A 47,991-nucleotide genomic window follows, 5' to 3' on the forward strand; every position below is an offset into this window, starting at 1 on the left:
TCAGGTGTTAGTGTCCTTACGGACGTGGGGGTTCAAGTCCCCCCCCTCGCACCAATATTCTTACCCTTCTCTGTTTTATCCCATCAGCTTCAAATTCAACATGATCAGCATTATTCCACTGACCAGCGCTACGCTTGACGGCAACAGTACGAAATGACGTAACTGACGGTGCCAGATCATTGCCGCCGATAGTAGTAACCCCAGCACAATCATCACGCGCCAGGCTTCCACCGGCAGGCCAATCATGCCTAACGCCATCACCAGTACGCCAGGCAGCAGAATTCCCCAACCACTCCCTAAAGCTCGCTGCAACATGGTTTCGCCTCTCACAACGATAATGATAACCAATATCATATGATAACTTTTATCATTTGTCATGCCAGAGAGTTTAACTTTTATTACTCTTGCATTCAGGAGTAATGACATACATTCATTGGGATGATAAATTAAGCAAATTAAATCTATATATTACATTGTCTGATCATTTGCGCAGATAGCCTTATATTACGTGTTGTTTTATATTTTTCCCCTTTGGCAGCCATCATCTTGAAACTTAACTACTAATAATGATAGTACCAATATGACTGCACAAACCTGGCGGGCTCATTACGAGCAAAAATATCAGTATTCCTTACGACTTTTTTTATTACTTAATTGTGTTTCTGCCGCTCTGTCGCTGCTCAGTCCGCTGTTTACCATTGTCACCGTCACGCTGCCGAGTTCGCTGATCTGTGCCGCCAGCCTGGGGTTCTTGTTATGGAATTGGAAATTTCCAAAACAGAAAATAAATATTCCTGTTATTTCTCTGTTATTTGGCATGCTATGGGCCTGGCACATCGTAATAAAAGCCTCATTGTTACCACCTCCACATTTTAACTTTCTGGTTATTGCCTTATTAAGCATCCTGTTTATTGGAACTATCGCTTTTTCTAACAATATCATTGCCTTTACTCTACATTCGCTACCGACTTTTATGGTGTGTCTGGTACTGGCCGGCGGCGAACAGTGGATGCGGATGTTTTACTGCTTTGTCCTGCCAGTTGCTGGAATTACGTTGCAAAACATTATGCAAAAGCGCAGCGATAATTTTACCCAAGGGCTAATGGATAAACTGTTGCAAGAGCGTAACACCCTGAACGATCTCAGTATGCTTGATCCATTAACCGGCCTGTATAACCGCCGTGGCCTGCAAAACCGGATGGATAACATCCTGGCAGTGGATACCTGCGAACATTTCATCCTGCTTTTGGATATTGACCATTTCAAAGCCTACAACGATAACTATGGCCATATGATGGGCGACCAGGCGCTAATCCAGGTATCCGCGGCGATTCGTAATTCCGTGCGTTCACGCGATATCGTCGCTCGCTTTGGCGGTGAAGAGTTTATGGTGGTGCTGACCAGCAGCTCGGCGGAATCCGCCTTCCAGACAGCAGAGCGTATTCGCCAACGGGTTTACGATTTAAAAATCGCGCATCGTTTTAACGAAAGCGTCGCCACTCATGTCACTATCAGTATCGGGATGACCCCTCTGGTGAGTGGCGACATCGACAGTGCGATAAAACGCGCCGATAGCGCGCTATATGAAGCCAAAAACCAGGGACGTAATATCATTCTCGTCAACTAACGCTTCCAGCCCGCCGCGAAGGATATGCGGCGCTGACAAATCGCTTGCGCTCCCTGCAACGAACAACTAGTATCAGCAATCATTATCATTTAGATTTGTATCTGGAAATCTGATGGCTTACCGTACCTTCTCCTTCAGCGATGACATCATCTGGCGTGCGCCGCTTGCGCCCGTCGAGCATGCATTGGCGAATGCGGTACGGGAAAAGATCGCTGCGGTACGCCCGCATCTACTGGATTTCCTGCGTCTGGATGAAGAAGCTCCCCCGTTTGCTCTAACCCTCGCGGAATGGTCACAACCAACGTCCCTTAGTTCATTACTGTCCACCTATTCCGACCATATTTATCGCCATCAGCCCAGCCAACCGCGCGAACAAAAACCCCTGCTTTCACTGTGGGCGCAGTGGTATATCGGCCTGCTGGTGCCGCCGCTAATGCTTGCGTTGCTTACGGAAGAACTGGCAATTAGCCTTGAACCGGAGCATTTTCGCGTTGAATTCCATGAAAGCGGGCGCGCGGCTTGCTTCTGGATTGACGTGCATGCCGACCATGAGGCGTTGATGCTTCCCGCGCAAGCGCGTATGGATATGTTGGTCAATAAAGCCCTGAAACCGGTGGTGGAAGCGCTGGAAGCTACCGGCGACATTAACGGTAAGCTTATCTGGAGCAATACCGGCTATCTGATTAACTGGTATCTCGGTGAAATGAAAAATCTGCTTGGCGACGAGCAGGTGAACGCGCTACGTCAACACTGTTTTTTTGCAAAACAGCAGGCCAGTGGCGAGGATAACCCGCTGTGGCGAACGGTAGTCCTGCGCGAAGGGCTGCTGGTACGCCGAACTTGCTGTCAGCGTTATCGCCTGCCGGACGTTCAACAATGCGGCGACTGCACGTTAAAGTAATTACCTGACGGGCGGCAATATGCCGCCCGTTGTCATTTTATGCGGTCTGCTCGTTCTCCTGCGCCGCGCGCTGCGCCTCTTCAGCTTCCTGCGCCAGCAGTTGCTTTTCGTACACTTTAAAGAACGGGAAGTAGATGATAGCCGATACGCAAGCGAGGACAACGACCAGAATCGCCGCGCGGAAATCCCATCCCAACGCCCATGCGCCGCCAATCGGCGCCGGCGCCGTCCACGGCACAACGGAGATAACACGACCGATCAGATCCAACTTCATGGCCGCCCAGGCAATCACCGCGTTAACCATCGGCGCCAGCAGGAACGGAATAAAGAATACCGGGTTCATCACGATAGGCGTGCCAAAGATAACCGGTTCGTTAATGTTAAACAGGCTTGGCACCACGCTTAAACGGCCGATAGAGCGCAAGTGCGCGGAACGGCTGCGCAGATAGCAGAACACCAGCCCCATGGTTGCGCCGGAACCACCGACAACGATGAAGAACGTCCAGAACGCTTCCATAAAAATATGCGGCAGCGGCGCGCCCTGCGCCAGGGCCTGCTGGTTCATTCCCAGATTAGTGAGCCAGAACATCTGCAGCATGCCGGAGACAATCGCCGCCCCGTGAATCCCTGCGAACCACAGCAGGTGGCCAATCAACACTGCCAGCAGAATGGCCGGTAATGAATCCGCGGCGGATACCAGCGGTTTAAAGATAGCCATGATGGCCTGCGGGATCAGCATGTCGAAATGATGCTGGATAAACAGACTCAGCGGATAGAGCGTCAGCACCACCACCAGGACCGGGATCAGCAAATCGAAGGAGTTTTTGATCATCGGCGGCACCTGATCCGGCAGACGGATCCCGATATTGTGCGCCTTCAGGAATCGCATCATCTCCACGCAATAAATCGCCACCAGGATCGCGGTAAAGATCCCGGTACCGCCAAGACTATCAACCGGCAAACTGCCATTGGTTTTTGGCGCAGCGATCAGCAGGAACGCCATGATCGACAGCATGGCGCACATGAAAGGATCGAGCTGGTGCGCCTTTTCATAATGCTTGCCCAGGTTGTAGGAAATCGCCGCGCAGATATAAATGGACATGATGCCCATGGTCATATCAAAAGGCGTCAGGATCCGTCCTTCGAACTCTTTAGCCAAATCCAACCAGGCGCGGGCGAAGCCCCAGGTGGTATCCGGTGAAAAAGGCGGATAAGCGAAGACTAAGAGAAAGGAACCTACGATCATAAACGGCATGGCCGAGATAAATCCGTCACGAATAGCCATGACGTGGCGCTGCGAAGAAATGCGCCCGGCAACGGGACTTATATAGTTCTCTACAAAGCGAAATATCAGATTAAACGCAGCATGGTTAGCAGACATAGCAGCCCTCCTGACAGGCTATCGAAACAGGCCCAACAACGGTAATCTTGCCGCTATGCTGAAATTAACTGCGTATGGACAGTAGCTACCCGGGGTTTAAGGTCGCCATATTGTCAGCAGAAACATCTCACGCGCGGCTGTTAGTTATCTTTGCTACAGGGAGTTACCTTGTCAGTATTCATCGACGAAGGTCATACTGCAACCGGTTACAGTAACCGGTTGCGGCGATTGTGAAGAAGATCCAGAAATCAGAATAATTCCTGATTATCTATCGACAATATTTACAGATTTCCGACCTTGTGACAGATTTAAGCGGAAAACTATCAGGAGAACCCCATGAGTCTGCAGTCCGTGAGGCAGTTTTTTGCTGAACATGCCCCCGATATTGAAATCATCGAATTGAATCAAAGTACGGCGACCGTTGCGCTTGCCGCCGCCGCGCATCGGGTCGAGCCGGGGCAAATCGCTAAGACTTTATCTTTAAAAGTAAAAGACCGGGTTATATTAATCGTCGCCAAAGGCGATGCCCGGCTGGATAATAAAAAACTGAAAGACGCTTTCGGGGCAAAAGCGAGAATGCTCAGCAGCGATGAAGTCGTTACGCTCACCGGACACCCCGTCGGCGGCGTCTGCCCGTTTGGCCTGGAAAATCCGCTGCCGGTTTACTGCGATATCTCGCTCAAACAATATCCCGAAGTTTTGCCAGCAGCGGGGGCTATTCATAGCGCGGTACGAATTTCACCTGAGCGTATGGCGCAACTGACAGAAGCCGACTGGGTCGACGTCTGCCTGTAGATTGCCAGTTATTGCGCCAGGCGCATTCCCCGGCCATCGTCATTATTAGCCGGCAGACACAGCAAAATGTCCGCCGCGCTCAGTAGGCCAATATCAGAGTTAACGCCCAGCTTGGTCATTGCGTTAAATTTATGCGCGCGGATAGTTTTGATATTTCGATCAAGCTGGGTAGCGATTTCGGGTAAAGAATAGCCGTAAGTCATATAACGCAGAATGGTATGTTCCGTTGGGCTAAGAATTTGCCCACAAGAGTTATAGCTGCGATTGAGAATGCTTTCTTTATCCAACGGCGCCTGTTCGATTAGCTGCAGTAAACGCTCCTGCAGGCGAGTAAGACAAGATGATTTATTGAGGATAGTTTGTGGGCTTGAGGGCGTCAGATGACTGATCAGACGCATTTCCGCCGTATTATCCGCCAGTACGATTCGCTGTATTTCAGGGCGAGTTTGCGCAATTTCGTGTAAAAAGAGCAGGCTTTCCAGGCGAATACGCCTGCTACCGGAAAGAGAAAAAATAACGGCGATAAAGTTTTTGGAAGCGAATTCGCGCTTTAAGGCCTGAGTATCTTTATAAAAATGGATGCTATATTTTTTACCCGCTTCATTACTTAAAATGTAACGAAGCGCCATTTCAGTCATTGCGCATTTTTCTACGATAGCGACACATCGTGTTGTGAGATTTTTTTCCATTCCGTGTTATCTCCATAGGCTGAATACAGATTCAGTTCCTTCATTCCTTGAGCGCTATTGATCCAGGCATACATTTCTGCATTACTGCGTAACGAAAGTCGGCGCATGGCGCTATTTTTCTGCGCGCTTATCGTTTTATTGCTTTTTTTCAACAAAGCGGCAATCTGATTAATTCCCCACCCTTTTGCCAGTAGCCGCAACACTTTGCGCTCAGAAAAGGTCAGGATGACCGCTTCGCTTGCTTCATCACCTAAGTTATCCATCTCAGGTGAAAAAAGCGTCTGGCTAATTCTCTCAGCGGAAAGTTTGCCGGCGCGGATGACTTCAATGAAACGTCTTACCGGCTCGCTATCAGAAATCAGCGAACTCTCCGGCCGCATGAGAAACTCGACTGCCAAAGGGAAGCAGGAGTGGCCAACCATAAAAATCCAGTGAATATCCCGGTATTGATTCATTAACGAATAATAATGCTCACAAATATCTCGCGGGCGTTCAATGTGTCCGGAGAGGTCAACGACGACCAGTACGGCGCGGCGAAGCTGCAGTAACGTGAGTTCATCCTGCGAGCCACAGAAACTCAGATCGTAATCAGGGAGATGCTCCCTCAAAATAGCCTTCAGGCCAGATTGCATAACTGGTATTCTACTGATGATGACGCCAAATTTACCTTGTCCTGGCAACATAAAACCTCCGCTTCCTGTCAAAGATTCACATCCAAAATAAATGATGGATGAATGGCTACTATAATATTATTTCACCTACTGAATCTTTATCGTCCCTGGTGGGCATAATGCACGCCCTGAAGTTAATTCCATAACCGTGAGGGATATATAACTATTACTCTCACCAACGATTTACCCTAACACAAAATGATGCCATCAATAAATTAGAAAAAATTAAAGCCCTCATTAGAAAAATTACCTTAAGAATTAAATAAATAACTTATTTAATTTCTTTCCTAAATGCTTTTGGCGAGACGCCATTATATCGCCGAAAGAATCTCGAAAAATAAGCAGCGTCAGTAAACCCTAAATAATCAGAAAGTTGTGTGATGGTCATGCTGGTATATTGCAGGTTACGCCGCGCTTCTAACATTAAGCGTCGATGTAAGACGCCTAATGCGCTGCAGCCATGAAATTCACGACACAAATAATTTAAATGCGTTGTGGAAAGCCCCACTAGCTTTGCATATTCAGCCAGCGGCAAATGTTCCCGGTAATGACTTTCAATCAGGCGGGAAAAATGGCGCATAACGCTACGTTTACGTTCGGCTTTGTCTTCTGCTATCGGTGTCGGCTGGCACTGACGATTCAACCATACCAATAACGCCCCCAGCAGCGAATGCAGCATCATTTCTCGCGCATCATGCTCCTCGCAGTACTCTTCACGCAAAGCGGTAAACAGCGAGTGAATATGGCCGCGTGAGCGTTTTACCGCCACGCACTGCGGCTGTGATAGCACATCAAGCGTTCGACCAAACTGGCTTTCAAAGCGGCTCAGCAGCGGCAGTGAAAGCGACAGGACAAATCCCTGAGTACCGGGGGAAAAACGGAAGCCATGAATGCATAGTGCCGGCACAACCTGAATACAGGCTTCGGTCATGACCCTCGTCGCGCCCTCAACTTCGATTTCAGCGCGCCCCTTGTGCAGATATAATAGCTGCACCATTTCGGCATGTTGATGCACGCGGATATGCCACTCATAAAGGCTGCTGCGCTGCAAAATGGATTCACAATGCAGCAGATCCGGCGTCGGCCAACCGCGCTCTTCGCCATATAATTTAAAAACAGGGATCGTACTTGCGGTCGACATGGCATCTCCGGTTTTCGTTAGCCGTTACGTTACCTGCTCCATCGGCAAACCCACATAATTTTCGGCAATCGTCGTCAGCCCTGCCCGAGATCCCAGATAGTAGCGGCGGTCGGCGGACTGCATTTTTTTATCGAAATCACTTTGTTCAGGGAAGTCATGCAGCAGGCGAGTCATAAACCAGCTGAATCTTTCACCTTTCCATACGCGGTCGAGAGCGAAGCGCGAATAGCTCGCAAGCAGGTCCGCACGGCCATGGCGATAATACTCGCGCAGGATCCGCCATAAATAATTGACATCCGACGCCGCCAGATTAAGCCCCTTCGCGCCGGTTGGCGGCACGATATGCGCAGCATCGCCGACCAGAAATAGCCGGCCATACTGCATCGGCTCGACGACATAGCTGCGCAGCGGCGCAATGCTTTTCTCAAGTGAGTGACCAGTCACTAACTTACTTGCCAGATCCTCCGGCAGACGCCGCTTTAACTCCTTCCAGAAGCGTTCATCTGACCATGCCGAGACGTTATCGCTTAACGGCACCTGCAGATAATAGCGGCTGCGAGTGAGTGAGCGCTGACTACATAATACAAATCCCCGTTCGTGATGGGCGTAAATCAGCTCCGGATTTACCGGCGGCGTGTCCGCCAGCAAGCCTAACCAGCCAAACGGCCACACGCTTTCATACTCTTTGAGAATGTCACGTGGAATGCTTTGCCGCGAAACGCCGTGGAAACCATCGCAACCGGCAATAAAATCGCACTCCAGGCGACACTTTTCGCCGCCGCTCACGTAAGAGACCACCGGTCGGTCGCTCTTAACATCCTCGATTGCCACCTCGCTAACGCCATAAATAATCGGCGCGCCGCTGTCGCGTCTTGCCGCCATCAGGTCACGGGTGACTTCGGTCTGGCCGTAGACCATCACGCTTTTACCGCCGGTCAACTCGCTGAGCGGTACCGGTACCCGCTGGCCTTCAAATAAAAACTCCACGCCATGATGAACCAGCCCTTCCGCATCCATTCGCTTTGCTACCCCCGCTTCGCGCAGTAGCTCGACGGTACCGTTTTCGAGGATCCCCGCCCGTATACGTCCCAGCACATATTCCGCGCTCTGCCGCTCAAGGATGACGGTATGAATACCAGCGTTATGCAGCAGTTGGCCTAACAGTAGCCCCGAAGGGCCCGCGCCAATAATGGCAACCTGTGTTCTCATGGGGTACTCGCTCTCAAAGGTTAATTATTTGTTTATTTTTTGTTTACTAAAAGTTCATGGATGCATTTTTGATAACTCAAGCGGGAAAAAGAAGGGATGAATGGCGGTAAAAATTGCACTTTCCAACGAAGTGACGAAAGTGTGGTGCGGTTCAAATTTCAGCCAACGCTGTTGATGGAGCAATTTTTGCACATAGTTTGATCCCGCACGCCGCACAACGGGGTGAAGTTCAGGTACAAGTATCAATAGAGACGCGGACAGCAGGTACTTATGCAGGCAGATAAATCAGAGCAGCGCGCCGTCACCCGGTTGTGCATCCAGTGTGCCCTTTACTTACTCCAGCACGGTGCGGAAAGCGCGCTGGTTGAGGAGCTTTCTACCCGCCTCGGGCGGGCGTTAGGTATGGATAGCGTTGAAAGCGCTATCTCCTCCAACGCGATTGTGCTCACCACGATTAAAGATGGTGAATGCCTGACTTCCACTCGCAAAAACAGCGATCGCGGAATTAACATGCATGTGGTGACGGAGGTACAGCATATTGTGATCATGGCCGAACATAAGCTGTTGGATTACAAAGACGTTGAGAAGCGCTTCTCGCAGATCAAACCCTTACGCTACCCGCGCTGGCTGCTGGTATTAATGGTCGGCCTCTCCTGCGCCTGCTTTTGTAAATTGAACAACGGCGGTTGGGATGGCGCGGTGGTTACCTTCTTCGCCAGTACCGTCGCCATGTATATTCGCCAGCTGCTAACCCACCGTTCCATGCATCCGCAGATTAATTTCTGCATTACCGCCTTTGTCGCCACCACCATTTCCGGGCTAATGCTGCGTCTGCCGGCATTTAGCGAGACGCCGACTATCGCCATGGCCGCCAGCGTGCTGTTGCTGGTTCCCGGCTTTCCGTTAATTAACGCCGTGGCCGATATGTTCAAGGGCCATATCAATACCGGGCTGGCTCGCTGGGCGATCGCCAGCCTGCTGACGCTGGCGACCTGTATCGGGGTGGTAATGGCAATGACCATGTGGGGGCTACGCGGATGGGCATAATCTCTTATCTTTTCGACCTGGCGCAGGATATGGCGCTGGCGGCCATCCCTGCTGTCGGCTTTGCGATGGTGTTCAACGTCCCACAGCGCGCGCTGCGCTGGTGCGCGTTACTGGGCGCTGTCGGCCACGGCTCGCGGATGGTGATGATGAGCGCAGGCTTCAATATAGAATGGGCCACCTTTCTCGCCGCGTTACTGGTCGGCAGTATCGGTATTCAGTGGTCGCGCTGGTATCTGGCGCATCCGAAGATATTTACCGTCGCCGCGGTGATCCCAATGTTTCCGGGTATTTCGGCCTATACGGCGATGATCTCGGCCGTCAAAATCAGCCATTTTGGTTACTCCGAAGAGATGATGATTATGCTGTTGAGCAACTTTTTAAAAGCCTCCTCAATCGTCGGGGCGCTCTCTATCGGGCTGTCTATTCCCGGTCTGTGGCTCTATCGCAAACGCCCGCGCGTGTAACCGGCAGCGCTGCTTCCTGGCCTCGCACTATGCTACTATGTCAGCAATTCCCCCACTCTTTGCTGTTCAGAGTTGAGATAGCGTTATGTCTTCACGAATTTTAACCACCGACTTTTGCGGTCTTGACGATTTCGTCAAGAACCACGCGGCCAGGCTGCAAAAATCAGCCAGCGGCGCCGTCGCCGTATTTGCCAATAACGCCCCGGCGTTTTACGCGCTGACGCCGGAGCGCCTGGCGCAGCTGCTGGAGCTGGAAGCTAAACTGGCGCGCCCCACCAGCGATATCGCGCTGGATGCGCAGTTCTTTGACGAGCCGAGCGCCGCGCCCGTCGCCGTGCCGATGGGAAAATTCGCCATGTATGCCGGCTGGCAGCCGGATGCCGATTTTCAGCGTCTGGCGGCGCTGTGGGGTATCGCCCTGACGCAGCCGGTCACCCCGGAAGAACTGGCCGCCTTCGTCGCCTACTGGCAGGCAGAAGGCAAAGTTTTCCACCACGTGCAGTGGCAGCAGAAGCTGGCGCGTAGCGTGCAAATCGGCCGCGCCAGCAACGGCGGGCAGCCGAAGCGCGATGTGAACGCTATTAGCGAACCCGATAACCAGATCCCGCGAGGTTTCCGAGGATGAGCATGAAAAACGTTGGCGATCTCATGAAGCGCCTGCAAAAAATGATGCCAGCCCACGTGCAACCGGCGTTTAAAACCGGCGAAGAGCTGTTGGCCTGGCAAAAAGAGCAAGGTAAGCTGCGTTCAGAGGCGCTGGAGCGGGAAAATCGGGCGATGAAAATGCAGCGCACCTTTAATCGCTCCGGGATCCGTCCATTACATCAGAACTGTTCATTCGATAATTACCGGGTCGAAAACGACGGGCAGATGATCGCCCTGTCCCGCGCCCGCCAGTACGTTGAAGAGTTTGACGGCAATATTGCGAGCTTCATCTTCTCCGGCAAGCCGGGCACCGGTAAAAATCATCTTGCCGCCGCTATCTGCAACGAGCTGCTGCTGCGCGGTAAATCGGTATTAATCATCACCGTCGCCGATATTATGTCGGCGATGAAAGATACCTTTGGTAATCGGGAAACCAGCGAAGAGCAACTGCTCAGCGACCTGAGCCGGGTCGATCTGCTGGTTATCGACGAAATCGGTATGCAAACCGAATCACGCTACGAGAAAGTGATTATCAACCAGATTGTCGATCGTCGCTCCTCCTCGAAACGCCCAACCGGCATGCTGACTAACAGTACCATGGATGAAATGAACAAACTGCTCGGCGAACGCGTTATGGATCGCATGCGCCTTGGCAATAGCCTGTGGGTGAACTTCACCTGGGATAGCTACCGCGATCGCGTTACCGGTAAAGAGTATTGAGAGATTTCCGAGCGCAAGCGGCGTTATACTGAAGAGATTCTTAAGTAACGACGAAGAGTACGTTTATGAAATCTTTGCAGACAGCTTTTTGCGCCGCTATCGCAGCCGGCGCGTTGATGGCGGCCCCTACCTACGCCGCCTCCTGGCAGGACTCGCTCAATAGCGCCGCCAGCCAGCTCAGCAGCAGTTCCCAGCAAAGCGGCGGCGGTATGTCGATGTCGTCCTTAACCAGCCTGCTCAATGGCGGCAACCAGGCGCTCACCTCCAGCAGCATGAACAATGCCGCCGGCGTTCTCTCTTATTGCGCGCAAAAAAAACTGACCTCGGTCACCAACGCCGACAACGTTAAAAACCAGGTACTGGATAAGCTTGGCCTGAGCACGCCGGAGAAACAGAAACAGGATACCGGTTATCTGGAAGGGCTACAGGGATTGCTGAGCAGTAATAACGGCCAGCAGTTGAATCTCAACACCCTCGGCAGCAGCCCGCTGGCTGAAAAAGTGAAGACCAAAGCCTGTGACCTGGTACTGAAACAGGGCGTTAACTTCCTGTCTTAAATTTCCCCGCCGATGCCGCGTTTGGCGCTTTAGCATTGCCAGCGCGGCCGCAATCGCTATTTTTACTTTTCTGCTCCTGTTTTCCCCGTGACGACAGGATGAGACATCGTACAAAAAAGACGCTTTCTAAACCAATTCTGAATCACAGCACACTTTCATGACACTACAATTGCAGCAGAAAGGCGCTGCCATTACAGTGTAGCGTGAAAATCGATCTATCCGGCCAGCCCGCCGCTGGCGCATACGAGGGTTAGCTGTGTCAGAGTTGTTATCCATCGCCTTGTTTCTCGCCTCGGTGGTGATCTATGCCTGGAAAGCCGGTCGCAACACCTGGTGGTTCTCTGCCACCCTGGCGGTGTTGGGGCTGTTTGTTGTGCTTAATATCACCCTGTACGCCAGCGACTACTTCACCGGCGACGGTATTAACGATGCGGTACTCTATACCCTGACCAACAGCCTGACCGGCGCGGGCGTCAGTAAATATATTCTGCCGGGTATCGGTCTGGTGCTGGCGCTGGTCGCCGTATTTGGCGCTCTCGGCTGGATATTACGCCGTCGCCGCCATCATCCGCATCACTTTGGCTACAGCCTGATTGCGCTGGTACTGGCGCTGGCCTCCGTCGACGCCAGCCCGGCGTTCCGTCAAATCACCGAACTCGTGAAATCGCAGTCCCGCGACGGCGATCCGGACTTCACGGCTTACTACAAAGAGCCGTCGAAAAGCATCAACAATCCGCAGCTGAATCTGGTCTATATCTACGGCGAGAGCCTGGAACGCACCTATTTCAATAACGAGACTTTCCCCGAACTAACGCCGGAACTGGGTAAAATCAAAAGCGAAGGGCTGGATTTCAGCAACACCGCGCAGCTTCCCGGCACCGATTACACCATCGCCGGCATGGTCGCTTCCCAGTGCGGTATTCCGCTGTTCGCGCCGTTCGAAGGCAACGCTTCCGCGGCGGTATCCAGCTTCTTTCCGCAAAATATCTGTCTCGGCGATATCCTGAAAAACTCCGGTTACGAAAACTACTTTGTACAGGGCGCCAACCTGCGTTTTGCCGGTAAAGATGTTTTCCTCAAATCTCACGGCTTCGATCACCTGTACGGCGCGGAAGAGCTAAAAACAACGGTGGCTGACCCGTCCTACCGCAACGACTGGGGCTTCTACGACGACACCGTGCTCGACGAAACGTGGAAAAAGTTCGAAGCGCTCTCCCAATCCGGCAAACGCTTTTCGCTGTTCGCTCTCACCGTCGATACCCACCACCCTGACGGCTTTATCTCACGCACCTGCGAGCGTAAACGCTATGACATGGATGGCAAAAAGAACCTCTCCTTCAGCGCCGTGGCCTGTAGCCAGGAGCACATCGCCGCGCTGATTGAAAAGATTAAGGCCTCGCCGTACTTCAAAAATACGGTCATCGTGGTTTCGTCCGATCATCTGGCGATGAAGAACACCGCCTGGGATTATCTGAACAAACAGGATCGCAGCAACCTGTTCTTTATCCTGCGCGGCGACCAGCCTCAACAGGATGTGCTGGCCGTGAAGCGTAATACCATGGATAACGGCGCAACGGTGCTGGATATACTCGGCGGCGATAACTATATCGGCCTTGGCCGCAGCAGCCTTTCTGCAGAGTCGCTCTCCACTATCTTCATGAACATGAAAGAGAAAGTGCTGGCATGGAAACCGGACGTCATTCGTCTGTGGAATTTCCCGAAAGAGATTAAGAATTTCAGCATCGACTCGCAGAAGAACATGATCGCATTCTCCGGTAGCCACTTCCGTCTGCCGCTGCTGCTGCGGGTCTCTGATCAGCGCGTCGAGCCGATTCCGGAAAGCGAATATTCCGCGCCGCTACGCTTCCAACTGGCGGATTTCGCCCCGCGCGACAACTTCGTATGGGTCGACCGCTGCTACAAGATGGGCCAACTGTGGCGGCCGGAACTGGCGCTGTCCACCGACTGGTGCGTCTCTCAGGGTCAACTGGGCGGCGAACAAAAAGTACAGCATGTCGATAAGCCGCAGTGGCAGGGCAAAACCGCCTTTAAAGATACCGTCATCGATATGGAGCGCTATAAAGGCAACGTCGATACGTTGAAAATTGTCGATAACGATATTCGCTACAAAGCCGATAGCTTTGTGTTTAATGTCGCCGGCGCGCCGGAAGAGGTCAAACAGTTCAGCGGCATCTCGCGGCCTGAGCTGTGGGGACGCTGGTCTAATGCCCAACTCGGTGACGAGGTGAAGATTGAATATAAAGAACCGCTACCGGAAAAATTCGATCTGGTGATCACCGCCAAAGCCTTCGGCCCGAACGCCAACCAGCCAATACCGGTGCGCGTCGGGAAAAGCGAGCAAGTACTTACTTTAGCCAATGAAGTGACCACGACGACGCTGCATTTCGACAATCCGGCGCGCAGCAACACCTTAACAATCACTCCGCCGGAGCCGCAGTCCACCAACGAAGGCAATATTGTCGGCCACGCGCCGCGCCAGTTGGGCATTGGTATGGTCGACATTAAAATCGTCAGTCGCGAAGGTTAACGCCTGCGGCCCGGCGTCTGCGCCGGGCTAGTTCAAGCGCAGGCACATCTCGTACTGCTGCAGCGCCAGCGGCGCATAGCCCGCCGATTTAAACAGCGGCGTGAAGGTTTCCGGGATGGTCACCGAAGTGCTTAATCCCGGAAACTGTTGAGCCAGCGCGAGCAGCATTTCCCGCCCCAGCCCGCGTCCGCGCGCCGCCGGCGTCAGCCATAAAAACTGTAGCTGCGGCTTACTGGCGGTGGTCGCCAGTACGGCGAAGGCCTGCTGCTGCAGCGTCAACGCCCGACAGGGCAAGGTAATAAAGGTCAGCGGATCCAGCAGCCACGGCAGTTGCCCTTCCAGCTCCAGGCTTGCATGACGCAGCAGGCTCAGCAAATCATACTCATCCAGGCTGGATTCACGCGGCTCCGCTTGCCCCGCGCTGAGATAGCCGCACAGCCCGTGACGCACGGTAAAGCCCAATGACTGATACAGCGCCACCGCCCGGTGATTATCGCGGATCACCTCCAGCCACATTCGCTGTACGCCCTGAGCGCGTAAATCGGCGATAAGCGAGGTCATCAATTGTCGCCCTCGTCCTTTGCCGCGAAAGCCGGGATGAATAGCAAAAGCCGCCAGCCGAGCATCGCGCCCGCGGCGAGCGATGAGCCCGATAGCCGCCGGTTCATCTCCTGCCAGCCACACCTTAGACTGCAACAGATTTAACCCTTCGGCGCTAAAGCGCTGTACAAACAGATCTACCGACATCGACACCGGCACCAGATAATCGGCAAAGCAGTCATTCAAAATCGTAGTCAACTGCGCGCCGCTAAACTGGACGGCAGGAACGGCGGTGAACTCCATGCATTTCTCCCTGAGGCTGCTATGCTGAGGCGATGAAAACTAACACTATAAACCCCACCATCACTTTTCGCCTGACTGAAGAAGGCGATCTGCCGCTGCTGCCCGCGCTGGAACGTTCGGCGGCACAATCCTTTGCGCGCATTCCCGCTTTCGCCTGGCTGGCGGAAAGCCCGGTAATGAGCGTTGAACAGCACCGGCAATACCTGGAAACCGGCCATAGCCTGCTGGCGCTCGCTGACCACAGACCCGTCGGTTTCCTGCTGAGCGAGCCGCTGGACGATGCCCTGTTTATTGTAGAAATCTCTGTCCATCAGCAGTGGCAGGGCCAGGGTATTGGCCGCGCCCTGCTTAGCCAAACTATCGACAACGCCCGCCGCGACGGCTTCCCGGCGGTGACGCTCACCACCTTTCGCGAGGTGCCGTGGAACGCGCCATTTTATACCCGGCTGGGCTTCACCATCCTCAATGAACTGCACCTACCCGAAGGGCTGGCGGCGAAACGCGCGCTGGAAACGGAGCACGGCCTGACGGCGGAAACCCGCTGCGCGATGCGCCTTGATTTTTAGCGCCGCGAGAGGCGCCGCGCTGATTTTGTCACCGGCATATGGTACAAAGTACCATTCCCAATACATAACCTAATACATAACCTGATACCCGGAATGGCCTACTCGATCGATATCATCTCCTGCATCACCGACCGCTTTATGGCGCTGACCGCGACCGAAAAGCGCATTGCGCAGTTTATTCTCGACGACGTCGCCGCCGCGGCGGAAATGCCGATTGCCGAACTGGCGCGCCTGACCGACACCAGCCAGGCATCGGTGACGCGCTTTGCGCGTGCGCTGGGCTGCAAAGACGTGCGCGAACTGAAAATGAAGCTCGCCCAGTCGCTGGCCATTGGTCAGCGCTTTATTCTCGATGTGCCGGATCTGGAAGGCGTACAGGGAATTTATGAATCGATCATCAGCGTACTGGAAACCAACCGCCGGGCGCTGGATCTTGCGGCGCTGAAACGCGCGGTGGAATGGATTAGCGACGCCCGCCAGGTGCTTGCGCTGGGTATGGGCGGCGGCTCGACCATCTGCGCGCAGGAGATCCAGTATCGCCTGTTCCGCCTCGGGTTGCCGGTAGTCAGCCAGAGCGACGGCCTATTGGTACGCATGATGAGTTCGGCGGTGACGGCGAAAGATGTGGTGATTGTGCTGTCGCTCGGCGGCTATACCAAAGAGATGATTGAAAGCGCCGCCATCGCCCGGCAATACGGGGCGAAAATTGTCGCCATTACCCCGCCGGAAACGCCACTGGCGGCGCAGGCCGATATCGTGCTACCGCTGCTGGTGAGCGAAAACGACTATATTTTCAAGCCCAGCGCTTCACGCTATGCGATGTTGGCGATGGTAGATGTGCTGGCCACCGAACTGGCGATGGCCAATAAACCGCAGGCGAAAGACCGTCTGCGCCGCATTAAGCTGGCGCTCGACGACCACCGCGACGGCGTCGACCGACTGCCGCTCGGCGATTAATCGCCGCAGGCGGCGATAAAGCGTTGCGCCTGCTGGCGGGTACGCGCCAACGGCTGCCCGGCGCGGTAGAGATCGCTGCCTAACCCCGCCCCCGCGCAGCCCGCCTGACGCCAGCTGTGCAGGTTTTCCGGCGTCACGCCGCCGACCGCCAGCACCGGCACCTCCGGCGGCAACACCGCTTTCAGCGCGCGGATATAGTCCGGGCCGAATGCCGATGACGGAAAGATTTTCAGCCATTGCGCCCCGGCATCCAGCGCGCTAAACGCCTCGGAGGCCGTGGCACAGCCGGCGCACACCAGCATCCCCTTTTCTACCGCGCGGCGGATCACCGCCGGGGCCGTGTTGGGCGTCACGATAAGCTTCGCCCCGGCTTCAGCCAGAAAATCAACCTGCTCAACCTTCAGCACCGTCCCCGCGCCAATCACCGACCGTTCGCCAAACTGGCGCACCATCGCCGGAATACTCTGCTGCCAGTCCGGCGAGTTAAGCGGAATTTCAATATAGCGAAAACCTGCATCGATAAGCGCGGCGATATGCTCCGCCGCTTCACCGGGCTGAATACCGCGTAAAATCGCCACCAGTTTAACCTTGTCCATCAATCATCCTCGCTATACCCGAAAGAAACGCCGCCTCGCCGGAACAACAGGAAACGGTCAACCCTCGCGCCGCCATCGCCTGCTGATAACGGGCACTAAGCGAGTGCTCACCAACCAGCACCACGCGGCTGGCGCGATAGCGCTCGCTAAAGGTCGCCACCTCCGCGCCAATCAACAGCCCGGAGATATAATCGCTCACCGAAGTCGTCGCCAGCGCGCCTAACACCCGCGCGGCGCGGGCGCTAAAAAGCCCGGACAATAACGCCGGCTGATTTAACCCTTTTTCCATACCGAGGGCGAAAGCGGCGTCATCGGGTTGTTGTACCGGCAGTTGCTGGCCGAGCAGCGAATGATTAAGCAGCAGGTAATGCAGTTCGCCGGTCATCGCCGTGGCGAACTGGCGCACCACGCCGTTCTGCACCTGCACCCATTTACAGTGGGTGCCGGGCATCACGTAACACTCCGCGGGCATCCGTTGCCAGGCGCCCAGCAGCTGCGTTTCTTCACCGCGCATCACGTCGTAATCTGCGGCCTGCGCCACTTTAAGCCCCGGCACGATCCACACGTTTTCCGCCACCTCATGTAACTGACCGTTGAGCGCCTCCAGCGCCAGCGGGCAGGCCAGATATGGCACCGGTTGCCAACCGGCATCGCTGCCGATCATCCCCGCCATCACCACCGGCAGCGCGGGGTCGCCACGCCACGGCGCCAACTGCTGCTGAAATACCGCTTCGGGGCGCTGCCCGTTCAGGCGCGTGATGCCGCAGGGCAGCTTCAGCTTGTCGATGCATTCGCCATCACGCATCCGCCATGCCCGCAGCTGCGTAGAGCCCCAATCGACGGCAATATACTCGTTCATGATTACCCCTTACCCGCGTGAGGTATGACGTTTGCCAATCGGCAACGGCGGTGGCGTTGGGCGGCTTTCACGTTCGCGGGTAATCATCTCCAGCGCCTGCTCGCGGCTCATGCTGCTGGCCGGGGTCAGTAACGTCACCACCACCGAAGCCACCAGGCTCGTCAGTACCGCCGGAATACACGGGTTGCCCCAGAACGCCAGCCAGTCGCTATCCACCAGCACCGCAACCGATGCTCCGGCGCCGCCGGCGAGCGCGGCGACCGCGCCCTGCCAGTTAAAGCGTTTCCAGAAGCGGCCAAGCATGGTGCAGATAAACATGCCGGACATAATCATCGAGATCATTTTGGTGATATAGCTGATGATGTCGTTGGAGGTCAGGGCAAACAGCAGCGCCAGCGCAATCACCAGAACCAGGAAGATCCGCGACAGGCGAATGGCTTTCTCCGGCGCGGGCATATGGCCGGTCACCAGGGTGTAGAGGTCGCGCAGCATGATGGACACCGCGGCGATGGCATCAGAGCTGCCGGAAGACATATTGGCCGACATCCCGGCAATCAGGATCGCCATCGCCAGCACCGGCGGCAGCACCTGAGTGGCAAACAAGAAAGCGAAGCCGCTGTTTTCCAGCTGCGGGTTCATGGTCCATACCGCCATACCGATGATCGCCGGCAGGAAGGAGAAGCCCAGATACAGCAGGCCGGTAATCGTGAAGGACTGACGTACCGAGGAGACGGTCTTCGCCGAGTAAATACGCTGGCGATAAGAAGGCGTCGCCAGCACGCCGACGCCGATCACCATCGCCAATGATAGCGCCGGCAACACGCCTAATTTATCGACCGCGAACAGGCTTTGCGCCGCCGGATCGACGGCCTGCTGAATATGGCTCCAGCCGCCAACGTGATGAACCGCCAGCACCGCCATTAAAATAAAGCCGACGAACAGCACGATCGATTGAATGGTATCGATCCACACTACCGCGGAATAGCCGCCGATACCGACATAAACCACAAACGCCAGCGCGATAATAATTTTCGCGACATTAATATCAATGCCGCTGGCCCACGCCAGATATAATCCGCCACCTAATATATGCGCCCCCAGCCAGCCGATAGAGGCAATAAAAATAAGTATCGCAACGAGGTTTTTAATAATTTTACTGCCGCCGGTGTAATACGACATTTCTTCACTCATGGTCATGAAGCGAAGTTTACGTACCGGTGCGAATAACCATGCCACCAGCAGGATCCCCACCGCGCCGCCGAGGCCGTAAAGCATCCCGGCCCAGCCGTTGCTGTAGCCAAAGCCGACGGCGCCGACGCTGGAGCCGGTCCCCACCATGGTGCCGACCGTCGAACCGAGAGTGAGGATCATCGGCAGCGAACGACCGCCAAGTAAAAAGTCTTCGCCGGTTTTCTGTTTGCGCGAAACGTACCAACCTAAGGTAATCATCGCGCAGGCATAAACGGAAAACCAAATCATAAATGACATATTATTCATGGCTCACATCCAGACGTAATAAATAATATTCGTGCCGCTGAATATTATGAGTTAACAGGAACCATGCCTGAAAAAAGGCATAGCGAACCCAGTGGCACCGATTTATTTATTCACTCTGGTGCCGATATCACATTTTTTTGATGATCCCTCCCGGAAAGGGAGGGAATTATTTTTTTGCCGTCAGGCGTTATTGTCGTGCAGCGTTAAAACAGGTCACATCCACTTCAACTTTGCAATCCACCACCAGGTCCGCCACGCAGCAAATGCGCGCTGGCGGATTATCGCCAAAGAACTCGCGAAATACCTTATTGAACGACTGGAAATAGCGCGCGTCGGTGAGGATCACTTTCACGTGTACCACGTCCGCCAGGCCGTAACCGGCTTCGCTCATGATGTCGACGCAGTTTTGGATCGCCAGCCGCGATTGTTCGACGATGCCGCCTTCCACGACTTCGCCATTTTTCATCGGCGTCTGCCCGGAGACATATAGCCAGCCGCCGGCTTCCACCGCGCGGGCAAACGGCAGATGCTGACCGCCGGTGCCGGTACCGCCTTCTACGCCATAACGTTTGATACTCATACTCAACTCCTTAGTCCATCCGACGGCGCAGGAAACGCCCTGCCCGCCCGGTAATTTTCTTATCACTGCCGTAGCTCATCACGCCGTTGACCATCACCGCCTCAATGCCGTCCGCCGGTCGTTTCGGATCGGAGAAACTGGCGACATCGCGCACCGTCTGCGGGTCAAACAGCACCAGGTCGGCAAAGTAGCCAATTTTCACCAGCCCGCGATCCGCCAGTTGGAAGCGCGCCGCCGACAGCCCGGTCATCTTGTGTACCGCGGTAGTCAGCGGGAATAGCTGCTCGTCGCGGCTATAGTGGCCGAGTACCCGCGGGAAGGCGCCCCACAGGCGCGGATGCGGCATCGGATCGTTCGGCAGCCCGTCAGAGCCAATCATGGTGACCGGATAGCGCATCACTCGCCGTACGTCCTGCTCATCCATGTTGTAGTAGATAGCGCCCGCCGGCATCAGCCGCGCCGCGGCGTCGTGCAGGCTCACCTGCCACTCATCGGCGATCTGCTGCAGCGTTTTCCCCGCCTGCTCCGGCTGCGCTTCGGACCAGGTGATCACGATATCAAACTCATCGGTCACCTGTTTCATATCCAGCGTCGACGAGCTGGCGGAGTAGGGATAACAGTCGCAGGCGATATCCTGCTGCTGGCGCATCTCATCGAAAAACGCCAGCGTCTCTTTGGTACGCCCCCAGTTTTTCGCCCCGGCGCACTTGTGGTGCGAAACCACCACCGGCACGTTGCCGTGGCGGCCGATGCGGAAGGCTTCGTCCAGCGCCTCGAGAATCGGCTCAAACTCCGAGCGTAAATGGGTGGTATAGACGCCCTTCCCGGCTGCCAGCTCTTCCGCCAGCGCCATCACCTCTTCGGTAGTCGACTGGAAAGCGCTGGCGTAGGCCAGCCCGGTACTGAGCCCTAACGCCCCCTGGCGCAGCGCATCGCGTAGCTGTACGCGCATGCCGGCGATTTCCGTCTCGTTCGCCGGACGAAACAGATCGTCCATATGGTTATTGCGCAGCGCGGTGTGACCGATTAGCGTGCCGACGTTCAACGACGGTCGCGCCGCTTCCACCGCGTGGGCATAAGCCTCCACGGTGGGATAGATAAAGTGCTGCTGCTCGCCGAGGAGATTCATCGGGTCCGGCACTTCGCCGCGCATGGTAGCGGTCGCCGCGCTGATCCCGCAGTTGCCGACGATCACCGTCGTCACCCCCTGGCTGAGTTTCGGCAAGTACTCAGGCATACGGATAACGTTGATATCATCATGGGTATGCACATCAATAAAGCCCGGCGCCAGTACCCGCCCCTGGCCATCAATCACCTGCTCCGCCGCGACATCCAGCGCCGGGGCGATAGCCATTATTCGGTCGCCCTTCACCGCCACATCAGCACGGTATTGCGGCCCGCCGCTCCCGTCGATCACCGTGACGTTTTTGAAAAGCCAGTCAACTTTCATAGCAATTACTCCCTTTCGACATGCCGATAAGTTAACCATTTACAAGCGCAAAAAACAGTGGAAAACTACGCAAAACCCAGATCATTTTGTGATACTTTTATTCAAAACGAATAACATTTTTATATTAAAAATATATTTATCAAATAGTTATAAATGATACCAAGAGACTAACCGATTATAACCCCTGAAAGGATAGTGTTATGAAATACCATTCAGCACCGCTCATCCCGCACAAATCCGCCCTCATGTCCGCGCCGGCTAATCTGCTGGCGGAAGAGGTCTGTCTGCCCGCCGCGCTGCTAAAAAAGTCGGCGCTGGAAAATAATATTTCATGGATGCAGCGTTACGCCGACGCCCGCGGCGTGTCGCTGGCGCCGCATGGTAAAACGACAATGACGCCATGGATTTTTCAGGCGCAGCAGCGAGCGGGAGCGTGGGGGATCGGCGTGGGTAGCGCCTGGCAGGCCAGCGCGGCGATGGCCAGCGGCATCCAACGCGTCCTGATGGTTAATCAGCTGGTCGGCAAGGCCAATATGCAGGTGGTCGCTCAGCTAAAAGCCCACTATCGGGCAGTGGATTTTATCTGCTGCGTCGATAGCGAGGCCAACGTGCGCGCCCTCTCCGCATTCTTCGCCGCCCAGGGACAAACGCTGGATGTGCTGATTGAACTTGGCGTGCCGGGCGGGCGCTGCGGCTGTCGTAGCGTCGATGACGCGCTGGCGCTGGCGCAGCGGGTAAGCGATCTGCCGGGGTTACGGCTACGCGGACTGGAATTGTATGAAGGAGTGCTGCACGGCGACGATCCGCAACCGCAGGTGGAAGCGTTATTACAACAGGCCGCGGCGCTTGCCTGCCGCATGGAGTCGCTGGTTGATGGCGAATTTATTCTCACCGGCGCGGGCACCGTCTGGTATGACGTGGTGTGCAACATCTGGCTGGCGGCGGCAAAACCGCGTCGCTGCCGTATCGTCATCCGCCCTGGCTGTTATATCACCCACGATCGGGGGATCTACGATCTCGCACAACAAGAACTGATCGCCCGCGATCCGATTGCCTGCGATCTCGCCGGCGATCTTACATCAGCGCTGGAGCTGATGGCGATGGTGCAATCGGTGCCTGAGGCGGATCGCGCGGTGGTAAACTTCGGCAAGCGCGACTGCGCCTTCGACGCCGGGCTGCCGCAGCCGATCGCCCATTATCGTAACGGCCAGCAGTTAGCGCTGCGCGCGGAGTCGATCGTCAGTATCGGCATCATGGATCAGCACTGCATGCTGCGCCTGGCGCCGGGCAGCGATGTGCAGGTCGGCGATATTCTGCTGTTCGGCACTTCGCACCCCTGTCTGACCTTTGATAAGTGGAAGACATTGCTGCTGGTCGATGACGACTACAACGTGCTGGACGAGCTCGACACGCTGTTTTGACAGGCATCCCGGGTGGCGGCTTACGCCTTACCCGGCCTACGGTCCGTGCGACCTGCCGTTAATTTCTTCACCACGCTGGCTGACACTACTGGTGCTGGTGATCTCAAAATCCCCCGGTGGCGCTGCCGCTTACCGGGGCTACAGCGCTTTGCGATTTGGTAGCCCGGAGAAGGCGCAACGCGCCGCATCCGGGAAAACCCCTTAAAAAAGTTGCAAACCGATAACAGTATCTACATAACCCCGCGGACGCCGCACAACAAACCGGCTATAGCCGCCTCAGGGCTTCGCGCATCCCAACGGTCAGAATTACCTCCAGATATCGTGTAACCTGTTCGCTCAGTCCGGGAATCGCCAGCAGATCTTCCCCCCAGTGCGCTTCATCCTGCAAAACCTCCACAACGAGTTCATGCAGTGGGTGACCGTTCGCCACCTGGGCCCATCCTTTGGCAAAGCGGGTTAACCAGACTTCATCATCCTGTAGCGGATACATCTGCCCCTCGCGCTGGCCGCGATAGAAGGCGATAAGCGCCGCCAGAGCGAACGTTAGCCGCGGCGGAATCGCGCCATGCTGGCGAATATTCGTCAGCAGCTGCGGCAGGATCCGGGTACGGAATTTGGTCATCCCATTCAGGGCGATAGACAGCAACTGATGACGGATATACGGATTAAGAAAGCGCCCGGTGACCGCATCCGCAAACTGCCGTAACTCGTCGACAGGTAAATCAAGCGCAGGAATAATCTCTTCGCTAATGGTTTGCTGCACATAATGGCGAATGACTTCGTCCTGCATCGCTTCACCAACGGTATCCACGCCGCACAACCACGCCACGGGGACCAGCGCAGTGTGCGCGCCATTGAGAATGGCGACTTTGCGCTCTTTATAAGGCCGAATATCGTCGACGATACGTATATTAAGCGGGCAACGATCGAGCCGCAGTTTCTTCGCCAGCGTTTGCGGCCCCTGGATGACGAACAACCAGAAGTACTCGGCAGTATCAAGAAACGCATCGTGATACCCCAGCTCCGCTTCCAGCTTTTGCGCCTCATCGCGCGGATAGCCCGTCACGATGCGATCGACTAGCGTGGAACAGAAGGTATTGGCTGTTTTAACCCAATCGCTAAATGCCGCGGGCAGCCGCCACTCTTCGGCATAACGCAGCACCAGCGCCTTCAGCGCCTCGCCGTTATAGTCAATCAGCTCGCAGGGAATAATCGTCCAGCCTTTATCCGCTGCGCCATCAAAATAGCGGAACCGTTCAAGCAGGAGCTGAGCCAGCTTCGCCGGAAAGCTCACCGGCGGCATATCATCGGGCCGGTCTCCGGCATGATAGCTAATGCCTGCTTCGGTAGTATTCGAAAATACAAACTCAATATCCGGATTACGGGCCAGCGCGAGATAAGCGGCAAAATCCTGCCAGGGATTGATCTCATTATTCACGCAACGGACGATCCGCGTTTCGCTCACCGCCTCGCCGCTCTCATCCAACCCGCGAATCACCGTGGTATAGAGCCCGTCCTGAGTATTTAACGACGGCGGGAACTCGGTGTTGATCGGGCGAATAATGGTCACGCCTGCCGCCAGATCGGTTTTCTCATTTAACAAATCTAGCTGCCAGTCAATAAACGCCCGCAAGAAATTGCCCTCACCAAACTGAAGCACGCGCGTCGGGTACTGCGGCCCGGGAAAATCTTTCCTGTTTAACGATTTCATAGCCTTTCCTGCTAAAAATGAATGACGCCTTTGATAAGCTGGCGATTGTTAATGACTTCGCTTTCGTAGATTTCAGCCAATGACCTGAAATCGTAACGGTGGGTCAGCATCATCCTGGCAGTCACTTTCCCCTCGGCCATCAGCCGCCCAACTTTGGCAAAATCCTCTTCCGTTGCGTTGCGGCTACCCATCATGGTCGTCTCTTTCTTATGAAACTCTGGATCCGAGAACTGCAGTTCGCCTTTAAACAGGCCGACAAAAACAATGCTGCCGCCGTGGCGAATTAAATTTACGGTGTTATTCATGGCATGCTGATTCCCCGTCGCGTCGATCACTTTCTGCGCCAGAGAGCCGCCAAACGTTTCACACAACTGGTCGGTAAACTGCGGATCGGAGGGGTCGAGAGTGGTCAGGCCAAGGTGCTGCGCCACATGATCGCGTCGAGCCGGGCTGGTATCAGCCACCACCACTTGCGCCCCGTCAGCTTTAGCGATTGCCGCTGCCCCCAGTCCAATCGGTCCCGCGCCAACCACCAGCACCTGATCTGCTGGCTGAATAGCCGCGCGCCGCACCGCGTGGGCGCTAATGGCGAACGGCTCAATCAGCGCTACGGCCTCAGGGTCAACATCATCCACCACCAGCAGATTTTTTACCGGAACGCTGAGATATTCGCTAAATCCGCCATCGCGATGTACGCCAATCACGGAAATCTTCTCGCAGCAGTTTGTCCGCCCACTCAGACAGGCCGGACACTGACGACACGCTACGTAAGGAATGACGGCGACCTGCTGACCGCTTTTCAGGTTATGAATATTTTTACCCAGGCCAATTATCTCACCGCATATTTCATGACCGAGCACTCGCGGGTAGCTAAAAAAGGGTTGATTACCGCCCCATGCATGAATATCCGTTCCACAAATCCCCACCGCTTTTATTTTAATCAGAACTTCATCGTCGTCAGGAATAGGGATCTGACGTATTTCCCAGGTAAGTTTTTTTGGTTCCTGACACACTAAAGTATTCATCGACGTCATAATTATTGCCTCCTTATTGGTTGGCTTAGATATCGATGAAAAATACAATTCAGGATAAAGTCATTGCGAAAAATGTGAAACTCCGCGCACAAAACTGTTTTAAATCCGGTTTTAATATTCAAAAAGGAAGAGAAATACACTATGAGCCGTTCACAAAACCTTCGCCATAACGTGATTAATCAGGTCATTAACGATATGGCGCGCGGCTTTATTCCCTCGCCGCTGCCCTCGCAAAGCGCGCTGGCAGAGATGTACAACATCAGCCGCACCACCGTGCGCCACATCCTCGGCCACTTATGCGAACGCGGTGTACTGAGTCGGGTCAATCAGGATTACCAGATCCTCCGTTTGCCCGAAGTGCGGGACGGCTTCGATGGTTCCAGCGCCTCACTGGCTGAACAGAACCGTATCTTCGAGCAGGCATTTTTCACTATGATCAACCAGCGCCAGCTGCGCGCCGGAGAAAAGTTTTCCGAGCTACAGCTGGCGCGTGCCGCGGGCGTCAGCCCGGTGGTGGTCAGAGAGTTTTTATTGAAATTCAGCCGCTATAACCTGATTGAAAGTGAGAAGCGCGGCCAGTGGAACATGAAAAAGTTTGAGCAATCCTGGGCTGAACAGCTGTTCGAACTACGGGAGATGCTGGAAACCCATGCGCTCCAGCACTTTCTCAACCTGCCGGACAACGACGCCCGCTGGCTGCAGGCGAAAACCCTGCTTGAGCGCCATCGCGCCCTAAGAGACAGCATCGGCGACAGTTTTCGTATGTTCTCGCAGCTTGATCGTGATTTTCATACGTTATTACTTTCCGCTGCCGATAATATATTTTTTAATCAATCACTTGAGATTATTTCCGTTATCTTCCACTTTCACTATCAGTGGGATGAAAGCGATCTTAAACAACGCAATATCATCGCCATTGACGAACATATGACCATTCTGAGCGCGCTTATCTGCCGTAGCGACCTGGACGCCAACCTGGCGCTGCGTAACCACCTGAACTCCGCGAAGCAATCAATGATTAATTCCCTTAAGCAGAATGAGTCCCCGCTTTATTAAGTACCGATTAAAAACAGAAAATGACAATCAGAAGCACAAATCTAAAAACGTAATCCGCCAGGCCCCAAAAAGGTTATTTATGCTGAAAACAAGTCGACTTACTTTACTGTGAAAAATGTGGGTGGTGTTTAAACCATTCGATGTCACTTGTCGTTCAAATAGAATAGCCAGGAGTCAGGCGTGGAACAAAGAAATATAACCATCGACCCGCAGACAACCTTTGAAAAAGGGAAAGCGGAGACGATTTCAGTTCCGTTAGATAATACATTACAACGTAGTACTCGGATTAAAAAAATTCAGACAACGGCAATGATTCTGCTATTTCTGGCAGCAGTCATTAACTACCTCGATAGAAGCTCCTTATCCGTCGCTAATTTAACCATCCGTGAAGAGTTAGGGCTCAGCGCCACCGAAATCGGCGCACTGCTGTCTGTTTTCTCTCTGGCCTACGGTATCGCGCAGCTTCCCTGTGGGCCGCTGCTGGATCGCAAAGGTCCACGCATCATGCTGGGGCTTGGCATGTTTTTCTGGTCGCTGTTTCAGGCGGTCTCGGGAATGGTTCACAATTTTACCCAGTTCGTACTGGTGCGTATCGGCATGGGGATCGGCGAAGCGCCGATGAATCCTTGCGGTGTAAAGGTGATCAACGACTGGTTTAATATTAAAGAGCGCGGACGTCCGATGGGTTTTTTTAACGCCGCCTCAACCATTGGCGTCGCCATCAGCCCACCGATTTTGGCCGCGATGATGCTAATGATGGGCTGGCGCGGGATGTTTATCACTATCGGCGTGCTGGGGATTTTCGTTGCTATCGGCTGGTATATGCTCTATCGCAACCGGGAGGATATCGATCTCACTGCCGAAGAGCAGGCCTACCTTAACGCCGGAAGCGTCAACGTTCGTCGTGACCCGCTAAGCTTTGCCGAATGGCGCAGCCTGTTCAAAAACAAGACCATGTGGGGAATGATGCTCGGCTTCAGCGGCATCAACTATACCGCGTGGCTGTATCTGGCCTGGCTGCCGGGCTATCTGCAAACAGCGTATAACCTCGATCTGAAAAGCACCGGTTTTATGGCCGCCATCCCGTTCCTGTTCGGTGCCGCCGGGATGCTCATCAACGGCTACGTCACCGACTGGCTGGTCAAAGGGGGTATGGCGCCAATTAAAAGCCGCAAAATTTGCATTATTGCCGGAATGTTCTGCTCCGCCGCGTTTACGCTCGTGGTACCACAGGCCACAACATCAATAGCTGCGGTGCTATTAATCGGTATGGCGCTGTTCTGCATCCACTTTGCCGGCACTTCCTGCTGGGGGTTAATCCACGTTGCAGTGGCATCAAGGATGACCGCTTCCGTCGGCAGCATCCAGAACTTCGCCAGCTTTATCTGCGCGTCCTTCGCACCGGTGGTGACCGGATTTATCGTCGATACCACCCACTCATTCCAGCTGGCGCTGATTATCTGTGGTTGCGTGACCGCCCTCGGCGCGCTGGCCTACGTTTTCTTGGTTCGCCAGCCGATTAGCGATCCGCGTAACAGCTAAACCTTATAGCCCTGCCGATGGCAGGGCATGACCCCCCCCATCTCCAGCCGCTTTAAAGCCAATGGCACACCAGCCCGGACATTGTTCTTCCTCTGGAATTTCTTATGACTCCTCTTCCCCCGCGCCATTACCCAGCGCAATAAACTCCTCCAGCAGCGTGGTCAACTGACGCATCTTCTCCGCCGTAAACTGCGCTTCTATCTGCCGGTAGGCCTCTTCCACCTGCGCCTGGGCGCTCTCATACAGCGCCAGCCCGGCGGGCGTCAGCGACAGGTAGAGCTTGCGCTGATCGTTGACCGGTTTTAAGCGCAGCACTAAACCGTCGCGCTCCATGCGCGTCAGAATCCCGGTCAGGCTGGGGCGCAAAATGCAGGCGCGCCAGGCCAGGTCGTGGAAATCCATCGATGGGTTTTCCGCAAGGATACGCACAATACGCCACTGCTGTTCGGTCAGGTTGTGGCGTTTAACGATCGGCCGGAAATGGGCCATCGCCGCTTCCCGCGCCTGCAGCAGCGCAATGGTTAATGAATCATGCATGGTATCCCCTCAACAACGCTCACCAAAACTTATTAACAATTTAATAATTAGCCCTAATCCTGCCATGTACAACCGGTTTCTGCACCTGAAAAGTACCAGCCGTCATTAAAAATAAATGTATCCATATGATAAATAAAAAATAAATAAAAAATATGTAAATATTGTGTTAATCCGATCACAAAACATTCACTTCTATTTGCCAAACCTGCGCGCAAAGAATAAAAGATGATCATTAACATATTAATGAAATCCCTTCGAATCGATAATCAGTACCAGAGGAGTGGTGAATGAAAGGTACCATCTTCGCCGTTGCGCTCAATCATCGCAGCCAGCTCGACGCCTGGCGCGAAGCGTTTCAACAGGCCCCCTACAAGACGCCGCCGAAAACCGCGGTCTGGTTCATCAAACCCCGCAATACCGTGATTGGCGATGGCGAAGCCATTCCCCATCCGCAGGGCGAGACCGTACAAAGCGGCGCGACGGTGGCGCTGATTGTCGGCAAAACCGCGCGTAAAGTGGCGGCGGAAGAGGCGGCGCACTATATCGCCGGCTACGCGCTGGCTAACGACGTTAGCCTGCCGGAAGAGAGTTTTTATCGCCCGGCGATTAAAGCCAAATGCCGCGATGGCTTCTGCCCCATCGGCGCGCTGTCGGCGGTGCGCAACGTCGATAACCTGACCATCATCACCGAAATCAACGGCCGCGAGGCGGATAGCTGGCATACCGGCGATCTGCAGCGTAACGCCGCGCAGCTGCTTAGCGCCTTAAGCGAGTTCGCCACCCTCAATCCCGGCGACGCGATCCTTATCGGCACGCCCCACTCTCGCGTCACGCTGCGCCCCGGCGACCGCGTACGTATTCTCGCCGACGGTTTCCCGGCGCTCGAAAACCCGGTTGTCGCAGAAGGAGAGCTGGCATGAAACAGGCACGCATTGAATGGCAAGGACAGGTACGCGACGTGCTGGTCGATGAACGCGACCAGGTGCGCCTGCACGATGGTACGGTATTGAAAGAAGGCGAATTCCGCTGGCTGCCGCCCGCCGACGGCACGCTGTTCGCGCTGGGGCTGAATTACGCCGACCACGCCAGCGAGCTGGAGTTTAAACCGCCAACCGAGCCTTTGGTGTTCATCAAAGCGCCAAACACCTTTATTGGCCACCAGCAGCAGTCGGTACGCCCGGATAACGTCGAATACATGCACTACGAAGCCGAACTGGTGGTAGTGATCGGGAAAACCGCGCGCCGCGTCAGCGAAGCCGAGGCCATGGATTATGTCGCTGGCTATACCGTGTGCAACGACTACGCGATCCGCGACTATCTGGAAAACTACTACCGCCCGAACCTGCGGGTGAAAAGCCGCGATACCCTGACGCCGATTGGCCCGTGGATCGTCGCCAAAGAGGCGATCCCGGATCCGCATAATCTGGCCCTGTGCACCTGGGTCAACGGCGAACTGCGCCAGCAGGGCACCACCGCCGATCTGATCTTCAGCATCCCGTTCCTCATCGCTTATTTAAGCGAATTTATGACCCTGCAACCGGGCGACATGATCGCCACCGGCACGCCGAAAGGGCTATCCGATGTGGTGCCGGGCGACGAGGTGATCGTTGAAGTCGAGGGCGTGGGCCGCCTGGTCAACCATATCATCAGCCAGCAAGCGTATGAGGAGACACTGTCATGAAAAAGATTAACCATTGGATCAACGGTAAAAACGTTGCCGGCGCAGACTATTTTCATACCACCAACCCGGCCACCGGCGAGGTACTGGCTGAAGTCGCCTCCGGCGGCGAAGCCGAAATCAACCAGGCGGTAGCGGCGGCGAAAGAGGCCTTCCCGAAGTGGGCTAACCTGCCGATGAAAGAGCGCGCGCGCCTGATGCGCCGCCTGGGGGATCTGATCGATCAGAACGTCCCGGAGATCGCAGCGATGGAAACCGCCGATACCGGCCTGCCTATCCACCAGACCAAAAACGTGCTGATCCCGCGGGCGTCGCATAACTTCGAATTTTTCGCCGAAGTGTGCCAGCAGATGAACGGCAAGACCTATCCGGTCGATGACAAGATGCTCAACTACACCCTCGTGCAGCCGGTTGGCGTCTGCGCGCTGGTGTCGCCGTGGAACGTGCCGTTTATGACCGCCACCTGGAAGGTGGCGCCGTGCCTGGCGCTGGGGAATACCGCGGTGCTGAAAATGTCCGAGCTGTCGCCGCTGACCGCCGATCGTCTGGGCGAGCTGGCGCTGGAGGCCGGGATCCCGGCTGGCGTGCTCAACGTGGTGCAGGGCTATGGCGCCACCGCTGGCGACGCGCTGGTACGCCATCATGATGTGCGCGCCGTCTCCTTCACCGGCGGCACCGCCACCGGGCGCAACATCATGAAAAACGCCGGCCTGAAAAAGTACTCCATGGAGCTTGGCGGAAAATCGCCGGTGCTGATTTTTGAAGACGCCGATATCGAGCGCGCGCTCGACGCCGCGCTGTTCACCATTTTCTCGATCAACGGCGAACGCTGCACCGCCGGTTCGCGCATTTTCATTCAGCAGAGTATTTATCCGGAGTTCGTCAAACGCTTCGCCGAGCGCGCCAACCGCCTGCGCGTGGGCGATCCGACCGATCCGAATACCCAGGTCGGCGCGCTGATTAGCAAGCAGCACTGGGAGAAAGTGTCCGGCTACATTCGCCTCGGCATTGAAGAGGGCGCCACCCTGCTGGCCGGCGGCGCGGATAAACCGTCCGACCTGCCGGCGCATCTGAAAGCCGGCAACTTCCTGCGCCCGACGGTGCTGGCGGATGTCGACAACCGCATGCGCGTCGCCCAGGAAGAGATTTTTGGCCCGGTCGCCTGCCTGCTGCCGTTCAAAGACGAAGCGGAAGGGCTGCGCCTGGCGAACGATGTGGAATACGGCCTGGCGTCGTATATCTGGACCCAGGACGTCAGCAAAGTGTTGCGTCTGGCGCGCGGTATTGAAGCCGGGATGGTGTTCGTCAACACCCAGAACGTGCGCGACCTGCGCCAGCCGTTCGGCGGCGTGAAGGCCTCCGGCACCGGCCGCGAAGGCGGCGAATACAGCTTTGAAGTGTTCGCCGAAATGAAAAACGTCTGCATCTCGATGGGCGACCATCCGATCCCGAAATGGGGAGTCTGATATGGGTAAGTTAGCGTTAGCAGCAAAAATCACTCACGTGCCGTCGATGTATCTGTCTGAGCTGCCGGGGAAAAACCACGGCTGCCGTCAGGGCGCTATCGACGGGCATAAAGAAATTGGCAAGCGCTGCCGTGAAATGGGCGTTGATACCATCATCGTGTTCGATACCCACTGGCTGGTCAACAGCGCCTACCACATCAACTGTGCCGACCATTTTCAGGGCGTCTACACCAGTAACGAATTGCCGCATTTTATTCGCGACATGACCTACGACTACGACGGCAACCCGGAGCTGGGCCACCTGATTGCCGACGAGGCCGTCAAGCTTGGCGTACGCGCCAAAGCGCACAATATTCCGAGCCTGAAGCTGGAGTACGGCACCCTGGTGCCGATGCGCTACATGAATAGCGATAAGCATTTCAAAGTGGTGTCCATTTCCGCCTTCTGTACCGTTCACGATTTTGCCGACAGCCGCAAGCTGGGCGAGGCCATCCTCAAGGCCATCGACAAATATGACGGCACCGTAGCGGTGCTGGCCAGCGGTTCGCTGTCGCATCGCTTTATCGACGACCAGCGCGCCGAAGAGGGGATGAACAGCTATACCCGCGAGTTTGATCATCAGATGGATGAGCGCGTGGTGAAGCTGTGGCGCGAGGGCAAATTCAAAGAGTTCTGCACCATGCTGCCGGAGTACGCCGACTACTGCTACGGCGAAGGCAACATGCACGACACGGTGATGCTGCTCGGTCTGCTGGGTTGGGATAAATACGACGGCAAGGTGGAGTTTATCACCGAGCTATTCGCCAGTTCCGGTACCGGCCAGGTTAACGCCGTGTTCCCGCTGCCGGCGCAGGCGTAAGGAGGCCGTATGCCGCATTTTATCGCCGAGTGTAGCGACAATATCCGCGAACAGGCCGATTTACCGGGGCTGTTCGCTAAAGTCAACGAGGCGCTGGCCGCCACCGGTATCTTTCCGATTGGCGGCATTCGTAGCCGCGCCCACTGGCTCGATACCTGGCAGATGGCCGACGGCAAGCATGATTACGCCTTCGTGCATATGACCCTGAAGATCGGCGCCGGACGCAGCCTTGAGAGCCGTCAGGAGGTGGGCGAAATGCTTTTCGCGCTGATCAAAGCCCACTTTGCCGCGCTGATGGAGAGCCGCTATCTGGCGCTGTCGTTCGCCATGGAAGAACTCGACCCGACGCTGAACTACAAACAGAACAACGTGCACGCGTTATTTAAATAATGTGCAAATTGCCCGGTGGCGCTGCGCTTACCGGGCCTACAACGGCCATGAATTTGTAGGCCGGATAAGCAAAGCGCCATCCGGCAATGCAATGCCACAGGAATCTCTATGCTCGATAAACAGACCCGTACCCTGATTGCCCAGCGGCTGAACCAGGCCGAAAAACAGCGTGAACAGATCCGCGCGATCTCGCTGGATTATCCGTCGATCACCATTGAGGACGCCTACGCCGTCCAGCGCGAGTGGGTCGAGATGAAGATCGCCGAAGGCCGCGTGCTCAAAGGCCACAAGATCGGCCTGACCTCTAAAGCGATGCAGGCCAGTTCGCAGATCAGCGAGCCGGACTACGGCGCGCTGCTCGACGATATGTTCTTTCACGACGGCAGCGATATTCCCACCGACCGCTTTATCGTGCCGCGTATCGAAGTCGAGCTGGCCTTCGTGCTGGCCAAACCGCTGCGCGGCCCGAACTGCACGCTGTTTGATGTCTACAACGCCACCGACTACGTTATCCCGGCGCTGGAGCTTATCGACGCGCGTTGCCACAACATCGACCCGGAAACCCAGCGTCCGCGCAAAGTGTTCGACACTATCTCCGATAACGCCGCCAACGCCGGGGTGATCCTCGGTGGCCGGCCGATTAAACCAGACGAGCTCGACCTGCGCTGGATCTCCGCCCTGCTGTATCGCAACGGCGTGATTGAAGAGACCGGCGTCGCCGCGGGCGTACTCAATCATCCGGCCAACGGCGTGGCCTGGCTGGCCAACAAACTGGCGCCGTACGATGTCCAGCTCGAAGCCGGGCAGATTATCCTCGGCGGCTCCTTCACCCGTCCGGTCCCGGCGCACAAGGGCGATACCTTCCACGTCGACTACGGCAACATGGGCGCCATCAGCTGCCGCTTTGTTTGAGGAGAGCAACATGAACAACGCATTTAAAGAGGCGCTCAAGGCCGGGCGTCCGCAAATCGGCCTGTGGCTTGGGCTGTGCAGCAGCTACAGCGCCGAACTGCTGGCCGGCGCGGGCTTCGACTGGCTGCTGATCGACGGCGAACACGCGCCCAACAATGTACAAACGGTGCTGACCCAGCTTCAGGCCATTGCGCCCTACCCCAGCCAGCCGGTGGTGCGTCCGTCGTGGAACGATCCGGTACAAATTAAACAACTGCTGGACGTCGGCGCGCAAACCCTGCTGGTGCCGATGGTGCAGAACGCCGAAGAAGCGCGGCTGGCGGTCAGAGCCACCCGCTACCCGCCTGCCGGCATTCGCGGCGTCGGCAGCGCGCTGGCCCGCGCCTCGCGCTGGAATCGCGTCCCGGATTATATCCACCGGGCCAATGACGCCATGTGCGTACTGGTGCAGATTGAGACCCGCGAAGCGCTGAAAAATCTGCCGCAGATCCTCGATGTCGAAGGGGTGGATGGCGTGTTTATCGGCCCGGCGGATCTCAGCGCTGATATGGGCCACGGCGGCAACCCACAACACCCGGAAGTGCAGGCCGCCATTGAAGATACCATCCAGCAAATCCGCCAGGCCGGAAAGGCGCCGGGGATCCTGATGGCCAATGAACAGCTGGCGAAACGCTATCTCGAACTGGGCGCGCTGTTCGTCGCCGTCGGCGTCGATACCACCCTGCTGGCCCGCGGCGCAGAAGCGCTGGCGGCCCGTTTTACCCACACCGCAACCACCACAACCGATAACAATAAATCCGTCTATTGAACGGATAATGTGGAGCGCAACATGACTACCTCTACCCTGCAACACAATGATAATAAAGCCGTTGAAGTAGAAAACCGGGTGATCAAAAAGCTGTTCCGCCGCCTGATCACCTTCCTGTTTGTTCTCTTTGTTTTCTCATTTTTGGATCGCATTAATATCGGCTTTGCCGGCCTGACGATGGGTAAAGATCTCGGCCTGACCTCCACCATGTTCGGCCTGGCGGCGACGCTGTTCTACGTCACCTACGTGCTGTGCGGGATCCCCAGCAATATCATGCTGGCGAAAGTTGGCGCGCGCCGCTGGATCGCCGGGATCATGGTGGTCTGGGGGATCGCCTCGACCTGCACCATGTTCGCCACCAGCCCGCATACGCTGTACATCCTGCGCATGCTGGTCGGCATCGCCGAAGCCGGTTTTCTGCCGGGGATCCTCGTCTATCTGACCTGGTGGTTCCCGGCCTACCATCGCGCCCGCGCCAACGCCCTGTTTATGATCGCCATGCCGGTGACCATGATGCTCGGCTCGATACTTTCCGGCTATATCCTGGCGCTCGACGGCCTGTGGAACCTGAAAGGCTGGCAGTGGCTATTTCTGCTGGAAGGCCTGCCGTCGGTGGTGCTCGGCGTCGTCACCTGGTTCTTCCTCAACGACACGCCGGATAAAGCCAACTGGCTGGACAACGAAGAGAAACAGGCGCTGAAGGCGATGATCGATCGCGAACGGGAACATGCGGCGATCGTCCCGGCTTCGCCGCGTTCCACGCTGCGCGAAGTACTGACGCCAGCGGTGCTGATGTATACCCTCGCCTACTTCTGCCTGACCAATACCCTCAGCGCCATTAATATCTGGACGCCGCAGATCCTGCAGAGCTTCAACACCGGCAGTAGCAACATTATGATTGGCCTGCTGGCGGCGATCCCGCAGTTCTGCACCATTTTCGGCATGATCTGGTGGAGCCGCCGATCCGACCGGCGCAAAGAGCGCAAGATGCATACCATCCTGCCCTACCTGTTCGCCGCGGCGGGTTGGCTGCTGGCTTCGGCAACGCACCACAGCCTGATCCAACTGATCGGCATTATTATGGCTTCGGTGGGATCCTTTACCGCGATGGCCATTTTCTGGACCACCCCGGATCGGGTGATCAGCCTGCAATCGCGCGCGGTGGCGCTGGCGGTGATCAACGCCATCGGCAACGTCGGCTCTGCCGTCAGCCCGCTGTTGATCGGCATTTTGCGCGATACCACCGGCAGCTTTAGCTCCGGGCTGTGGTTTGTCGCCGGGCTGCTGATCGTCGGCGCGCTGGTGCTCACCCGCATTCCGATGAGCCAGCGCGAGGACGCCGCCGCCGCGCCGGGCTTAGCGGCGCAAAAAGGCCACTAAGGAGCGGGTATGTGCCAGCATTCAATCGCCAACATCGACATCAATAAAGATTACGACGAGAGTCTGGGCACCGAAGAGGTGCACTATCAGTCGTTTGCCCGCATGGCGGCCTTTTTTGGCCGCGACATGCAGGCGCATCGCCACGACCGCTATTTTCAGATGCACTTTCTTGATACCGGACAGATTGAGCTGCAGCTTGATGACCACCGCTATTCTGTGCAGGCGCCGCTGTTTGTGATAACACCGCCCTCGGTACCGCACGCCTTTATTACCGAGTCCGATAGCGATGGTCACGTGTTGACGGTGCACGAAGAACTCATCTGGCCGCTGCTGGAGGTGCTTTATCCCGGTACGCGGGAGACCTTCGGTCTGCCGGGGATCTGCCTGTCGCTGGCGGATAAACCCGACGAGCTGGCGGCGCTGGCGCACTACTGGCAGCTGATTCGCCGTGAATCCACCGCTCAGTTACCGGGGCGCGAGCATACCCTGGCGCTGCTGGCGCAGGCGGTATTTACCCTGCTGCTGCGCAACGCCAGGCTCGACGATCATGCCGCCAGCGGCATGCGCGGCGAGCTGAAATTATTCCAGCGCTTTAACCAGATGATCGACAGCCACTTCCATCAACACTGGACGGTACCGGATTACGCCAACGAGCTGCATCTAACCGAATCGCGGTTGACCGATATCTGCCGCCGCTTCGCCAACCGCCCGCCGAAGCGGCTGATATTCGACCGCCAGCTACGCGAGGCTAAGCGGCTGCTGCTGTTTTCCGATAGCGCGGTCAATGAGATAGCCTGGCAGCTGGGGTTTAAAGATCCCGCTTATTTTGCGCGCTTTTTTAGCCGCCAGGTCGGCTGCTCGCCAAGCAGTTACCGGGCGCAAAAAGTACCGGTGTCGTAATACCCCGGTGGCGCGGCGCTTGCCGGGGCTACAGACCGTAGGGCGAGTCAGCGCCGCGCCGCCCGCCAAAAGCTGCAGAGATCACAAAATTCACTCCCGCCTGAAAAGTACCCGCCGTTGTCGCAAACGTCCCTTCACGACAAGCACAATAACCGCTTCAATTAAACAACAAAAACAAAACATATATTTAACATTATTATTCCGATAAATACTGAAGAGGCCCCTATGAAACCTGAAGATTTCCGCGCCGACGCGAAACGCCCGTTAACTGGCGAAGAGTATTTAAAAAGCCTGCAGGATGGCCGCGAAATTTATATCTACGGCGAGCGCGTGAAGGATGTCACTACGCACCCGGCTTTCCGTAATGCCGCGGCTTCCGTCGCTCAGCTGTACGATGCGCTGCACAAACCGGAGATGCAGGATTCCCTGTGCTGGGGCACCGATACCGGTAGCGGCGGCTACACCCACAAATTCTTCCGCGTGGCGAAAAGCGCCGACGATCTGCGCCAGCAGCGCGACGCCATCGCCGAATGGTCGCGCTTAAGCTACGGCTGGATGGGCCGCACCCCGGACTACAAAGCCGCCTTCGGCTGCGCGCTGGGCGCCAACCCGGCGTTTTACGGCCAGTTCGAGCAGAACGCCCGCAACTGGTACACCCGCATTCAGGAAACCGGCCTGTACTTTAACCACGCTATCGTCAACCCGCCGATCGACCGCCACAAGCCGGCTGATGAAGTGAAGGATGTCTACATCAAGCTGGAAAAAGAGACCGATGCCGGGATCATCGTCAGCGGCGCGAAAGTGGTCGCCACCAACTCGGCGCTGACCCACTACAACATGATCGGCTTCGGCTCCGCACAGGTGATGGGCGAGAACCCGGACTTCGCGCTGATGTTCGTCGCGCCGATGGATGCCGAAGGCGTCAAGCTTATCTCCCGCGCCTCCTATGAGATGGTCGCCGGCGCGACCGGATCGCCGTACGACTATCCGCTTTCCAGCCGTTTCGACGAGAACGACGCGATTCTGGTAATGGATAAGGTGCTGATCCCATGGGAGAACGTACTGATTTATCGCGACTTTGACCGCTGCCGCCGCTGGACCATGGAAGGCGGTTTCGCCCGCATGTACCCGCTGCAGGCCTGCGTGCGCCTGGCGGTAAAACTCGACTTTATCACCGCCCTGCTGAAGCGTTCTCTGGAATGTACCGGCACCCTCGAATTCCGCGGCGTACAGGCCGACCTTGGCGAAGTGGTGGCGTGGCGCAACATGTTCTGGGCGTTAAGCGATTCCATGTGCTCGGAAGCGACGCCGTGGGTCAACGGCGCATGGCTGCCGGATCATGCCGCGCTGCAGACCTATCGCGTGATGGCGCCGATGGCCTACGCCAAGATCAAGAACATCATCGAGCGTAACGTCACCAGCGGCCTGATTTATCTGCCGTCCAGCGCCCGCGATCTGAACAACCCGCAGATCGATCAGTATCTGGCGAAGTACGTGCGCGGCTCCAACGGTATGGATCACGTTGAACGTATCAAGATCCTCAAACTGATGTGGGACGCCATCGGCAGCGAATTCGGCGGCCGCCATGAACTGTATGAGATCAACTACTCCGGTAGTCAGGATGAAATTCGCCTGCAGTGTCTGCGCCAGGCGCAGAGCTCCGGCAATATGGACAAAATGATGGCGATGGTCGACCGCTGCCTGTCCGAGTACGACCAGAACGGCTGGACGGTGCCGCATCTGCACAATAACGCTGATATCAACATGTTGGATAAGCTGCTGAAGTAATTCACAGCGGGAGGTCATAATGCAATTAGATGAACAACGCCTGCGTTTTCGCGATGCCATGGCCAGCCTGTCGGCTGCGGTTAACGTTGTCACCACCGCAGGTGAAGCCGGCCGCTGCGGCATTACCGCCACGGCGGTTTGCTCGGTGACGGATACGCCGCCATCGGTGATGGTTTGTATCAACGCCAACAGCGCGATGAACCCGGTATTTCAGGGCAACGGCAAGTTGTGCATCAACGTGCTGAACCACGAACAGGAAATCATGGCCCGTCATTTCGCCGGGATGACCGGGGTGACGATGGAAGAACGGTTTGCCCTCAGCGGCTGGCAGCAGGGCGCGCTCGGACAGCCGGTACTGAAGGGTTCGCTGGCCAGCCTCGAAGGCGAGATTAGCCAGGTGCAAACCATTGGTACCCACCTGGTGTATCTGGTGGAGATCCGCAATATTACCCTGAGCCCGCAAGGGCACGGCCTGATTTACTTTAAACGCCGTTTCCACCCGGTGATGATGGAAATGGAAGTCGCGGTGTAATGGCCTCGCCTGCCTCTCCCCGGATAACGGGGAGGGGCAACACCGATTCGCGTTAGCCTTCCTGCTGGGCAAACTGTGTCAGCGCCGCACCGCCTTCTGCTACTTTCCGCCCGTATCGTAGTCCGCCGTCCGGCTCACCTGCGCGCTGATTTGCTCCTCGCTCGGGCTGCCATTCCCTCCCGCTACCAGCTTCGCCCGCGCCGCCGGGTCGCCAGCACGCTGCCATTCAGCTGCGTATGCCCGCCCACCTTCACATCAAAACCACCCTCACCGGCAAAAATCCCTGTCTGCGCCTCCACCGACGCCCAGGTGCTGTGCATTTTGCTCTGGCTCAGGTTAAGAGAACCCGAACCGCCGCCCATGCTGCCGCTCGCCCCCACGCTGCCGCTACGCTGCTTCGAATCGTAGTTATCGCTGTCCTGCTCGCTGGTCAGCGTCAGGTTACGCCCGACGTCCATTGTCACATAGCGGGCTCAGGGGCTGATTCGGACATTCCACCATCTGCTACAAATTCTACTGTCTGGATTGACTGACAGGATGCCGATCCAGATCCGGGTGACACCGGACTGCATCATCATCACCGCCAGAACACCCGCGAGTTGTACGACTGCGCCGCAGCACTGGGTGTCGCAGGTGTAAACCGGATAAAGATGCCCCAGTAACAGAAGACCTTCTCCGACGCGCTTCACGACACCGGCGATCTGCCGGTGATCAAACGAGGCAGGAGACATTTTTCGAAAGCGTAACGGTTGATAGTACGATCCCGACCGCTCAAACCAAGATTAATAATCAGTTTATGATCTCATAAGTTTCTTCATCTCTAATAATTTTAAATTGCTCTATTTGGCTGATAGATATGGGATTTATTGTAGTTGTACCCTTTTTAATCACACCCGTAATCACGACATTGTCATAATAACTTGCCGGTCCACCAACCCAACCACCCACAGCTTCATCCAGTAAAGTTTCAAGGTTGGGACAATACAGCTCCATACGGTCAGGGCTTTCGTAGTCGGTATTGCCAGGAACTAAATAACACTCCCCCCCGCGTATAATTAAAATTGCATTTACCGTGACCTTGGTTTCTATTGAAAATGATGACAATCCAAATGCGCTTAATAAACTATCTATATTCTTCATTTTATTACCTTAGTAAAAATAGCCTCACCAGAGAACTTCTGACGAAATTCATCTATGGGGGTAAAGTATTGGCGTCCCAATGCAGGATCTCTTATTGCAACGACTTGTTGGCCATTTCTGATTGTTATTCCATCGACAACAACAGCATGGCCACCTCTATTTAGGGACATACGAACGATAGCGGGATCCCCTTTCGAAGTGGCTTTAGCCAAACTTTCCATGCTAACTCCAGTCACTCGTTGAGCTGATAAGCCATTTTGGTTCAACACATTGGATAACCTTGCCATTGTTGTACCTTTATCTGTAACTCCTGACTGAGTAATTAATTGACCTACATCTACTTTAATCCCCGCTGTATCTAAAACCATTGCGCAGGAGTTTGGCCCACAGGTTGGCAAGTTCCCCTGATTTATCACAAGGCGCTCTCCATTTCTTGGTAAGCTAGTACTCGCCGAATTTCCAGGCTCGAGATTTCCTACTGATGTTCCTGTTGCACCTCTTGTAACCTGTCCTTCTTTAGACACTGCAACATTCATCACTTCCCCGGTTTTGATAGATTTAAATACTAGCGTTGTTGCCCCTCCTAGCCCTACGCCAGCATATACTACTTCAGAATATTCAGCCGGAACGCCCAAAGTTTCCAGCAATTCAGCGCCTGCGGTTTTGGTCGATCTGCCAGACGCTAATGCCTCGGATCCTGCCTGTAAGTTATCAAAACCTGATGCAGCCAAAATTGCACCAGCTGCACAGGTTACAACGCCCGCGCAACTAACTCCCCCACCGATTATTTCAGCAGCCCCGCCAGCCGCCTGAAGCAGTCCTGCGCCCCGGGTGGTCAACTGATACTCCCCGTTGGCATAAGTAGCGCCGTCGAGAATAGCGCTGACATTCGTGTATTTGAATAGCGACAGAGAAATCGTGACGTTTTCGCCGGTTAACGGATCCTTGTAGCTGACGACAAATTTCTCATTTGCCAGTTGCTCGCGAAGGGCGGCATATTCCGGCTGGCTGCCGGTTTTTTCGAGGTTTTCGTAGTAAGCTTTTTCAGCGGTTCCCTCCGCAAACCCGGCAGAGCAATGGAGGATCGCGCAGGCGGCGGCATTCAAATCTTCTTTGGTAGCAACCCCCTGATTTGCCAACTCTTCAATACGTTTGCGTTCGTGGATATTGGCTAAAGCATTATTCTCCACCGCGTTCTTCCCGGCCTGCGCACCCGCCACCGCATCCGCGCTGCTGCCTCCGCTAAGCCCACCCATCAGTCCCGCCGCCAGCGTGCTCAGCGCGCTTATCGTCGACTTCTGCTCATCCGACAGCTCTTCTGTCTTAACATCCGGATAATATTCCGCCGCTATCCAGCGCCCCAGCAGCTCGCCGCTCACCGCGCCTGCCGCTCCCGCCAGCGCGCTGTTATTTCCCGATGCCGCCGCTATCGCTCCCCACACCGCATGCGCCATCGCATTGGCTTCCACATTCACCTTACCCGTCGCGCTGTCCGTCGTCTGGCTGTGAATGATTTCCGCCACATACGGACTCACTGCCCCGCTCGCCGCCTGCGCCAGGTTGCCCCCCGCCAGCCCCTGCATCGCCGCCGTTACCGCCTGCGCCACCTTCTGGTACTTTCCGCCCGTATCGTAGTCCGCCGTCGCCGTCCGGCTCACCTGCGCGCTGATTTGCTCCTCGCTCGGACTGCCATTCCCTCCCGCTACCAGCTTCGCCCGCGCCGCTGCCCGCGCCGCCGGGTCGCTCTGCGCCGCCTGCGCGTTCAGCTTGCCCTGCGTCACCAGCACATCACTCACCTGGCGCCCGATTTCACCTATCTTCTGCGCCGTCGCCAGCCGGTTCTGCTCTTTCTCCTTATCAAATATCGGACTCAGCGTCTGGTTCGCATGCGCCGCATCCCGGCTTAACCCCGTCACGTCCTGCTGCTGATTCGCGCCGTCGCGGATAACCGCCGATAACTCGATCCCGGCTCACTAGCCGAGATCTTTACTCAGGCTGGAATTTTAGCCAGCAACTCATTTACTTTTTCAGTATCTTCAGGATGTAACTGAATATACTTTTCACAGGCCAGACGGACATATTTAAAGCCTACAAATTCAGGAACTATAAGTTCTCCGTCCCATACCCCAAACATTATGCCCTCAAAATGACATTCTGGATCAGGGTCTTCAAAATCAGGGAATGAACAATATGTTTCGTTAACACCGCAGCCTATTTTATTTATAAGATACGGTAACATCCATATGAATTTACCCTGTAGATACATTGAATTAAAATAATCCCGAACAACCCATTCAGGATCGTTTTCATAATCTATGTTCTCAAAAATATATTCGTTCATTATTTAGTCACCGGATGAAAATTTTCTACCATTCCTGTCTTTTTATCCAAATAAACTTGGAATTTTATCCCGCCGGCGGTTGCCGTATATTCTCGTTGTCCAGATGCAATAGCTGCTTTGTAACCACTACTTGCAGCTTGCTGCCCCAATTCTAACATTTTTTGGTCAGTAAAGATCTTAGGGTCATAGATTGTTTTGGTAAATATTTTATCCTTATAACCTGTAATATTACCGGCGCGATCGTAAGCGGGTATTTTATATTGAACCTCAGTAATACCCTTCACGCTGCTTTGAGTTTCACCGACAATTTTCACATTTTTCTCACTTACTGTTGAATAGAAAGCATCAGCATTATGACCACCTGTAATACCTTTCTGTTGATTGTATTTTACAACAGAACCCATATGTTCCAGTTGGTCAATTTTAAAACTAATTCCAGATGGATAAGAGGTGTTCTTCGCAACAACCAAAAACGCCTTAGCTGCTACATATTGTACTAACTTCGCTTCACTGGTCGGCACGCCACTTGCCAAGATTTCCGCAGCTCGTTGCGGCGTCATTTCCCCATCCGCCGCCAACGCACTCACCGGAACCCCAAAGAATTCTGCCCAGGCAATCATCAGGCCTTTAGCTGCATTCTGTCCGTCCGGTATCTGTCCCTGTGAGTTCTTGATCAGCGCCGCCGTGAGTTCTTCTGGTGTGGCACCATTCTGGAGCATATGAACGCCGAGCGACTGCTGGGATAAACCCATGTCAGCCATGCCTTTACCGAAATCAATCGGACTCAAAGCATTATTCTCCACCGCGTTCTTCCCGGCCTGCGCACCCGCCACCGCATCCGCGCTGCTGCCTCCGCTAAGCCCACCCATCAGTCCCGCCGCCAGCGTGCTCAGCGCGCTTATCGTCGACTTCTGCTCATCCGACAGCTCTTCTGTCTTAACGTCCGGATAATATTCCGCCGCTATCCAGCGTCCCAGCAGCTCGCCGCTCACCGCGCCTGCCGCTCCCGCCAGCGCGCTGTTATTTCCCGATGCCGCCGCTATCGCTCCCCACACCGCATGCGCCATCGCATTGGCTTCCACATTCACCTTACCCGTCGCGCTGTCCGTCGTCTGGCTGTGAATGATTTCCGCTACATACGGACTCACTGCGCCACTCGCCGCCTGCGTCAGGTTGCCACCCGCCAGCCCCTGCATCGCCGCCGTTACCGCCTGCGCCACCTTCTGGTACTTTCCGCCCGTATCGTAGTCCGCCGTCGCCGTCCGGCTCACCTGCGCGCTGATTTGCTCCTCGCTCGGACTGCCATTCCCTCCCGCTACCAGCTTCGCCCGCGCCGCTGCCCGCGCCGCCGGGTCGCTCTGCGCCGCCTGCGCGTTCAGCTTGCCCTGCGTCACCAGCACATCACTCACCTGGCGCCCGATTTCACCTATCTTCTGCGCCGTCGCCAGCCGGTTCTGCTCTTTCTCCTTATCAAATATCGGACTCAGCGTCTGGTTCGCATGCGCCGCATCCCGGCTTAACCCCGTCACGTCCTGCTGCTGATTCGCGCCGTCGCGGATAACGATACTGCCCTCGCTCACCGCCGCCCGCGTCAGCGAACTGTCGCTGCCGCTGCCGTTCGCCCCCATCAGCAGACCGCTGGCCGCATTCCCGAGGAACTGCCCTGCCACGCTACCGCTCGTGCTCACTCCCGCTACCGCTACGCTGCTTCGAATAGTAGTTATCGCTGTCCTGCTCGCCGCTCAGCGTCAGGTTACGCCCGACGTCCATTGCCACAAAGCAGGCTCAGGATCTTGGTTCGGACATTCCACATCCCACCATCTGCTACAAATTCTACTGTCTGGATTGACTGACAGGATGCCGATCCAGATCCGGGTGACGCCGGGCTGCGTCATTATTACCATTCAGAATACCCGCGAGTTGTACGGCTGCGCCGAAACACTGGGCGTCGCAGGTGTCAACCGGATAAAGATGCTCCAGTAACAGAAGACCCTCTCCGACGCGCTTCACGACACCGACGATCTGCTGGTGATCAAACGAGGCAGGAGACATTTTTCGAAAGCGTAACGGTTGATAGCACGATCCCGACCACAGAGCATCTGGCCAGGACATCAACCAATACAGCGACTCAGTGCCAGCCTGAGACCAGCACCGATTTCAGCCGGGGCGCTATCTACAGATAATATGACATTATCACTACTTTTAAGACCCATACCGTCCCATGCTTCCAGCTTTTCATGGCGCGTGGGTGAAATGGTGATAACATCATTAACACAATGGATCCCGCAGTTTTTCATATCCTTGAATAACGATTTTTTGGTTTTATAGCCGTATCTTTCCATCAGCATGGCTATCCAAGTTACATATTGTTCTTTGCCTTTCTCAAGGTCAAAAAACACTACGCGTTCTGCAAGTTCGGTTAATGTTCGGCTGTCCGACAAGGCTTGTAAGATGGTTTCACCGATCCTCTGATCATCTGCATCAGGAGATAATAAATGAGGTGAAAATTCAGGATCTGTACGAACTCGCCCTAGCCCTGATTGAGTTTCAATAAGTAAAAATTCATTAGTAATAAAGGCATTAGCCCAATAATCTTGATCTTTGTTAAATTTCATCATTTCACCTGTGTTACCTTAACTGCCACACCTTGGCTTTTACCGTACTCAATAGCTCGGTTAATTTCCGTCCATTGAGCTTTGGTCGTATTAGCAGGAATAGCTAGTTGAATTTCTCTATTAGAAATCATAGATGATGTTAATGTTTCACCCGAAAGCCTGGATCTTTCAAATTTCGCCACTGCATCAATATTCCCTTTAATCGAACTGTAAACCTGGTTAGGATTAGCCAGTTTCGCCATCGTCTGAGTATCCATTGATTTGGCGCTCACCGCCGTTTTGGTCGTGCCATCATAGTAATCAAACGTTTTGAAGTTTTTTGGCAATCGCGCATCTGCTGGCAATGACGTCCCTACATAATCCTCCCATGGCATCCCCTGCTTCATATTGCCTTGTCCCCACTTCAACCCAATCTCAGCAGCACTGACGCTGACCGTTGCGGTATTACGGCCCATAAATGAAATTGCCGCTTGCGTCAGATCTTTAGCCAGCATACCAGCCGAAGCTATCAGCGCCTGATTTTCAGGATCGGAAACAAACGCCGCATATTTTGTCCAGCCAGGGCTGTTCGTATCTATCTTTGCCAGATCTTGCGCATTCCAGTACTGAACATACGCTTTCACCTGCTCATCAGACATCACATCTACGCCGGGGAGGTAGTTTAACCATGCCGGGCGTTCTGTCATTTCAATGCCGCCAAGGGCTAACTCTTTATCCACGACTTGCGCGGCAAGCGGATTGTCTTTCAGTTTGTTATCAAGCTGCGCGCTTTGCTCATCACTGACCTGTTTCCACTTGTCGACAACCGCTTGGCAGTCTCCACCGGATTTCCGGCAATCCTGCATCTCTTTATCGAATTCCAATCCCTGAGAAGTACTCAGGTAATTATTCTCCACCGCGTTCTTCCCGGCCTGCGCACCCGCCACCGCATCCGCGCTGCTGCCTCCGCTAAGTCCCCCCATCAGTCCCGCCGCCAGCGTGCTCAGCGCGCTTATCGTCGACTTCTGCTCATCCGACAGCTCTTCTGTCTTAACGTCCGGATAATATTCCGCCGCTATCCAGCGTCCCAGCAGCTCGCCGCTCACCGCGCCTGCCGCTCCCGCCAGCGCGCTGTTATTTCCCGATGCCGCCGCTATCGCTCCCCACACCGCATGCGCCATCGCATTGGCTTCCACATTCACCTTACCCGTCGCGCTGTCCGTCGTCTGGCTGTGAATGATTTCCGCCACATACGGACTCACTGCCCCGCTCGCCGCCTGCGCCAGGTTGCCCCCCGCCAGCCCCTGCATCGCCGCCGTTACCGCCTGCGCCACCTTCTGGTACTTTCCGCCCGTATCGTAGTCCGCCGTCGCCGTCCGGCTCACCTGCGCGCTGATTTGCTCCTCGCTCGGATGGGGATCGCCTCCCGCTACCTATTACGATTTTTCTTGTAGCCTTGGTAATAAATCCACCAACAACCAGTAGCTATCAACGCCCCTGTGAAACATGCAGCTTTTGTATACTTCCATGTATCACTCCAAATCAGCTCAAATGGGATGTGGTAAACCAATAAGAGGTAACCTCTAATGAGCACGTATATAATTAAAAACAATACGATCATTGCTACATTGCAAGCAAAAAATAGATAGAAAAAAATAAAGAACCAAGATTTTCTATTCATTTTTGGTTCCCTTTTTGTAATTTCACACCTGTTTTACCCGCTTGATCATTGAGGATCTCTGTCACCGCACTACCCGCGGCATTACCAGCAATACCAGGTACTGGATTAATCGGCAGCGGTTTGGATATTCCCATCCCGACATCTGTCCAGATCCAGTCTTTCCATGGCTTCATTGGATTAAGGACTTTATCAAACGGCAATTCAACTAGTTTACCTGCACCATAGCCCATCCCAGAGGCCAAACCATTAATTAAGCCACCTGTAAAAGGATTATCCCCTTTCAGATAGCTGGATGTTGCACCACCTGCCGCGTTCCAGCTCATTGTTCCCCTTAATCCTGTATTTCTGGTAAAAGCTCCAACATACGTCGCAATGAGCACGTCCGTTGGATTAACTTCTCCATTAATAAGATACTGAATTCCCGCATTTGCCGTTCCGCCTATCGCGCCAGTAATCTGCATTCCTCCCGGCAGATAGA

Annotated in this window: 47 protein-coding genes and 3 pseudogenes; 27 read left to right on the forward strand and 23 right to left on the reverse strand. The window is 55.2% G+C overall.

Annotated features, from left to right (window positions below; all coding sequences use genetic code 11):
• Positions 1 to 75 precede the first annotated feature (75 nt).
• Entirely contained in the window at positions 76 to 315 is a 240-nt protein-coding gene (locus ABLU80_RS12565) for a DUF1435 domain-containing protein (RefSeq protein WP_032706671.1), read from the reverse strand.
• Between the two features lie 265 nt (positions 316 to 580).
• Between ABLU80_RS12565 and ABLU80_RS12570 the strand changes: the two genes are divergently transcribed.
• Both ABLU80_RS12570 and fhuF read left to right on the forward strand, forming a co-directional pair.
• Positions 581 to 1,627 carry a GGDEF domain-containing protein gene (locus ABLU80_RS12570; RefSeq protein WP_015368393.1) on the forward strand — a complete coding sequence of 349 codons (1,047 nt, stop codon included), beginning with the start codon at positions 581 to 583 and terminating at the stop codon, positions 1,625 to 1,627.
• A 112-nt stretch (positions 1,628 to 1,739) separates the two neighbouring features.
• Positions 1,740 to 2,528 (forward strand): siderophore-iron reductase FhuF, encoded by a 789-nt coding sequence (gene fhuF / locus ABLU80_RS12575; RefSeq protein ID WP_042892520.1) that lies wholly within the window; start codon positions 1,740 to 1,742, stop codon positions 2,526 to 2,528.
• A gap of 37 nt (positions 2,529 to 2,565) precedes the next feature.
• Here the strand turns inward: fhuF and ABLU80_RS12580 are convergent, their stop codons facing one another.
• Positions 2,566 to 3,909 carry a PTS sugar transporter subunit IIC gene (locus ABLU80_RS12580; protein ID WP_015368395.1) on the reverse strand — a complete coding sequence of 448 codons (1,344 nt, stop codon included), beginning with the start codon at positions 3,907 to 3,909 and terminating at the stop codon, positions 2,566 to 2,568.
• Positions 3,910 to 4,245: 336 nt separating this feature from the next.
• Here ABLU80_RS12580 and ABLU80_RS12585 point away from each other — a divergent pair, with 336 nt between their 5' ends.
• Positions 4,246 to 4,704: a YbaK/EbsC family protein gene (locus ABLU80_RS12585; protein WP_015368396.1), complete on the forward strand. Its 459-nt coding sequence runs from the start codon at positions 4,246 to 4,248 to the stop codon at positions 4,702 to 4,704.
• An 8-nt stretch (positions 4,705 to 4,712) separates the two neighbouring features.
• Here ABLU80_RS12585 and bglJ read toward each other — a convergent pair whose 3' ends face one another.
• The 4 genes from bglJ to pobA all read right to left on the reverse strand — a co-directional run bounded on the left by bglJ (position 4,713) and on the right by pobA (position 8,414).
• Positions 4,713 to 5,393, reverse strand: coding sequence for a DNA-binding transcriptional activator BglJ (gene bglJ / locus ABLU80_RS12590; protein WP_045358897.1), 681 nt, complete (start codon positions 5,391 to 5,393; stop codon positions 4,713 to 4,715).
• Complete coding sequence (locus ABLU80_RS12595; protein WP_020079675.1) at positions 5,354 to 6,076, reverse strand: response regulator transcription factor; 723 nt, start codon at positions 6,074 to 6,076, stop codon at positions 5,354 to 5,356. Before ABLU80_RS12595 ends, bglJ begins: the two co-directional genes overlap by 40 nt.
• A 259-nt stretch (positions 6,077 to 6,335) precedes the next feature.
• Positions 6,336 to 7,205: a helix-turn-helix domain-containing protein gene (locus ABLU80_RS12600; protein ID WP_015368399.1), complete on the reverse strand. Its 870-nt coding sequence runs from the start codon at positions 7,203 to 7,205 to the stop codon at positions 6,336 to 6,338.
• Between the two features lie 24 nt (positions 7,206 to 7,229).
• Positions 7,230 to 8,414: a 4-hydroxybenzoate 3-monooxygenase gene (gene pobA, locus ABLU80_RS12605; protein WP_101705806.1), complete on the reverse strand. Its 1,185-nt coding sequence runs from the start codon at positions 8,412 to 8,414 to the stop codon at positions 7,230 to 7,232.
• Between the two features lie 270 nt (positions 8,415 to 8,684).
• On the opposite strand from pobA, the gene ABLU80_RS12610 reads away from it, so the two are divergent.
• The 6 genes from ABLU80_RS12610 to opgB all read left to right on the forward strand — a co-directional run bounded on the left by ABLU80_RS12610 (position 8,685) and on the right by opgB (position 14,395).
• Entirely contained in the window at positions 8,685 to 9,461 is a 777-nt protein-coding gene (locus tag ABLU80_RS12610; RefSeq protein WP_015368403.1) for a threonine/serine exporter ThrE family protein, read from the forward strand.
• Positions 9,452 to 9,925, forward strand: a complete 474-nt coding sequence (locus ABLU80_RS12615) for a threonine/serine exporter (RefSeq protein ID WP_032713267.1) — start codon at positions 9,452 to 9,454, stop codon at positions 9,923 to 9,925. Before ABLU80_RS12610 ends, ABLU80_RS12615 begins: the two co-directional genes overlap by 10 nt.
• 85 nt (positions 9,926 to 10,010) lie before the next feature.
• On the forward strand, positions 10,011 to 10,550 hold the full coding sequence (dnaT, locus tag ABLU80_RS12620; protein WP_348850025.1) for a primosomal protein DnaT: 540 nt from the start codon (positions 10,011 to 10,013) through the stop codon (positions 10,548 to 10,550).
• A 2-nt stretch (positions 10,551 to 10,552) separates the two neighbouring features.
• Positions 10,553 to 11,290 (forward strand): DNA replication protein DnaC, encoded by a 738-nt coding sequence (gene dnaC, locus ABLU80_RS12625; protein WP_026612409.1) that lies wholly within the window; start codon positions 10,553 to 10,555, stop codon positions 11,288 to 11,290.
• A gap of 65 nt (positions 11,291 to 11,355) precedes the next feature.
• The gene (locus ABLU80_RS12630; RefSeq protein ID WP_015368407.1) at positions 11,356 to 11,847 is read left to right on the forward strand and encodes a DUF2501 domain-containing protein; all 492 of its coding nucleotides are present in this window, start codon (positions 11,356 to 11,358) and stop codon (positions 11,845 to 11,847) included.
• A gap of 256 nt (positions 11,848 to 12,103) precedes the next feature.
• The gene (gene opgB, locus ABLU80_RS12635) at positions 12,104 to 14,395 is read left to right on the forward strand and encodes a phosphatidylglycerol--membrane-oligosaccharide glycerophosphotransferase (protein ID WP_101705802.1); all 2,292 of its coding nucleotides are present in this window, start codon (positions 12,104 to 12,106) and stop codon (positions 14,393 to 14,395) included.
• Positions 14,396 to 14,422: 27 nt separating this feature from the next.
• On the opposite strand, the gene ABLU80_RS12640 is transcribed toward opgB, so the two are convergent.
• On the reverse strand, positions 14,423 to 15,238 hold the full coding sequence (locus ABLU80_RS12640) for a GNAT family N-acetyltransferase (RefSeq protein WP_015368409.1): 816 nt from the start codon (positions 15,236 to 15,238) through the stop codon (positions 14,423 to 14,425).
• Positions 15,239 to 15,270: 32 nt separating this feature from the next.
• Here ABLU80_RS12640 and ABLU80_RS12645 point away from each other — a divergent pair, with 32 nt between their 5' ends.
• On the forward strand, positions 15,271 to 15,804 hold the full coding sequence (locus ABLU80_RS12645; RefSeq protein ID WP_032715961.1) for a GNAT family N-acetyltransferase: 534 nt from the start codon (positions 15,271 to 15,273) through the stop codon (positions 15,802 to 15,804).
• 93 nt (positions 15,805 to 15,897) lie between these two features.
• Positions 15,898 to 16,761, forward strand: a complete 864-nt coding sequence (locus tag ABLU80_RS12650) for a MurR/RpiR family transcriptional regulator (RefSeq protein ID WP_015368411.1) — start codon at positions 15,898 to 15,900, stop codon at positions 16,759 to 16,761.
• On the opposite strand, the gene ABLU80_RS12655 is transcribed toward ABLU80_RS12650, so the two are convergent.
• The 5 genes from ABLU80_RS12655 to ABLU80_RS12675 form a co-directional block, all read right to left on the reverse strand.
• A complete protein-coding gene (locus tag ABLU80_RS12655; RefSeq protein ID WP_032713256.1) occupies positions 16,758 to 17,357 on the reverse strand; it encodes a 2-dehydro-3-deoxy-6-phosphogalactonate aldolase in 600 nt (199 codons plus the stop codon). The two genes, ABLU80_RS12650 and ABLU80_RS12655, sit on opposite strands and share 4 nt — an antisense overlap.
• Complete coding sequence (locus ABLU80_RS12660) at positions 17,344 to 18,216, reverse strand: 2-dehydro-3-deoxygalactonokinase (protein ID WP_348850026.1); 873 nt, start codon at positions 18,214 to 18,216, stop codon at positions 17,344 to 17,346. Before ABLU80_RS12660 ends, ABLU80_RS12655 begins: the two co-directional genes overlap by 14 nt.
• A 9-nt stretch (positions 18,217 to 18,225) precedes the next feature.
• Entirely contained in the window at positions 18,226 to 19,713 is a 1,488-nt protein-coding gene (locus ABLU80_RS12665) for a sodium:solute symporter family protein (RefSeq protein WP_015368414.1), read from the reverse strand.
• A 187-nt stretch (positions 19,714 to 19,900) separates the two neighbouring features.
• Positions 19,901 to 20,293, reverse strand: coding sequence for a RidA family protein (locus tag ABLU80_RS12670; protein WP_015368415.1), 393 nt, complete (start codon positions 20,291 to 20,293; stop codon positions 19,901 to 19,903).
• A gap of 10 nt (positions 20,294 to 20,303) precedes the next feature.
• Entirely contained in the window at positions 20,304 to 21,743 is a 1,440-nt protein-coding gene (locus ABLU80_RS12675) for a D-aminoacylase (RefSeq protein WP_032715954.1), read from the reverse strand.
• Between ABLU80_RS12675 and ABLU80_RS12680 the strand changes: the two genes are divergently transcribed.
• Both ABLU80_RS12680 and ABLU80_RS12685 read left to right on the forward strand, forming a co-directional pair.
• On the forward strand, positions 21,721 to 21,900 hold the full coding sequence (locus tag ABLU80_RS12680) for a hypothetical protein (protein ID WP_042929906.1): 180 nt from the start codon (positions 21,721 to 21,723) through the stop codon (positions 21,898 to 21,900). The two genes, ABLU80_RS12675 and ABLU80_RS12680, sit on opposite strands and share 23 nt — an antisense overlap.
• Before the next feature lie 43 nt (positions 21,901 to 21,943).
• The gene (locus tag ABLU80_RS12685; protein ID WP_047080158.1) at positions 21,944 to 23,164 is read left to right on the forward strand and encodes an amino acid deaminase; all 1,221 of its coding nucleotides are present in this window, start codon (positions 21,944 to 21,946) and stop codon (positions 23,162 to 23,164) included.
• A 265-nt stretch (positions 23,165 to 23,429) separates the two neighbouring features.
• Here ABLU80_RS12685 and ABLU80_RS12690 read toward each other — a convergent pair whose 3' ends face one another.
• Together ABLU80_RS12690 and ABLU80_RS12695 are read right to left on the reverse strand one after the other, a co-directional pair.
• Positions 23,430 to 24,875 carry a tagaturonate reductase gene (locus ABLU80_RS12690; RefSeq protein ID WP_045411682.1) on the reverse strand — a complete coding sequence of 482 codons (1,446 nt, stop codon included), beginning with the start codon at positions 24,873 to 24,875 and terminating at the stop codon, positions 23,430 to 23,432.
• 11 nt (positions 24,876 to 24,886) lie between these two features.
• Positions 24,887 to 25,909 carry a zinc-binding alcohol dehydrogenase family protein gene (locus tag ABLU80_RS12695; protein ID WP_045411679.1) on the reverse strand — a complete coding sequence of 341 codons (1,023 nt, stop codon included), beginning with the start codon at positions 25,907 to 25,909 and terminating at the stop codon, positions 24,887 to 24,889.
• A 141-nt stretch (positions 25,910 to 26,050) separates the two neighbouring features.
• On the opposite strand from ABLU80_RS12695, the gene ABLU80_RS12700 reads away from it, so the two are divergent.
• Together ABLU80_RS12700 and ABLU80_RS12705 are read left to right on the forward strand one after the other, a co-directional pair.
• Positions 26,051 to 26,965, forward strand: coding sequence for a GntR family transcriptional regulator (locus ABLU80_RS12700; protein WP_045411676.1), 915 nt, complete (start codon positions 26,051 to 26,053; stop codon positions 26,963 to 26,965).
• Between the two features lie 180 nt (positions 26,966 to 27,145).
• On the forward strand, positions 27,146 to 28,507 hold the full coding sequence (locus ABLU80_RS12705) for an MFS transporter (protein WP_045411674.1): 1,362 nt from the start codon (positions 27,146 to 27,148) through the stop codon (positions 28,505 to 28,507).
• Positions 28,508 to 28,609: 102 nt separating this feature from the next.
• Here ABLU80_RS12705 and hpaR read toward each other — a convergent pair whose 3' ends face one another.
• Complete coding sequence (gene hpaR / locus ABLU80_RS12710) at positions 28,610 to 29,044, reverse strand: homoprotocatechuate degradation operon regulator HpaR (RefSeq protein ID WP_045411671.1); 435 nt, start codon at positions 29,042 to 29,044, stop codon at positions 28,610 to 28,612.
• Positions 29,045 to 29,331: 287 nt separating this feature from the next.
• On the opposite strand from hpaR, the gene ABLU80_RS12715 reads away from it, so the two are divergent.
• From ABLU80_RS12715 to ABLU80_RS12765, 11 genes are all read left to right on the forward strand, one after another.
• Complete coding sequence (locus ABLU80_RS12715; protein ID WP_015704295.1) at positions 29,332 to 29,964, forward strand: fumarylacetoacetate hydrolase family protein; 633 nt, start codon at positions 29,332 to 29,334, stop codon at positions 29,962 to 29,964.
• Positions 29,961 to 30,725 (forward strand): fumarylacetoacetate hydrolase family protein, encoded by a 765-nt coding sequence (locus ABLU80_RS12720; RefSeq protein ID WP_047080162.1) that lies wholly within the window; start codon positions 29,961 to 29,963, stop codon positions 30,723 to 30,725. Before ABLU80_RS12715 ends, ABLU80_RS12720 begins: the two co-directional genes overlap by 4 nt.
• Entirely contained in the window at positions 30,722 to 32,188 is a 1,467-nt protein-coding gene (gene hpaE / locus ABLU80_RS12725; RefSeq protein ID WP_008807572.1) for a 5-carboxymethyl-2-hydroxymuconate semialdehyde dehydrogenase, read from the forward strand. Before ABLU80_RS12720 ends, hpaE begins: the two co-directional genes overlap by 4 nt.
• Position 32,189: 1 nt before the next feature.
• Positions 32,190 to 33,047 carry a 3,4-dihydroxyphenylacetate 2,3-dioxygenase gene (gene hpaD / locus ABLU80_RS12730; protein WP_009485358.1) on the forward strand — a complete coding sequence of 286 codons (858 nt, stop codon included), beginning with the start codon at positions 32,190 to 32,192 and terminating at the stop codon, positions 33,045 to 33,047.
• Positions 33,048 to 33,056: 9 nt separating this feature from the next.
• Entirely contained in the window at positions 33,057 to 33,437 is a 381-nt protein-coding gene (locus ABLU80_RS12735; protein ID WP_015368431.1) for a 5-carboxymethyl-2-hydroxymuconate Delta-isomerase, read from the forward strand.
• Positions 33,438 to 33,545: 108 nt separating this feature from the next.
• Positions 33,546 to 34,349 (forward strand): 2-oxo-hept-4-ene-1,7-dioate hydratase, encoded by an 804-nt coding sequence (gene hpaH / locus ABLU80_RS12740; protein WP_021467849.1) that lies wholly within the window; start codon positions 33,546 to 33,548, stop codon positions 34,347 to 34,349.
• Positions 34,350 to 34,359: 10 nt separating this feature from the next.
• Positions 34,360 to 35,157, forward strand: coding sequence for a 4-hydroxy-2-oxoheptanedioate aldolase (gene hpaI, locus ABLU80_RS12745; protein WP_076027627.1), 798 nt, complete (start codon positions 34,360 to 34,362; stop codon positions 35,155 to 35,157).
• Between the two features lie 21 nt (positions 35,158 to 35,178).
• On the forward strand, positions 35,179 to 36,537 hold the full coding sequence (gene hpaX, locus ABLU80_RS12750; protein ID WP_002887477.1) for a 4-hydroxyphenylacetate permease: 1,359 nt from the start codon (positions 35,179 to 35,181) through the stop codon (positions 36,535 to 36,537).
• Positions 36,538 to 36,546: 9 nt separating this feature from the next.
• On the forward strand, positions 36,547 to 37,437 hold the full coding sequence (hpaA, locus tag ABLU80_RS12755) for a 4-hydroxyphenylacetate catabolism regulatory protein HpaA (protein WP_004182836.1): 891 nt from the start codon (positions 36,547 to 36,549) through the stop codon (positions 37,435 to 37,437).
• Between the two features lie 225 nt (positions 37,438 to 37,662).
• On the forward strand, positions 37,663 to 39,225 hold the full coding sequence (gene hpaB / locus ABLU80_RS12760) for a 4-hydroxyphenylacetate 3-monooxygenase, oxygenase component (RefSeq protein WP_002887473.1): 1,563 nt from the start codon (positions 37,663 to 37,665) through the stop codon (positions 39,223 to 39,225).
• 19 nt (positions 39,226 to 39,244) lie between these two features.
• A complete protein-coding gene (locus ABLU80_RS12765) occupies positions 39,245 to 39,757 on the forward strand; it encodes a 4-hydroxyphenylacetate 3-monooxygenase reductase subunit (protein WP_002887467.1) in 513 nt (170 codons plus the stop codon).
• Between the two features lie 182 nt (positions 39,758 to 39,939).
• On the opposite strand, the gene ABLU80_RS12770 is transcribed toward ABLU80_RS12765, so the two are convergent.
• The 5 genes and pseudogenes from ABLU80_RS12770 to ABLU80_RS12790 all read right to left on the reverse strand — a co-directional run.
• Positions 39,940 to 40,215 carry a hemagglutinin repeat-containing protein gene (locus ABLU80_RS12770; RefSeq protein WP_074167400.1) on the reverse strand — a complete coding sequence of 92 codons (276 nt, stop codon included), beginning with the start codon at positions 40,213 to 40,215 and terminating at the stop codon, positions 39,940 to 39,942.
• 331 nt (positions 40,216 to 40,546) lie between these two features.
• Positions 40,547 to 40,897, reverse strand: coding sequence for a hypothetical protein (locus ABLU80_RS12775; RefSeq protein ID WP_348850037.1), 351 nt, complete (start codon positions 40,895 to 40,897; stop codon positions 40,547 to 40,549).
• Positions 40,894 to 42,813 carry a VENN motif pre-toxin domain-containing protein gene (locus ABLU80_RS12780; protein ID WP_348850039.1) on the reverse strand — a complete coding sequence of 640 codons (1,920 nt, stop codon included), beginning with the start codon at positions 42,811 to 42,813 and terminating at the stop codon, positions 40,894 to 40,896. The genes ABLU80_RS12775 and ABLU80_RS12780 overlap by 4 nt, the downstream gene beginning before the upstream one ends.
• A 74-nt stretch (positions 42,814 to 42,887) precedes the next feature.
• A complete protein-coding gene (gene cdiI, locus ABLU80_RS12785; protein WP_015704291.1) occupies positions 42,888 to 43,238 on the reverse strand; it encodes a ribonuclease toxin immunity protein CdiI in 351 nt (116 codons plus the stop codon).
• Positions 43,238 to 45,014 (reverse strand): annotated as a pseudogene (locus ABLU80_RS12790) (VENN motif pre-toxin domain-containing protein); the annotation flags it as partial. The pseudogene ABLU80_RS12790 and the gene cdiI, both read right to left, overlap by 1 nt.
• 81 nt (positions 45,015 to 45,095) lie before the next feature.
• On the opposite strand from ABLU80_RS12790, the gene ABLU80_RS12795 reads away from it, so the two are divergent.
• Complete coding sequence (locus ABLU80_RS12795; RefSeq protein WP_260842141.1) at positions 45,096 to 45,221, forward strand: hypothetical protein; 126 nt, start codon at positions 45,096 to 45,098, stop codon at positions 45,219 to 45,221.
• 128 nt (positions 45,222 to 45,349) lie between these two features.
• Here ABLU80_RS12795 and ABLU80_RS12800 read toward each other — a convergent pair whose 3' ends face one another.
• The 3 genes and pseudogenes from ABLU80_RS12800 to ABLU80_RS12810 all read right to left on the reverse strand — a co-directional run.
• On the reverse strand, positions 45,350 to 45,853 hold the full coding sequence (locus tag ABLU80_RS12800; RefSeq protein WP_047080169.1) for a contact-dependent growth inhibition system immunity protein: 504 nt from the start codon (positions 45,851 to 45,853) through the stop codon (positions 45,350 to 45,352).
• A pseudogene (locus ABLU80_RS12805) lies at positions 45,853 to 47,265 on the reverse strand (VENN motif pre-toxin domain-containing protein); the annotation flags it as partial. The pseudogene ABLU80_RS12805 and the gene ABLU80_RS12800, both read right to left, overlap by 1 nt.
• A gap of 244 nt (positions 47,266 to 47,509) precedes the next feature.
• Positions 47,510 to 47,991, reverse strand: a pseudogene (locus ABLU80_RS12810) (filamentous hemagglutinin); the annotation flags it as partial.

The organism is Klebsiella sp. CN_Kp104 (assembly GCF_040064515.1).
GTDB classification, from domain to species: domain Bacteria; phylum Pseudomonadota; class Gammaproteobacteria; order Enterobacterales; family Enterobacteriaceae; genus Klebsiella; species Klebsiella aerogenes.

What these genes read in the sequence shown, in the direction of transcription:
- ABLU80_RS12685 (WP_047080158.1), top strand. Translation starts at nt 21,944, where the DNA reads ATGAAATACCATTCAGCACCGCTCATCCCGCACAAATCCGCCCTCATG.
- hpaX (WP_002887477.1), top strand. Translation starts at nt 35,179, where the DNA reads ATGACTACCTCTACCCTGCAACACAATGATAATAAAGCCGTTGAAGTA.
- hpaR (WP_045411671.1), bottom strand. Translation starts at nt 29,044, where the DNA reads ATGCATGATTCATTAACCATTGCGCTGCTGCAGGCGCGGGAAGCGGCG.
- ABLU80_RS12570 (WP_015368393.1), top strand. Translation starts at nt 581, where the DNA reads ATGACTGCACAAACCTGGCGGGCTCATTACGAGCAAAAATATCAGTAT.
- ABLU80_RS12615 (WP_032713267.1), top strand. Translation starts at nt 9,452, where the DNA reads ATGGGCATAATCTCTTATCTTTTCGACCTGGCGCAGGATATGGCGCTG.
- ABLU80_RS12610 (WP_015368403.1), top strand. Translation starts at nt 8,685, where the DNA reads ATGCAGGCAGATAAATCAGAGCAGCGCGCCGTCACCCGGTTGTGCATC.
- ABLU80_RS12580 (WP_015368395.1), bottom strand. Translation starts at nt 3,909, where the DNA reads ATGTCTGCTAACCATGCTGCGTTTAATCTGATATTTCGCTTTGTAGAG.
- ABLU80_RS12650 (WP_015368411.1), top strand. Translation starts at nt 15,898, where the DNA reads ATGGCCTACTCGATCGATATCATCTCCTGCATCACCGACCGCTTTATG.
- ABLU80_RS12595 (WP_020079675.1), bottom strand. Translation starts at nt 6,076, where the DNA reads ATGTTGCCAGGACAAGGTAAATTTGGCGTCATCATCAGTAGAATACCA.
- ABLU80_RS12600 (WP_015368399.1), bottom strand. Translation starts at nt 7,205, where the DNA reads ATGTCGACCGCAAGTACGATCCCTGTTTTTAAATTATATGGCGAAGAG.
- cdiI (WP_015704291.1), bottom strand. Translation starts at nt 43,238, where the DNA reads ATGAACGAATATATTTTTGAGAACATAGATTATGAAAACGATCCTGAA.
- ABLU80_RS12770 (WP_074167400.1), bottom strand. Translation starts at nt 40,215, where the DNA reads ATGGACGTCGGGCGTAACCTGACGCTGACCAGCGAGCAGGACAGCGAT.
- ABLU80_RS12695 (WP_045411679.1), bottom strand. Translation starts at nt 25,909, where the DNA reads ATGACGTCGATGAATACTTTAGTGTGTCAGGAACCAAAAAAACTTACC.
- ABLU80_RS12735 (WP_015368431.1), top strand. Translation starts at nt 33,057, where the DNA reads ATGCCGCATTTTATCGCCGAGTGTAGCGACAATATCCGCGAACAGGCC.
- ABLU80_RS12670 (WP_015368415.1), bottom strand. Translation starts at nt 20,293, where the DNA reads ATGAGTATCAAACGTTATGGCGTAGAAGGCGGTACCGGCACCGGCGGT.
- hpaA (WP_004182836.1), top strand. Translation starts at nt 36,547, where the DNA reads ATGTGCCAGCATTCAATCGCCAACATCGACATCAATAAAGATTACGAC.
- ABLU80_RS12655 (WP_032713256.1), bottom strand. Translation starts at nt 17,357, where the DNA reads ATGGACAAGGTTAAACTGGTGGCGATTTTACGCGGTATTCAGCCCGGT.
- ABLU80_RS12645 (WP_032715961.1), top strand. Translation starts at nt 15,271, where the DNA reads ATGAAAACTAACACTATAAACCCCACCATCACTTTTCGCCTGACTGAA.
- ABLU80_RS12720 (WP_047080162.1), top strand. Translation starts at nt 29,961, where the DNA reads ATGAAACAGGCACGCATTGAATGGCAAGGACAGGTACGCGACGTGCTG.
- ABLU80_RS12775 (WP_348850037.1), bottom strand. Translation starts at nt 40,897, where the DNA reads ATGAAGAATATAGATAGTTTATTAAGCGCATTTGGATTGTCATCATTT.
- ABLU80_RS12800 (WP_047080169.1), bottom strand. Translation starts at nt 45,853, where the DNA reads ATGAAATTTAACAAAGATCAAGATTATTGGGCTAATGCCTTTATTACT.
- hpaH (WP_021467849.1), top strand. Translation starts at nt 33,546, where the DNA reads ATGCTCGATAAACAGACCCGTACCCTGATTGCCCAGCGGCTGAACCAG.
- bglJ (WP_045358897.1), bottom strand. Translation starts at nt 5,393, where the DNA reads ATGGAAAAAAATCTCACAACACGATGTGTCGCTATCGTAGAAAAATGC.
- hpaB (WP_002887473.1), top strand. Translation starts at nt 37,663, where the DNA reads ATGAAACCTGAAGATTTCCGCGCCGACGCGAAACGCCCGTTAACTGGC.
- hpaD (WP_009485358.1), top strand. Translation starts at nt 32,190, where the DNA reads ATGGGTAAGTTAGCGTTAGCAGCAAAAATCACTCACGTGCCGTCGATG.
- ABLU80_RS12765 (WP_002887467.1), top strand. Translation starts at nt 39,245, where the DNA reads ATGCAATTAGATGAACAACGCCTGCGTTTTCGCGATGCCATGGCCAGC.
- ABLU80_RS12795 (WP_260842141.1), top strand. Translation starts at nt 45,096, where the DNA reads ATGCCGATCCAGATCCGGGTGACGCCGGGCTGCGTCATTATTACCATT.
- ABLU80_RS12690 (WP_045411682.1), bottom strand. Translation starts at nt 24,875, where the DNA reads ATGAAATCGTTAAACAGGAAAGATTTTCCCGGGCCGCAGTACCCGACG.
- ABLU80_RS12660 (WP_348850026.1), bottom strand. Translation starts at nt 18,216, where the DNA reads ATGAACGAGTATATTGCCGTCGATTGGGGCTCTACGCAGCTGCGGGCA.
- ABLU80_RS12565 (WP_032706671.1), bottom strand. Translation starts at nt 315, where the DNA reads ATGTTGCAGCGAGCTTTAGGGAGTGGTTGGGGAATTCTGCTGCCTGGC.
- ABLU80_RS12675 (WP_032715954.1), bottom strand. Translation starts at nt 21,743, where the DNA reads ATGAAAGTTGACTGGCTTTTCAAAAACGTCACGGTGATCGACGGGAGC.
- ABLU80_RS12640 (WP_015368409.1), bottom strand. Translation starts at nt 15,238, where the DNA reads ATGGAGTTCACCGCCGTTCCTGCCGTCCAGTTTAGCGGCGCGCAGTTG.
- dnaT (WP_348850025.1), top strand. Translation starts at nt 10,011, where the DNA reads ATGTCTTCACGAATTTTAACCACCGACTTTTGCGGTCTTGACGATTTC.
- pobA (WP_101705806.1), bottom strand. Translation starts at nt 8,414, where the DNA reads ATGAGAACACAGGTTGCCATTATTGGCGCGGGCCCTTCGGGGCTACTG.
- ABLU80_RS12665 (WP_015368414.1), bottom strand. Translation starts at nt 19,713, where the DNA reads ATGAATAATATGTCATTTATGATTTGGTTTTCCGTTTATGCCTGCGCG.
- ABLU80_RS12585 (WP_015368396.1), top strand. Translation starts at nt 4,246, where the DNA reads ATGAGTCTGCAGTCCGTGAGGCAGTTTTTTGCTGAACATGCCCCCGAT.
- ABLU80_RS12715 (WP_015704295.1), top strand. Translation starts at nt 29,332, where the DNA reads ATGAAAGGTACCATCTTCGCCGTTGCGCTCAATCATCGCAGCCAGCTC.
- ABLU80_RS12630 (WP_015368407.1), top strand. Translation starts at nt 11,356, where the DNA reads ATGAAATCTTTGCAGACAGCTTTTTGCGCCGCTATCGCAGCCGGCGCG.
- ABLU80_RS12700 (WP_045411676.1), top strand. Translation starts at nt 26,051, where the DNA reads ATGAGCCGTTCACAAAACCTTCGCCATAACGTGATTAATCAGGTCATT.
- hpaI (WP_076027627.1), top strand. Translation starts at nt 34,360, where the DNA reads ATGAACAACGCATTTAAAGAGGCGCTCAAGGCCGGGCGTCCGCAAATC.
- hpaE (WP_008807572.1), top strand. Translation starts at nt 30,722, where the DNA reads ATGAAAAAGATTAACCATTGGATCAACGGTAAAAACGTTGCCGGCGCA.
- fhuF (WP_042892520.1), top strand. Translation starts at nt 1,740, where the DNA reads ATGGCTTACCGTACCTTCTCCTTCAGCGATGACATCATCTGGCGTGCG.
- dnaC (WP_026612409.1), top strand. Translation starts at nt 10,553, where the DNA reads ATGAAAAACGTTGGCGATCTCATGAAGCGCCTGCAAAAAATGATGCCA.